The 56,975-nt window shown below is 60.1% G+C and carries 51 protein-coding genes and 1 tRNA gene (2 of these 52 only partly in view); 19 read left to right on the plus strand and 33 right to left on the minus strand.

Going from position 1 to position 56,975, the window contains the following annotated elements; genetic code table 11:
* The 10 genes from B2S33_RS12890 to cspD form a co-directional block, all read right to left on the minus strand.
* A protein-coding gene (locus B2S33_RS12890; RefSeq protein ID WP_033695163.1) for a glutamine synthetase family protein crosses the window boundary here: on the minus strand, positions 1–539 show its start. The gene continues 835 nt to the left of window position 1, outside the view; only the first 539 of its 1,374 coding nucleotides appear in the window; its start codon is at positions 537–539; its stop codon lies off the left edge, out of view.
* An 81-nt stretch (positions 540–620) separates the two neighbouring features.
* Positions 621–2,591 carry a DNA topoisomerase III gene (locus B2S33_RS12895; protein WP_288650429.1) on the minus strand — a complete coding sequence of 657 codons (1,971 nt, stop codon included), beginning with the start codon at positions 2,589–2,591 and terminating at the stop codon, positions 621–623.
* A 298-nt stretch (positions 2,592–2,889) separates the two neighbouring features.
* The gene (locus tag B2S33_RS12900; protein WP_027916195.1) at positions 2,890–3,324 is read right to left on the minus strand and encodes a GNAT family N-acetyltransferase; all 435 of its coding nucleotides are present in this window, start codon (positions 3,322–3,324) and stop codon (positions 2,890–2,892) included.
* Positions 3,317–4,483 carry a cupin domain-containing protein gene (locus tag B2S33_RS12905; protein ID WP_049695763.1) on the minus strand — a complete coding sequence of 389 codons (1,167 nt, stop codon included), beginning with the start codon at positions 4,481–4,483 and terminating at the stop codon, positions 3,317–3,319. The genes B2S33_RS12900 and B2S33_RS12905 overlap by 8 nt, the downstream gene beginning before the upstream one ends.
* Before the next feature lie 81 nt (positions 4,484–4,564).
* Positions 4,565–5,935, minus strand: a complete 1,371-nt coding sequence (gene purB / locus B2S33_RS12910; RefSeq protein WP_023534849.1) for an adenylosuccinate lyase — start codon at positions 5,933–5,935, stop codon at positions 4,565–4,567.
* Positions 5,936–6,187: 252 nt separating this feature from the next.
* Positions 6,188–6,814: a high frequency lysogenization protein HflD gene (hflD, locus tag B2S33_RS12915; protein WP_027916192.1), complete on the minus strand. Its 627-nt coding sequence runs from the start codon at positions 6,812–6,814 to the stop codon at positions 6,188–6,190.
* A complete protein-coding gene (mnmA, locus tag B2S33_RS12920; protein WP_027916191.1) occupies positions 6,811–7,935 on the minus strand; it encodes a tRNA 2-thiouridine(34) synthase MnmA in 1,125 nt (374 codons plus the stop codon). Before mnmA ends, hflD begins: the two co-directional genes overlap by 4 nt.
* A gap of 58 nt (positions 7,936–7,993) precedes the next feature.
* The gene (locus B2S33_RS12925) at positions 7,994–8,434 is read right to left on the minus strand and encodes an NUDIX hydrolase (protein WP_027916190.1); all 441 of its coding nucleotides are present in this window, start codon (positions 8,432–8,434) and stop codon (positions 7,994–7,996) included.
* 95 nt (positions 8,435–8,529) lie between these two features.
* Positions 8,530–10,755 carry an NADP-dependent isocitrate dehydrogenase gene (locus B2S33_RS12930; RefSeq protein WP_027916189.1) on the minus strand — a complete coding sequence of 742 codons (2,226 nt, stop codon included), beginning with the start codon at positions 10,753–10,755 and terminating at the stop codon, positions 8,530–8,532.
* A gap of 462 nt (positions 10,756–11,217) precedes the next feature.
* Positions 11,218–11,475: a cold shock domain-containing protein CspD gene (cspD, locus tag B2S33_RS12935; RefSeq protein WP_088523364.1), complete on the minus strand. Its 258-nt coding sequence runs from the start codon at positions 11,473–11,475 to the stop codon at positions 11,218–11,220.
* 229 nt (positions 11,476–11,704) lie between these two features.
* Here cspD and clpS point away from each other — a divergent pair, with 229 nt between their 5' ends.
* Complete coding sequence (gene clpS, locus B2S33_RS12940) at positions 11,705–12,067, plus strand: ATP-dependent Clp protease adapter ClpS (protein WP_023534830.1); 363 nt, start codon at positions 11,705–11,707, stop codon at positions 12,065–12,067.
* A gap of 30 nt (positions 12,068–12,097) precedes the next feature.
* Positions 12,098–14,368 carry an ATP-dependent Clp protease ATP-binding subunit ClpA gene (clpA, locus tag B2S33_RS12945; RefSeq protein ID WP_023534842.1) on the plus strand — a complete coding sequence of 757 codons (2,271 nt, stop codon included), beginning with the start codon at positions 12,098–12,100 and terminating at the stop codon, positions 14,366–14,368.
* Positions 14,369–14,454: 86 nt separating this feature from the next.
* Here clpA and infA read toward each other — a convergent pair whose 3' ends face one another.
* The 3 genes from infA to aat all read right to left on the minus strand — a co-directional run bounded on the left by infA (position 14,455) and on the right by aat (position 16,219).
* The gene (infA, locus tag B2S33_RS12950) at positions 14,455–14,673 is read right to left on the minus strand and encodes a translation initiation factor IF-1 (protein ID WP_002553999.1); all 219 of its coding nucleotides are present in this window, start codon (positions 14,671–14,673) and stop codon (positions 14,455–14,457) included.
* Between the two features lie 101 nt (positions 14,674–14,774).
* Complete coding sequence (locus B2S33_RS12955) at positions 14,775–15,482, minus strand: arginyltransferase (RefSeq protein WP_027916187.1); 708 nt, start codon at positions 15,480–15,482, stop codon at positions 14,775–14,777.
* A gap of 56 nt (positions 15,483–15,538) precedes the next feature.
* Positions 15,539–16,219, minus strand: a complete 681-nt coding sequence (aat, locus tag B2S33_RS12960) for a leucyl/phenylalanyl-tRNA--protein transferase (RefSeq protein ID WP_027916186.1) — start codon at positions 16,217–16,219, stop codon at positions 15,539–15,541.
* Positions 16,220–16,662: 443 nt separating this feature from the next.
* Between aat and B2S33_RS12965 the strand changes: the two genes are divergently transcribed.
* The 6 genes from B2S33_RS12965 (at position 16,663) to cysG (ending at position 24,314) form a co-directional block, all read left to right on the plus strand.
* Positions 16,663–19,218, plus strand: a complete 2,556-nt coding sequence (locus B2S33_RS12965) for a DNA translocase FtsK (RefSeq protein ID WP_178102866.1) — start codon at positions 16,663–16,665, stop codon at positions 19,216–19,218.
* A 61-nt stretch (positions 19,219–19,279) separates the two neighbouring features.
* Positions 19,280–19,903, plus strand: coding sequence for an outer membrane lipoprotein chaperone LolA (gene lolA / locus B2S33_RS12970; protein ID WP_027916184.1), 624 nt, complete (start codon positions 19,280–19,282; stop codon positions 19,901–19,903).
* 12 nt (positions 19,904–19,915) lie between these two features.
* Positions 19,916–21,241 carry a replication-associated recombination protein A gene (locus B2S33_RS12975; protein ID WP_027916183.1) on the plus strand — a complete coding sequence of 442 codons (1,326 nt, stop codon included), beginning with the start codon at positions 19,916–19,918 and terminating at the stop codon, positions 21,239–21,241.
* Entirely contained in the window at positions 21,238–21,612 is a 375-nt protein-coding gene (gene crcB, locus B2S33_RS12980; protein WP_027916182.1) for a fluoride efflux transporter CrcB, read from the plus strand. Before B2S33_RS12975 ends, crcB begins: the two co-directional genes overlap by 4 nt.
* A gap of 29 nt (positions 21,613–21,641) precedes the next feature.
* Positions 21,642–22,922, plus strand: a complete 1,281-nt coding sequence (gene serS / locus B2S33_RS12985; protein ID WP_027916181.1) for a serine--tRNA ligase — start codon at positions 21,642–21,644, stop codon at positions 22,920–22,922.
* Positions 22,923–24,314: a siroheme synthase CysG gene (gene cysG / locus B2S33_RS12990; protein WP_028686533.1), complete on the plus strand. Its 1,392-nt coding sequence runs from the start codon at positions 22,923–22,925 to the stop codon at positions 24,312–24,314.
* 143 nt (positions 24,315–24,457) lie between these two features.
* Here cysG and B2S33_RS12995 read toward each other — a convergent pair whose 3' ends face one another.
* The 5 genes from B2S33_RS12995 to B2S33_RS13015 all read right to left on the minus strand — a co-directional run bounded on the left by B2S33_RS12995 (position 24,458) and on the right by B2S33_RS13015 (position 29,538).
* Positions 24,458–25,783: an OprD family porin gene (locus B2S33_RS12995; protein ID WP_132578199.1), complete on the minus strand. Its 1,326-nt coding sequence runs from the start codon at positions 25,781–25,783 to the stop codon at positions 24,458–24,460.
* A 65-nt stretch (positions 25,784–25,848) separates the two neighbouring features.
* Positions 25,849–26,247, minus strand: coding sequence for a PPC domain-containing DNA-binding protein (locus B2S33_RS13000; RefSeq protein WP_027916178.1), 399 nt, complete (start codon positions 26,245–26,247; stop codon positions 25,849–25,851).
* On the minus strand, positions 26,244–26,795 hold the full coding sequence (locus B2S33_RS13005) for a hypothetical protein (protein WP_104926325.1): 552 nt from the start codon (positions 26,793–26,795) through the stop codon (positions 26,244–26,246). The genes B2S33_RS13000 and B2S33_RS13005 overlap by 4 nt, the downstream gene beginning before the upstream one ends.
* A complete protein-coding gene (locus B2S33_RS13010) occupies positions 26,792–28,372 on the minus strand; it encodes an acyl-CoA synthetase (RefSeq protein ID WP_197873737.1) in 1,581 nt (526 codons plus the stop codon). Before B2S33_RS13010 ends, B2S33_RS13005 begins: the two co-directional genes overlap by 4 nt.
* Entirely contained in the window at positions 28,369–29,538 is a 1,170-nt protein-coding gene (locus B2S33_RS13015; protein WP_104926324.1) for an acetyl-CoA acetyltransferase, read from the minus strand. The genes B2S33_RS13010 and B2S33_RS13015 overlap by 4 nt, the downstream gene beginning before the upstream one ends.
* Positions 29,539–29,926: 388 nt before the next feature.
* Between B2S33_RS13015 and B2S33_RS13020 the strand changes: the two genes are divergently transcribed.
* Genes B2S33_RS13020 through B2S33_RS13030 form a run of 3 tightly spaced genes read left to right on the plus strand, consistent with a single transcriptional unit; the run spans position 29,927 to position 33,642 of the window.
* A complete protein-coding gene (locus B2S33_RS13020) occupies positions 29,927–30,958 on the plus strand; it encodes a TRAP transporter substrate-binding protein (RefSeq protein WP_027916174.1) in 1,032 nt (343 codons plus the stop codon).
* Complete coding sequence (locus B2S33_RS13025; RefSeq protein ID WP_288650453.1) at positions 30,958–32,838, plus strand: TRAP transporter large permease subunit; 1,881 nt, start codon at positions 30,958–30,960, stop codon at positions 32,836–32,838. Before B2S33_RS13020 ends, B2S33_RS13025 begins: the two co-directional genes overlap by 1 nt.
* A gap of 12 nt (positions 32,839–32,850) precedes the next feature.
* Complete coding sequence (locus B2S33_RS13030) at positions 32,851–33,642, plus strand: SDR family NAD(P)-dependent oxidoreductase (protein WP_042139069.1); 792 nt, start codon at positions 32,851–32,853, stop codon at positions 33,640–33,642.
* Positions 33,643–33,711: 69 nt separating this feature from the next.
* Here the strand turns inward: B2S33_RS13030 and B2S33_RS13035 are convergent, their stop codons facing one another.
* Complete coding sequence (locus B2S33_RS13035; RefSeq protein WP_042139073.1) at positions 33,712–34,635, minus strand: LysR family transcriptional regulator; 924 nt, start codon at positions 34,633–34,635, stop codon at positions 33,712–33,714.
* Positions 34,636–34,794: 159 nt separating this feature from the next.
* Between B2S33_RS13035 and B2S33_RS13040 the strand changes: the two genes are divergently transcribed.
* Both B2S33_RS13040 and B2S33_RS13045 read left to right on the plus strand, forming a co-directional pair.
* A complete protein-coding gene (locus tag B2S33_RS13040; RefSeq protein ID WP_081783923.1) occupies positions 34,795–35,826 on the plus strand; it encodes a sigma-54-dependent Fis family transcriptional regulator in 1,032 nt (343 codons plus the stop codon).
* A gap of 87 nt (positions 35,827–35,913) precedes the next feature.
* Positions 35,914–36,696 (plus strand): SDR family NAD(P)-dependent oxidoreductase, encoded by a 783-nt coding sequence (locus B2S33_RS13045; RefSeq protein WP_033695162.1) that lies wholly within the window; start codon positions 35,914–35,916, stop codon positions 36,694–36,696.
* 27 nt (positions 36,697–36,723) lie between these two features.
* Here the strand turns inward: B2S33_RS13045 and B2S33_RS13050 are convergent, their stop codons facing one another.
* From B2S33_RS13050 to B2S33_RS13085, 8 genes are all read right to left on the minus strand, one after another.
* Positions 36,724–37,686, minus strand: coding sequence for a glutathione S-transferase family protein (locus tag B2S33_RS13050; RefSeq protein ID WP_028686526.1), 963 nt, complete (start codon positions 37,684–37,686; stop codon positions 36,724–36,726).
* 94 nt (positions 37,687–37,780) lie between these two features.
* Positions 37,781–38,782, minus strand: coding sequence for a glycosyl transferase family protein (locus B2S33_RS13055; protein ID WP_288650434.1), 1,002 nt, complete (start codon positions 38,780–38,782; stop codon positions 37,781–37,783).
* Entirely contained in the window at positions 38,779–39,114 is a 336-nt protein-coding gene (locus B2S33_RS13060) for a TusE/DsrC/DsvC family sulfur relay protein (RefSeq protein ID WP_023534859.1), read from the minus strand. The genes B2S33_RS13055 and B2S33_RS13060 overlap by 4 nt, the downstream gene beginning before the upstream one ends.
* Positions 39,111–39,407 (minus strand): sulfurtransferase complex subunit TusB, encoded by a 297-nt coding sequence (gene tusB / locus B2S33_RS13065; protein WP_027916166.1) that lies wholly within the window; start codon positions 39,405–39,407, stop codon positions 39,111–39,113. The genes B2S33_RS13060 and tusB overlap by 4 nt, the downstream gene beginning before the upstream one ends.
* Positions 39,407–39,766, minus strand: a complete 360-nt coding sequence (tusC, locus tag B2S33_RS13070; RefSeq protein WP_027916165.1) for a sulfurtransferase complex subunit TusC — start codon at positions 39,764–39,766, stop codon at positions 39,407–39,409. The genes tusB and tusC overlap by 1 nt, the downstream gene beginning before the upstream one ends.
* The gene (gene tusD, locus B2S33_RS13075; RefSeq protein WP_027916164.1) at positions 39,767–40,159 is read right to left on the minus strand and encodes a sulfurtransferase complex subunit TusD; all 393 of its coding nucleotides are present in this window, start codon (positions 40,157–40,159) and stop codon (positions 39,767–39,769) included.
* A gap of 68 nt (positions 40,160–40,227) precedes the next feature.
* The gene (locus B2S33_RS13080) at positions 40,228–41,607 is read right to left on the minus strand and encodes a nucleobase:cation symporter-2 family protein (protein ID WP_049695774.1); all 1,380 of its coding nucleotides are present in this window, start codon (positions 41,605–41,607) and stop codon (positions 40,228–40,230) included.
* A gap of 228 nt (positions 41,608–41,835) precedes the next feature.
* On the minus strand, positions 41,836–42,507 hold the full coding sequence (locus B2S33_RS13085; RefSeq protein WP_023534840.1) for a Bax inhibitor-1/YccA family protein: 672 nt from the start codon (positions 42,505–42,507) through the stop codon (positions 41,836–41,838).
* A 259-nt stretch (positions 42,508–42,766) separates the two neighbouring features.
* Between B2S33_RS13085 and B2S33_RS13090 the strand changes: the two genes are divergently transcribed.
* Positions 42,767–42,856: transfer RNA gene (locus tag B2S33_RS13090), tRNA-Ser, on the plus strand.
* 396 nt (positions 42,857–43,252) lie between these two features.
* Positions 43,253–44,415, plus strand: a protein-coding gene (locus B2S33_RS13095) for an IS3 family transposase (RefSeq protein WP_288650435.1) whose coding sequence is annotated in 2 segments (ribosomal slippage) — positions 43,253–43,508 and positions 43,508–44,415 — 1,164 coding nt in all. Because the reading frame shifts where the segments join, the coding sequence is not laid out codon by codon here.
* A gap of 42 nt (positions 44,416–44,457) precedes the next feature.
* Here the strand turns inward: B2S33_RS13095 and B2S33_RS13100 are convergent.
* Positions 44,458–44,856: a WYL domain-containing protein gene (locus B2S33_RS13100; protein ID WP_288650436.1), complete on the minus strand. Its 399-nt coding sequence runs from the start codon at positions 44,854–44,856 to the stop codon at positions 44,458–44,460.
* A 114-nt stretch (positions 44,857–44,970) separates the two neighbouring features.
* On the minus strand, positions 44,971–45,834 hold the full coding sequence (locus B2S33_RS13105) for a hypothetical protein (RefSeq protein ID WP_288650438.1): 864 nt from the start codon (positions 45,832–45,834) through the stop codon (positions 44,971–44,973).
* Positions 45,835–46,613: 779 nt separating this feature from the next.
* On the opposite strand from B2S33_RS13105, the gene B2S33_RS13110 reads away from it, so the two are divergent.
* Positions 46,614–48,050: a hypothetical protein gene (locus B2S33_RS13110; protein ID WP_288650439.1), complete on the plus strand. Its 1,437-nt coding sequence runs from the start codon at positions 46,614–46,616 to the stop codon at positions 48,048–48,050.
* Between the two features lie 385 nt (positions 48,051–48,435).
* Here the strand turns inward: B2S33_RS13110 and B2S33_RS13115 are convergent, their stop codons facing one another.
* From B2S33_RS13115 to B2S33_RS13130, 4 genes are all read right to left on the minus strand, one after another.
* The gene (locus B2S33_RS13115) at positions 48,436–49,068 is read right to left on the minus strand and encodes a hypothetical protein (protein ID WP_288650441.1); all 633 of its coding nucleotides are present in this window, start codon (positions 49,066–49,068) and stop codon (positions 48,436–48,438) included.
* Between the two features lie 186 nt (positions 49,069–49,254).
* A complete protein-coding gene (locus B2S33_RS13120) occupies positions 49,255–51,105 on the minus strand; it encodes a DUF3732 domain-containing protein (protein ID WP_288650443.1) in 1,851 nt (616 codons plus the stop codon).
* The gene (locus B2S33_RS13125; protein ID WP_288650445.1) at positions 51,102–51,581 is read right to left on the minus strand and encodes a three component ABC system middle component; all 480 of its coding nucleotides are present in this window, start codon (positions 51,579–51,581) and stop codon (positions 51,102–51,104) included. The genes B2S33_RS13120 and B2S33_RS13125 overlap by 4 nt, the downstream gene beginning before the upstream one ends.
* Positions 51,578–52,792 (minus strand): hypothetical protein, encoded by a 1,215-nt coding sequence (locus B2S33_RS13130; protein ID WP_288650446.1) that lies wholly within the window; start codon positions 52,790–52,792, stop codon positions 51,578–51,580. Before B2S33_RS13130 ends, B2S33_RS13125 begins: the two co-directional genes overlap by 4 nt.
* A 532-nt stretch (positions 52,793–53,324) precedes the next feature.
* Here B2S33_RS13130 and B2S33_RS13135 point away from each other — a divergent pair.
* The 3 genes from B2S33_RS13135 to B2S33_RS13145 all read left to right on the plus strand — a co-directional run.
* Complete coding sequence (locus B2S33_RS13135; protein WP_288650448.1) at positions 53,325–54,641, plus strand: AAA family ATPase; 1,317 nt, start codon at positions 53,325–53,327, stop codon at positions 54,639–54,641.
* The gene (locus tag B2S33_RS13140) at positions 54,638–55,252 is read left to right on the plus strand and encodes an HNH endonuclease (RefSeq protein WP_288650450.1); all 615 of its coding nucleotides are present in this window, start codon (positions 54,638–54,640) and stop codon (positions 55,250–55,252) included. The genes B2S33_RS13135 and B2S33_RS13140 overlap by 4 nt, the downstream gene beginning before the upstream one ends.
* A gap of 1,097 nt (positions 55,253–56,349) precedes the next feature.
* A protein-coding gene (locus B2S33_RS13145) for a TetR family transcriptional regulator (protein ID WP_027916162.1) crosses the window boundary here: on the plus strand, positions 56,350–56,975 show its 5' portion. It continues 13 nt past the right edge of the window; the window shows 626 of its 639 coding nt (coding positions 1–626); it begins with the start codon at positions 56,350–56,352; its stop codon lies beyond the right edge, outside the window.

The raw sequence follows: 56,975 nt of genomic DNA on the forward strand, positions 1-56,975 counted from the left end.
TCATCGGCGCTCAGAGGATCGCGGGGAAACTGTGGCAGGCCCGCTGTGAGCGCGCGGTCGAACAGGTAGAACTCCAGCTCGAACGCCACGACTGGATGAATGCCGCGGCGTGCCAGGCGTTGCAGAACCCGCGCCAGCACCTCTCGGGGTTCGAACGCAATGGGGGCTGGCGTTGCGTCGCTGCTGATCAGCATCTGCCCCAAAGGGTGCGCTTCCCATGTGACGGGCTTCAACGTGCCGGGCACCAGCCGACGCAGGGCGTCAGGGTCGCCGTCGTTGAAGCAGTAGTCGCCGATCTGGAACAGGCCACCCTGGGTGCCAAGGAGCACTGCGTTCTGGGGCAGTTTGAGCGGGCTGCCGGCGGCGACCTTCTCAAGCATGTCGATCGGGTAGCGCTTGCCGTAAAAGTGGCCTGGGATGTCGAGGCTGATGAGGTCGACATGGCGCACGCCGGGATACTGGGCACGAAAGGCGCGAACCTCAGCGAGTACGTCCGGGAAGCTCGTTTGGGCAGGCGTGCGTTCCAAGTCCGGGCTCATGGGCAACTCCACAGGCGAATAGATCCAGGGAAATGTAGCAGAGGCCGCCCAATCCGCCCGCTGTAGCCTGCATCCACAGGCTCAGGTGGACTTCTTCCTCGGTTGCCTGGCTTTACCTGCGCCACCTTTGGCACCTGCTGCCTTGCCTGTACTTGACCGGACCTTGCCGCCGCTTCTGCGCTTTTTCTTCCAGGGCGGGGCTGCGCCCGCCGCCGGGCCGGTAATGGTCATGCGCAGACCGCTGCAACGTTCTACCAGCTTGCCCATCCAGGCCGATTGCCGGGCCACGAATTCTTCCAGACTCATGTCGCCGCTTTGCACCATGTCCAGTGCCTGCTCCCAGATGGCAGTGGTGCCGGGGTCGGCGATAGCACGGGGGACGGCGTCTATCAGGCTGAAGGCAGCAGGCGTTGCCGCCAGCGCCTTGCCGTTCTTGACCAGGTAGCCCCGGTCCAGCAGGCCCTGGATGATGCTGGCACGGGTGGCTTCGGTACCGATCCCAGTGGTTTCCTTGAGCTTTTGTTTGAGCCGAGGGTCGTCCACCAGCTTGGCCACGTTCTTCATGGCCTTGATCAGGTCGCCTTCGGTAAAGGGCTTGGGGGGTTGGGTCCACAGGTCTTTGAGCTGGACATCCTGGACCGAGCACGCTTGGCCTTCGCGCAACGCCGGGAGTACCTGGGGCGGGGCGGCTTCGCGGCCCTTGGCCGGCGTCAAGGCCTCCGGCAGGGCGCGACGCCAGCCTGGCTCGACGATCTGCTTGCCCACGGCGCGCAAGGCATGACCGGCGCAGTCGAAGTCGGCCTGGGTGCGGTCGTACTCATGGTGAGGTAGAAACTGCGCCAGGTAGCGCGCGCGGATCAGGGTATACACCGACTTGTGCTTGGCCGGCAGGCGCCCTGGGTCGCTGGCGGCGACCGTCGGTATGATGCCATGGTGGGCACTGACCTTGGCATCGTTCCAGGCGCGTGAACGGCGCTGGGGTTGCAGATGAGGTTGCAAGGGCGCCAGGCTGGCATCAGCCCGCTGTAGCGCCGCAAGAATGGCGGGCGCTTCCCCATGCTGGCTCATCGGCAGGTAACCGCAGTCGCTGCGCGGGTAGGTAATCAGCTTGTGAGTCTCGTAAAGCGCCTGGGCGATATCCAGGGTTTCCTGGGCGCCGAGGCCGAACTTCTTCGAGCACAGCTCTTGCAGAGTACCGAGGTCAAAGGGCAGCGGCGCGGCTTCGCGCACACGTTCCGTTGCGACTTTCACGGCCTGGGCAACGCCGGCCTGCTCGATGGCGGCGGCCGCTTGCTGCGCCAACGCCTGGTTAAGGCACCGACCCTGGTCGTCGCAGACGTCCTCCGGCGCCCGCCACTGGGCCATGAACGCCTGGTTGGCATGACTTAGACGCACGTCGATGGCCCAGAAGGGCACGGGCACGAACTGTGCGATGCTGCGGTCTCGATCTACCACCAGGCGCAGGGTCGGCGTTTGCACGCGACCCACTGGTAGTACGCCCTGGTAGCCGGACTGACGACCGAGCAGGGTGAACAGTCGGCTCATGTTCATCCCGATCAGCCAGTCGGCTCGTGAACGGCCCAGCGCCGAGTGATAAAGGTTGAAGGTCTCATGCCCCGGCAGCAGGCGGGCCAGGGCCTTGCGAATCGACGCATCATCGAGCGCGGACAACCACAGGCGTTGCACCGGGCCACGGTAGCGACAGTGTTCGACCAACTCGCGAGCAATCATTTCGCCTTCGCGGTCGGCATCGGTCGCGATGATCAGCTCGCGGGCCTCTCCCAGCAGGCGCTTGACCGCCTTGTACTGGCTGGCGGTCTTGGGCTTGACCAGCATTTTCCATTGTTGCGGGATAATCGGCAGGTCGGCCAGGTTCCAGCGCTTGTAGCGCTCGTCATAGCTGTCGGGTGGGGCCGTTTCCAGCAGGTGGCCAATGCACCAGGTCACGCACACGTCGGTGCCTTGCCAACAGCCATCGCCTTTGCGATTGGCGCCGAGCACTTTGGCGATGTCTTTTGCCTGAGAGGGTTTTTCACACAGAAACAGCCGCATGACCATTGACGCTTCATCGATGGAGATGAGCGCTAGGATGCGGGTGCGCAACGAAGTAGGCAAGTTTTATGTGGATGGATGTACAGTGCGAGGCGTATCCGGATGTGCCGGTGATGTGAGCCGGCACAGGATCGGTACGTTAGCAGCGCGATTGAATACGGCTAACGGTCAGCCTGTCGCCGGCAAGCCGGCGCCTGGCGGGGACGTGTACGCGCGTGAGCTTGAACCGCTCCTGTGGGGACAAGAGCGGCGGTCGCGCCGGCATGCCGGGGTCAGATGCGAACAGGCCTGGCACGCTTCAAGAAGGCAAGTGCGACTCGCGCACCATGTCTACGTGAGGGATGCCGGCCTCGAGGAACTCTTCGCTGACCACTTTGAAACCCAGCCGCTCGTAGAACGGTGTGGCGTGCACCTGCGCGCTGAGGCGTTGAGGCTTAAGGTCACGGGCCTGCGCTTCGGCGATGACGGCATTGACCAGTGCGTCGCCCACTTTCAGGCCGCGCCAGTCCTTGAGCACCGAGATTCGGCCGATGGTGCCATCGGCGAGCAAGCGTGCGGTGCCGATCGGGTAGTCGCCCTCCAGTGCCAGGAAGTGCAAGGCATCCTGGTCTTCGGAGTCGAATTCCAGTTCGACCGGTATGTGCTGCTCGGCGACGAACACCGCCTCACGGATGCGGCGAATGTCGGCGTTGTCCTTGACCCAATCGGCCAGGCGCACCCGAATCTTATTCATCGGCAAAACCCAGGCTACCTTGCTTGACCAACTGCTGGATCAGCATCAATGCATCTTCATCCTGCAGCCACTGGCCGAGGTTCTCGCTGTGCAGGGCGTCGGCAGCGCACACCAGCTTGAGCAGGTCGCGCAGCTTTCCAGGCAGCGGGCAGCTACGGCCGCTGGCAAAGAGCAGCAGGTCGCTGTCGAACTCGGACCAGGCCATGCGGGCGCTCGGGTTGCGGATCAGGATGGCGCCCTGCTGCAAGGCATTGAGCAACTCCTGCTCGGACAACTCCTCGCCAACGATCTGCTCGGGGTAACGCGGCTCGGTCATGAACTGGCCGAACCAGGTCAACAGCAGGTCCTTGTCACCCATGTGCTTGTCCAGCAGCGCCTTGAGGCGGTCCAGGGCATCATGCTGGATCTGATGAGGGTCGCTGACTGGCTGTGCATCGGCGTCGCTGTAGCGCTCTTCGTCCGGCAGGAACTGGCCGAGGAAGTCGGTGAAGTGAGTGAGCACTTCGGCGGCGCTCGGTGCGCGGAAACCGACCGAGTAGGTGAGGCAGTCGTCCACGGCAACGCCATAGTGAGCCAGGCGCGGCGGCAGGTAAAGCATGTCGCCAGGCTCCAGGGTCCACTCGTCACTTTGCTCGAAATCGGCCAGGATGCGCAGGTCGCTGTGCTCAAGCAGGGCGCTGTCGCTGTCGCACATCTGCCCGATCTTCCAGTTACGCTGCCCGTGGCCTTGCAGCAGGAACACGTCGTAGTTGTCGAAGTGCGGGCCCACGCTACCGCCTGGGGTAGCGAAGCTGATCATGACGTCGTCAATACGCCAGCTGGGCAGGAAGCGGAAGTTTTCCAGCAACTCTGCCACTTCCGGCACGAACTGGTCGACGGCTTGTACCAGCAACGTCCAGTCTTTTTCCGGCAGCTCGGCAAACGTGTCCTCGTTGAACGGACCGCGGCGCATTTCCCACGGGTGTGCGCCGTGCTCGAGCACGATACGGGACTCGACTTCATCTTCCAGCGCCAGACCAGCCAGCTCGTCCGGATCGATGGGGCTGATGAAATCGGGGAATGCCTGGCGCACCAGCAGCGGCTTTTTCTGCCAGTAGTCGCGCATGAATTCACGGGCTGTAATGCCGCCCAGCAGCTGCAGTGGAGTATCAGGATTCATCTTCAACCTATTGAAAAAACGTAATTTTCAGACGGGAATAAAAACGCCCGGCCAGGCCGGGCGTTGGGCGCAGAGCGCGCGTTAGACGCGTTTGGCCTGCGCAGCCGCGTTACCGATGTAGGTAGCGGGCGTGAGTTGCTTGAGTTCGGCCTTGGCTTCGGCGGGCATGTCCAGCCCATCGATGAAGCTCAGCAGAGCATCCGGGGTGATGCCCTTGCCGCGGGTCAGCTCCTTGAGCTTCTCGTAGGGGTTCTCGATGTTGAATCGACGCATCACGGTCTGGATCGGCTCGGCCAGCACTTCCCAGCAGGCATCCAGGTCGGCCGCGATACGGGCGTGGTTCACTTCGAGCTTGCCGATGCCTTTGAGGCTGGCTTCATACGCGATGACGCTGTGGGCAAAGCCCACGCCCAGGTTGCGCAGCACGGTGGAGTCGGTCAGGTCACGCTGCCAGCGCGAAACCGGCAGCTTGCTGGCCAGGTGCTGGAACAGGGCGTTGGCGATGCCCAGGTTGCCTTCGGAGTTTTCGAAGTCGATGGGGTTGACCTTGTGCGGCATGGTCGAGGAGCCGATTTCGCCGGCAACGGTCTTCTGCTTGAAGTAGCCCAGCGAAATGTAGCCCCACACGTCCCGATCGAAATCGATGAGGATGGTGTTGAAGCGCGCGATGGCGTCGAACAGCTCGGCAATGTAGTCGTGCGGCTCGATCTGAGTCGTGTAGGGGTTGAACTGCAAGCCCAGCTCGTCTTCGATGAAGGCGCGGGCGTTCTGCTCCCAATCGATCTGCGAATAGGCCGACAGGTGGGCGTTGTAGTTGCCCACGGCGCCGTTGATCTTGCCCAGCAGCGGCACGGCAGCGACTTGGGCGATCTGGCGTTCCAGACGGTACACGACGTTGGCCAGCTCCTTGCCGAGGGTAGTCGGGGAGGCAGGCTGACCATGGGTGCGCGAGAGCATCGGCACATCGGCATGGGCGTGGGCCAGGGCGCGAATGGCGTCGGCGATCTGACGCATCAGCGGCAACAGCACCTCGTCACGACCGGCGCGCAGCATCAGGGCGTGGGACAGGTTGTTGATGTCCTCGCTGGTGCAGGCGAAGTGGATGAATTCGCTGACCTTGGCCAGCTCAGGCAGCTGGGCGGCCTGCTCCTTGAGGAGGTATTCGATCGCCTTGACGTCGTGGTTGGTGGTGCGCTCGATTTCTTTGACGCGCTCGGCGTGCTCGAGCTTGAAATCGGTGGCCAGGTTGTCCAGCAGCGCGTTGGCTTCGGCGGAGAACGCCGGCACTTCGCTGATCTGCGGGTGGGCGGCCAGGCGCTGCAACCAGCGCACTTCGACCAGGGCGCGGAAACGGATCAGGCCGAATTCGCTGAAGATGGGGCGCAAGGCCTGGGTTTTGCCGGCGTAACGGCCGTCTACAGGGGAAACCGCAGTGAGCGAAGAAAGCTGCATGGGGTGTTCTCGGACAGTCAGGCTTTTGGAGGGCGCATATCATACATTAAAAATGCGCTGGAGTCGGGGGGCTGACCAAAGGTTGCTTCAATCTGCTCGGTTTGCTGAGTGGGCGCTGCACCGATCCGGTGGCGGAGCAACGCCATTGACTGATCTCTGTCAGCGCGCGTCGGGGCACAAGGCCCCTCCTGCAAGGAGTGTGGTCAGCCAGGCGCGTTCGCGTCTGTGCGCCCGAATGTGTGAGGCTGGGTTTCAGGGCGCTGTGCGCATCATGTCGTACAGCTCGTTGAGCAATTTGCGTCGGCTGAACACCAGCTGCCAGCGGTGCCCACCGAGCTGGCGCCATAGCCGTGCAGCGCGGATACCGGCCAGCAGCAGGGCGCGGATCTTGGAGGCGTTGTTGGGCTGCTGCAGGAAGCGCATGTCGCCGTGCACCTGGATGCGCTGACGCAAGGTGCTCAAGGTGTCCTGGTACAGCGCGCCGCTCGACGCGATGACGTTCTCGTGCACCAGGCCGAAGTGATCGGCCTGGGACTGGATCTGCGGCAGGCGGTTACCGATGGTCTCGAGCAGGTCGCCGCGCTTGTTCAGCTGCCGTTCCAGGCCCAGCATCGACAAGGCATAACGCAAAGGCTCGCGCTGCAGGCTGCTGGGGTCGCGCTCCAATGCCCCGACCAGCGCGCGGTAACCGTCGCGCAAGTTCAGGTCATCGCCACCGAAGACCTCCAGCGTATCCTTGGGATCACGCACCAGCAGGCTGCCCAGCATGCAGCCGATATCAGCTTCGCTGGCCTGCCCGGTACGGGCGATACGGTCCACCAGCACGGCTGCCTGGAATACGCCGCCCAGCGCAATCAACTGTTCCTGCACGCGGTTCACGAGCGTGGGCTCCACGGCTCGGCTGCTTCGATCACGCCACCGCCCAGGCACACCTCGCCGTCATAGAACACCACCGACTGGCCAGGGGTAACTGCGCGCTGCGGCTCGTCGAAGACGGCCCGATAGCCGGTGGCCGTACGGTGCAGGGTGCACTGCTGGTCGTGTTGTCGGTAGCGAACCTTGGCAGTGAGCTGGCGCGGGCTATCGAGGTCGACCGGGTTCACCCAGAAGATTTCGGAGGCCAGCAGGGCGCGGGAGAACAACCAGGGATGTTCATTGCCCTGGCCGACCACGAGCACATTGCGCGTCAGGTCCTTGTGCAGCACGTACCAAGGCTCGTCCCCAGCATCCTTCAGGCCGCCGATACCCAGGCCCTGGCGCTGGCCGATGGTGTGGTACATGAGGCCATGATGGCGACCGATCACTTCACCGTCGGTGGTTTCGATGTCGCCGGGTTGGGCCGGCAGGTATTGCTTGAGGAAGTCGCTGAAACGTCGCTCACCGATAAAGCAGATGCCGGTGGAGTCTTTCTTCTTGGCCGTGGCCAGGCCGTGTTTCTCGGCAATGGCGCGCACCTCGGGTTTTTCCAGCTCGCCCACCGGGAACAAGGTGCGGGCAATTTCCTTGCCGCCCACGGCATGCAGGAAATAGCTCTGGTCCTTGTTCGGGTCCAGGCCTTTGAGCAGCTGGGTCAGTTCGCCGGTGTCGCGACGGCGAACATAGTGACCGGTGGCGATCAGGTCGGCGCCCAGGGACAGGGCATAGTCCAGGAAGGCCTTGAACTTGATCTCGCGGTTGCAAAGGATGTCGGGGTTCGGGGTGCGGCCGGCCTTGTATTCCTCGAGGAAGTGCTCGAACACGTTGTCCCAGTACTCGGCCGCGAAATTGGCGGTGTGCAGGGTGATGCCGATGCGGTCGCAAACCGCTTGGGCATCTGCCAGGTCTTCACGGGCCGTGCAGTATTCGGTGCCGTCGTCCTCTTCCCAGTTCTTCATGAACAGCCCTTCCACCTGGTAACCCTGCTCCATGAGCAGAAGGGCGGAGACGGAAGAGTCCACGCCGCCGGACATGCCGACGATGACGCGGGTCTTGGCGGGGTCTTTGAGTGCTGGGCTGGTCATGGTTACCGATGTAGATCAAGAGGAAAAACGCCGATACTACCAAACCCGCGGCGGCGCGTCAGTCGCGCAGCAGGTCAAGGCTGTGCAGCGGGCCCTGCAGGTAGTCGTCAAGGCAGCGAGGCACCAGTTCGCTGCGCCAGCGCGCCGGATCGGCGAGCAGCTCGTCACGCGTCAGCCACAAGGCGCGCTCGATATCGCTGTCCAGGGGGCTGTCGACGCGATGCCGGACAGGGCGGGCGGCAAAGCAGATGCGCTGGTAGGTCACGCCGTTGCTCGGCGCCGTATACAGGTAAATACCCACCAGCCCGGTCAGCTCCACCTCCCAGGCCGTTTCTTCCAGGGTTTCACGCAGCGCCGCCTGGGCCAGGGTTTCATTGGGTTCGAGGTGGCCGGCAGGTTGGTTGAAGACGTGGCGCCCGGCCTTGAACTCTTCGACGAACAGAAACCTGCCGTTGTCTTCGACAACGGTGGCGACGGTGATATGAGGGTGCCAGGTCATGCAGTGCTCCAAGGTGAGCGAGTTGGCCGTTGTGCGGCCCAGAAAGCACGAACCCCGGTGCGTGGCCGGGGTTCGTGGGTTACGTCAAGCGAGCCTTACAGGGCGGCGATGGCGCTGTTCAGGGTCTGGCTTGGGCGCATGACCTTGGCCGTCAGGTCGGCGTCAGGGGCATAGTAGCCACCAATGTCCACTGGCTTGCCTTGGACAGCGTTGAGTTCGGCAACGATTTTTTCTTCGTTGTCGCTCAAGGCCTTGGCCAGAGGGGCAAAGCGAGCTTTCAGGGCTGCATCGTCGTCCTGGGCGGCCAGTGCTTGTGCCCAATACAGGGTCAGGTAGAAATGGCTGCCGCGGTTGTCGATGCCGCCGACCTTGCGCGAAGGCGACTTGTTGGTGTCCAGGAACTTGCCGGTTGCCTGGTCCAGCGTCTGGGCCAGCACCTTGGCGCGTGGGTTCTCGTAGGTGTTGCCCAAGTGCTCCAGGGAAGCGGCCAGGGCCAGGAATTCACCCAGCGAGTCCCAGCGCAGGAAGTTCTCTTCTACCAACTGCTGCACGTGCTTGGGGGCCGAGCCGCCAGCGCCGGTTTCGAACAGGCCACCGCCATTCATCAGCGGCACGATCGACAGCATCTTGGCGCTGGTGCCCAGTTCCATGATCGGGAACAGGTCGGTCAGGTAGTCGCGCAGCACGTTGCCGGTCACCGAGATGGTGTCCTTGCCTTCGCGGATGCGAGCCAGGGAGAACTTGATGGCCTCGACCGGGGACATGATGCGGATATCGAGGCCGGACGTGTCGTGGTCCTTGAGGTAGGTCTGCACCTTCTCGATCATGGCGCTGTCGTGGGCGCGAGCCGGGTCCAGCCAGAACACGGCCGGGGTATCGCTCAGGCGGGCGCGGTTGACGGCCAGCTTGACCCAGTCCTGGATGGGTGCATCCTTGACCTGGCACATGCGGAAGATGTCACCTGCTTCGACCTTCTGTTCCAGCACCAGGTTGCCCTTGGTGTCGACAACGCGCACGACGCCATCGGTCTTGATCTGGAAAGTCTTGTCGTGGGAGCCGTATTCCTCGGCTTTCTGCGCCATCAGGCCAACGTTCGGCACGCTGCCCATGGTGGTCGGGTCGAAGGCGCCATTGGCCTTGCAGTCTTCGATGGTGGCCTGGTAGATGCCAGCGTAGCAGCGGTCCGGGATGATCGCCTTGGCGTCCTGCAGCTCGCCGGCGCTGTTCCACATCTTGCCCGAATCACGAATCATGGCCGGCATCGAGGCGTCGACGATCACATCGCTCGGCACGTGCAGGTTGGTGATGCCTTTATCGGAGTTGACCATCGCCAGGGCAGGGCGCTCGGCGTACAAGGCCTGGATGTCCGCTTCGATTTCGGCTTGCTTCTCGGCGGGCAGGTCCTTGATGCGGGCGTACAGGTCGCCGATGCCGTTGTTGGCATTGAAGCCGACTTCGGCCAGGGCAGCCGCGTGCTTGGCTAGTACATCGTTATAGAATTCTTCGACGATGACGCCGAACATGATCGGGTCGGAAACCTTCATCATGGTCGCTTTGAGGTGCACCGACATCAGCACGCCCGATGCCTTGGCGTCGGCGATCTGCTCGGCGACGAAGGCCTTGAGGGCCTTGCGGCTCATGGTGGCGCAGTCGATGATTTCAGCTGCCTTGACGGCGGTTTTCTCTTTCAGGACGGTGGTGGTGCCGTCGGCGCCGACCAGCTCGATGCGCAGGCTGTCGTCAGCCTCGATCAGTGCAGCCTTCTCGCTGCCGTAGAAGTCGCCCTGGCTCATGTGAGCCACGTGCGACTTGGAGTCGGCCGCCCAGGCGCCCATCTTGTGAGGGTGCTTGCGTGCGTAGTTCTTGACCGACAGCGGTGCGCGGCGGTCGGAGTTGCCTTCGCGCAGGACCGGGTTCACGGCCGAACCCTTGATGCGGTCGTAGCGGGCGCGCGATTCCTTTTCCTCGGCGGTGGCCGGTTCGTCGGCGTAGTCCGGGATGTTGAAGCCCTTGCCTTGCAGCTCCTTGATCGCGGCCTTGAGCTGCGGTACCGAGGCGCTGATGTTCGGCAGCTTGATGATGTTGGCTTCAGGGGTGGTGGCCAGTTGGCCCAGTTCCGCCAGGTGATCGCCTACCTGTTTTTCTGCGCCGAGTTGCTCCGGGAAGGCTGCAAGGATACGGCCTGCCAGGGAGATGTCGCGGGTTTCGACGGCAATGTCAGCGCAAGCGGTGAAGGCTTCGATGATCGGCAGCAGCGAGTAGGTGGCGAGGGCAGGAGCTTCGTCGGTGAAGGTATAGATGATCTTGGAACGGGTGGGCATGCGGGCTAACTCTCTGTGTGCTGAGCGTGCTCGAGTCTCGTGGTGCACCGGGTAGGCACACCGCCCTGGCAGCGCCATGGGCGGAAAGTCGAGAGGCTGCGAGCTGTGATGGTGGATGCATCAGTCGAGCGTCAAGTGCCGAGCTGCGGTAACAACCCGGGCTTAGTGGCCTGAGATGGCCTGGGACGGTCCGCATTTTCCTAGGGATCGCCCCGGTGACCCTGCGGTCGCGGGGCAGTATATCAAACCAATCAGCCTAATCATCAAGACTGAGTGATATCGGCCCATTTATAAGACCAAAGACGTAGCGACAATGTGACCGGTTGTCGCATGCGGCAGCCTCGCGGGTCGTGCAGAAGCGGAGGGAAGTCTTGATAACAGAGTTGTAACTTCATGCGTACAGGTAGGCCGCACGCTGGTGGTCGACACGCGTGCGATCCTTCAAGGATGGACGTACCGGCGTCACGCACTCACAGTGGTAGCCAGTGTCGAGTCAGGTAGCAGCGCCTGGGCAGCCTCTTGGGTGCGGATATTGACAGCGTGCAGGCCTTTGGGGCCTTGAATGACATCAAAATGAACTGCCTGCCCCGCCTTGAGGGTCTTGTAGCCGTCCATCTGGATAGCGGAAAAGTGGGCGAAGAGGTCTTCGCTCTTGCCATCCTCGACCACGAACCCATACCCTTTGGCGTTGTTGAACCACTTGACTTTACCGTTTGCCATCCCTATGTCCCTCTGCAAGGACTCCATCACTGGAGTATCATCCACATCATCCGCCAATGAGCCTTCGAAAAAATCGGGCTGGTTGCGCGGATCTTTATTGACCACGGTGTGTTCCTATTGGTTGTAACACCGTTTTGCCGATAGTCAAGGTCATGCAGCGGCCAGGCCGTATCGCTTGCTGCAGGGTCAACCCATAACCTTATCCTGTCGATGTGATGAAATTCTTTCCATGCATGCACACAGCCAGATTCGACTAACATTCAATCAGGATCGCCCTCAATCCAACGAGGACGATGGCGCTGGTCTGGCGGTTCAGGAAGCCAAGCCGATCCTGCAGGCGCCACCTATGTACAAGGTGGTTTTGTTCAACGATGACTACACGCCGATGGATTTCGTCGTCGAAGTGCTCGAAACGTTCTTCAATCTGAACCGCGAGCTGGCGACCAAGATCATGCTGACCGTCCATACCGAGGGGCGGGCAGTATGCGGATTGTTTACCCGCGACATCGCCGAAACGAAGGCCATGCAGGTCAACCAATACGCCAGGGAAAGCCAGCATCCGCTACTCTGTGAAATCGAGAAGGACGGTTAATCGCCGACCACTTGGGTATGAGGTGAAGCTATGTTAAACCGCGAGCTCGAAGTCACCCTCAATCTTGCCTTCAAGGAGGCCCGTTCGAAGCGTCATGAGTTCATGACGGTCGAGCATCTGCTGCTGGCTCTCCTTGACAATGAGGCTGCCGCGACCGTTCTGCGCGCCTGTGGCGCCAATCTCGACAAGCTCAAGCATGATCTGCAAGAGTTCATCGATTCTACGACCCCTTTGATTCCCGTCAGCGACGAAGACCGCGAGACTCAGCCGACCCTGGGCTTCCAGCGTGTGCTGCAGCGTGCCGTGTTCCATGTCCAGAGCTCCGGCAAGCGCGAGGTTACCGGTGCCAATGTGCTGGTGGCGATCTTCAGCGAACAGGAAAGCCAGGCTGTGTTCCTGCTCAAGCAGCAGAGCGTGGCCCGCATCGATGTGGTCAATTACATTGCCCACGGCATCTCCAAGGTGCCCGGCCATGGGCCGCATTCAGACAGCGACCAGGAAATGCCGGACGATGAGGGCGGTGAAACCACCTCTTCGAGCAATCCATTGGACGCCTACGCCAGCAACCTCAACGAGTTGGCCCGCGCCGGGCGTATCGACCCGTTGGTTGGGCGCGAGCAGGAAGTCGAGCGCGTGGCACAGATCCTCGCCCGTCGCCGCAAGAACAATCCCCTGCTGGTAGGTGAGGCCGGCGTGGGTAAAACAGCCATTGCCGAAGGTTTGGCCAAGCGCATCGTCGACGGTCAGGTGCCCGATCTGCTGGCCCAGAGCGTGGTCTATTCACTCGACCTGGGTGCTTTGCTGGCCGGTACCAAATACCGCGGCGACTTCGAGAAGCGCTTCAAGGCGCTGCTCGGTGAACTGCGCAAGCGGCCACAGGCCATCCTGTTCATCGACGAAATCCATACCATCATTGGTGCCGGCGCAGCGTCTGGCGGTGTCATGGACGCCTCCAACCTGCTCAAGCCATTGTTGTCGTCGGGCGAAATCCGCTGCATCGGTTCCACGACGTTCCAGGAATTTCGTGGCATCTTCGAGAAGGACCGGGCGCTGGCGCGGCGCTTCCAGAAGGTCGATGTGAGCGAGCCTTCCGTGGAGGACACCGTCGGTATCCTGCGCGGCCTCAAAGGGCGCTTCGAAAGCCATCACAACATCGAGTACAGCGACGAGGCATTGCGTGCAGCGGCGGAGCTGGCCTCGCGCTACATCAATGACCGGCACATGCCCGACAAGGCCATCGACGTCATCGACGAAGCCGGCGCCTACCAGCGCCTGCAGCCTGAGGCCAATCGCGTGAAGCGAATCGACGTGCCTCAGGTCGAGGACATCGTCGCCAAGATCGCCCGTATTCCGCCCAAGCATGTCAGCAGTTCCGACAAGGAGCTGCTGCGTAACCTGGAGCGGGATCTGAAGCTGACCGTGTTCGGTCAGGACGCGGCCATCGACTCGCTGGCGACCGCCATCAAGCTGTCGCGCGCAGGGCTCAAGTCGCCTGACAAGCCTGTCGGTTCGTTCCTGTTCGCCGGCCCTACCGGCGTGGGCAAGACCGAGGCAGCGCGTCAGTTGGCCAAGGCGCTGGGTGTCGAGTTGGTGCGTTTCGACATGTCCGAATACATGGAGCGTCACACCGTGTCGCGCCTGATCGGTGCGCCGCCTGGCTACGTCGGGTTCGACCAGGGCGGTCTGTTGACCGAAGCCATCACCAAGCAGCCGCACTGCGTGTTGCTGCTCGATGAGATCGAGAAGGCCCACCCGGAAGTCTTCAACCTGCTGCTGCAGGTCATGGACCACGGGACCTTGACCGATAACAACGGGCGCAAGGCCGACTTCCGCAACGTGATCCTGATCATGACCACCAACGCGGGCGCTGAAACCGCTGCGCGAGCGTCCATCGGCTTTACCCACCAGGACCATGCGTCCGATGCCATGGAAGTTATCCGCAAGAGCTTCACGCCGGAGTTCCGCAACCGCCTGGATACCATCATCCAGTTCGGCCGTCTGAGCACCGAGACCATCAAGAGTATCGTCGACAAGTTCCTCATCGAACTGCAGGCGCAACTTGAGGACAAGCGTGTGCTTCTGGAGGTCAGCGACGCGGCACGTGGCTGGCTGGCGGTGTCGGGCTACGACGTGCAGATGGGTGCGCGGCCGATGGGTCGACTGATTCAGGACAAGATCAAGCGGCCTCTGGCCGAGGAGATTTTGTTCGGCGAATTGGCCGAGCATGGCGGGGTGGTGCACGTGGACCTGCGCGATGGCGAACTGGTCTTCGACTACGAGACCACTGCCGAAGTGGCGTAAGCCTCGGGGGCCGCAATGCGGCCCCTTCCTGACCCAGGCAGGCACAAAAAAGCCCGGCAGATGCCGGGCTTTTTCATGGCTGGAGCTTAGCGCGCACGGTACGTGATGCGGCCCTTGCTCAGGTCATACGGCGTCAGCTCGACGCGAACCTTGTCGCCAGTGAGAATACGGATGTAGTTCTTGCGCATCTTTCCAGAGATGTGCGCGGTTACGACGTGCCCGTTTTCCAACTCCACGCGGAACATGGTGTTGGGCAGGGTGTCGACGACAGTGCCTTCCATTTCGAAGCTGTCTTCTTTCGACATGCAGTAGAGCCCTCGGATCCAGTGTTGGCCCGACGCATAACCGCACCGGGCAAAAAAGTGGCGTGGATTATGCCCGAAAACTGTGTGTCAAGCCAATGCTTTCAGTTGAGGGCAACCCAACGCTGGTTTATCAACAACTCGATAGGCCGATACTGCGTCTTGTAGTTCATTTTCTTGCAGTTCTTGATCCAGTAGCCAAGATACACGCCGTCCAGATCGAGCCGCAACGCCTCGCCGATCTGCCAGAGGATGGCAAACCTGCCCAGGCTGCGGCGCTCCTCATCAGGCTCGTAGAAGGTGTACACGGCAGACAGGCCATTGGGCAGCAAGTCGCAGACGGCGACTGCCAGCAGTCGCCCGCTGGCGCGAAATTCGTAGAACCAGCAGAACGGCAATTGGCGCACCAGAAACGTGGAGAACTGATCACGGCTGGGTGGATACATGTCTCCATCGGCATGACGTGCCTCGATGTAGCGCCGGTACAGGTCGAAATACTCTTCCTTGAAGGCAGGGCGTGCAGCCGTCACCGTCACATCGGCGTTGCGCTTGAGAATCCGGCGCTGCTGCCGGCTGGGCACAAACCGTGCCGGCGGTATGCGCGCAGGCACGCATGCATTGCAGTTCTGGCAATGAGGGCGATAAAGGTGATCGCCACTGCGGCGAAACCCCATCTCCGACAGGTCGGCGTACACGTTCACGTCCATGGGCTGGCTGGGGTCCAGGAACAACGTGGTGGCCTGCTCGTCGGGGAGGTAACTGCAGGAGTGGGGTTGAGTGGCATAAAACTTCAACCGCGCCAGCTCTGTCATGATCAACCCCTTCGGTGAGACTTTGCCTAAGTGTAAGCCAGGTGTGAAAAACGCGCCTAGCAAACCCATGTGGCGGTGTTGGGCTGATCGAGGTGGCGGGCCAGGTAGCCTGCGAATTCGCGGCGACTGATGGCGTGAGCACCCAGACTTTGCAGGTGATCGGTCGGCATCTGGCAGTCAATCAGCACGAAGCCGGCTGCTTCCAGGTGTCGGACCAACGTCACGAAGCCCACCTTCGAGGCATTGTCCGCGCGACTGAACATGGATTCCCCGAAAAACAGCTGCCCCATGGCCAGGCCATACAGGCCGCCGACCAGTTCACCGTCCTGACGAACTTCGACCGAATGGGCAATGCCGCGCGCGTGCAGTTCGCAGTAGGCCATGCGCATGGGGTCGGTGATCCAGGTGCCGTTTGTATAATCGCGCGGCGCCGCGCAGGCTGCGATCACCGCGGCGAAGTCGGTGTCGAAGCTGACCTGGTAGCGGCCTTGGCGCATCCACTTGGCCAAGGAGCGCGACACGTGCAATCGGGCAGGCACCAGCACGGTGCGCGGGTCGGGCGACCACCACAGGATCGGCTGGCCATCCTGGTACCACGGGAAGCAGCCATGGCGGTAAGCCTGAACAAGCCGTTCGGGCGTCAGGTCGCCGCCTGCGGCGAGTAGGCCGTTGGGCTCTTGCAGGGCGCGGTCCAGCGCAGGGAAGGTCAAGGAATCGCGTTTCAGCCAGGTCAACATGGTCGGTCATGCGGTAGGGGAGGGGAGTGGCCAGCATGGCGCGATGGGGAAATGGGGTCAATCGCTTCACGGCCGCAGGTGGGCGATACGTGATCGCCCACTCCACAAGCAATCGGGTTGCTTCCGCTGAATGGCGGGCCTGGGCAGGGCCGGTGTAGGCAGTGTCCCGCAGCCATTCAGGCAATTTCGGATACATTGCAGCTACGGCCGGCACCATCAGCCACATTTGCTGTCACACCTGTGCAAAAACACAGCATAAGCCTTTGTCACAGAAGACAATGCGTGCTCAAATTGCAGCTATTGGAAAGTGGCCCCCGGCCAGATCCCCAGACGGCGTGCCGCCATGGCGGCTGGCGGGCAGTAATGTTAAAAGTAGTGATCCGTTGGCTTCGGCCCTGGCCGATCACTATTGGACGCGCACCATGCGCAGGAATAGACGCGTTTTGAAGAAATCCACCGCAACCCCAGCTCCCTTGCCCGTGCCCCTGTGGCGGCAGCAGCTGCACTATCGCCTCAAGGAGGGTGCGCTGATCGCTGTCGGCGCCCTGTGCCTGTACCTGTGGATGGCGCTGCTGACCTACGACACCTCGGACCCGGCCTTCAGCCACACCGCCACCGTCGACCAGGTGCAGAATGCCGCCGGGCGAGCCGGTGCCTATTTCGCCGATATCCTGTTCATGGTGCTGGGCTACTTCGCCTACATCTTCCCATTGCTGCTGGCGATCAAGACCTGGCAGATTTTCCGTCAGCGCCACCAGCCCTGGGACTGGAGCGGCTGGTTGTTCTCCTGGCGATTGATAGGCCTGATATTCCTGGTGCTGTCCGGGGCTGCGCTGGCCCATATCCACTTTCATCCGCCGGCAAGCATCCCGTTCTCGGCCGGCGGCGCCCTGGGCGAAAGCCTGGGCGATCTGGCTCGCAACTTCCTGAACGTGCAGGGCAGCACCCTGATGTTCATCGCCCTGTTCCTGTTCGGGCTGACGGTGTTCACCGACCTGTCGTGGTTCAAGGTCATGGACATGACCGGCAAGATCACGCTGGATCTGCTGGAACTGGTGCAGGGCGCGGCCTCGCGTTGGTGGGAGGCGCGTAACGAACGCAAGCGCCTGGAAGCGCAGCTGCGCGAGGATGAGCCCGTCGTCAAGGCCAAGCCTGTGGCGCCCGAACCACGTGAGCCGGCCAAGCCTGCTCTGCGCGAGCGCTTGTTCAAGCGCGAGCCTGCGTCTGCTCAGCCCGAGCCGCGCGAGCCGACCCTGGGCGGTGAGCCTGTGACGATGCGCGACTCGGTCGCGCGTGAACCGGTTGCGCGTGACCCAGGGGTGCAGCGTGAACCTGTGATCACACGCGAACCGGCAGCGGCGCGGCCTTCGGCGCCTGCGCCTGTAGCCGCCCCGGCCCTGATCTCCAATATCGTGCCACCGTCGGCCGCCAAGGCGCCTGAGCCAGTCAAGCGCATTGCCAGAGAAACCCCGGCGCCGCAATTCATCGACAGCGCAGTGGAAGGCACCTTGCCGCCGATTTCCATCCTGGACCCGGCTGAACAGAAAAAAATCGAGTATTCCCCCGAGTCCCTGGCGGGCGTTGGCCAATTGCTGGAAATCAAGCTCAAGGAGTTTGGTGTCGAAGTGGCGGTGGATTCCATTCACCCAGGGCCTGTGATCACCCGGTACGAAATCCAGCCGGCTGCCGGTGTCAAAGTGAGCCGTATCGCCAACCTTGCCAAGGACCTGGCGCGTTCGCTGGCCGTGACCAGCGTGCGGGTGGTCGAGGTGATTCCGGGCAAGACCACTGTGGGTATCGAGATTCCCAACGAAAACCGCCAGATGGTGCGTTTCTCCGAAGTGCTCGCCACTCCGCAATACGACGAACAGAAGTCGCCGGTCACCCTGGCCCTGGGCCACGATATCGGCGGCAAGCCGGTCATCACCGACCTTGCAAAAATGCCGCACTTGCTGGTGGCGGGTACGACCGGCTCGGGTAAGTCGGTGGGCGTGAACGCGATGATTCTATCGATCCTGTTCAAATCCAGCCCCGAAGACGCGCGCCTGATCATGATCGACCCGAAAATGCTCGAGCTGTCGATCTACGAAGGCATCCCACACTTGTTATGCCCCGTGGTCACCGACATGAAGGACGCGGCCAATGCCCTGCGCTGGAGCGTGGCGGAAATGGAGCGGCGCTACAAATTGATGGCCGCCATGGGCGTGCGCAACCTGGCGGGCTTCAACCGCAAGGTCAAGGATGCCCAGGAAGCCGGCGAAATCATTCACGACCCGCTGTATCGCCGCGAAAGCATGGAGGATGAGCCGCCTGCCCTGAAGACGCTGCCGACCATCGTGGTGGTGGTGGACGAATTCGCCGACATGATGATGATCGTCGGCAAGAAGGTCGAGGAACTGATCGCGCGCATCGCGCAGAAGGCGCGGGCTGCCGGTATTCACTTGATCCTGGCGACCCAGCGACCGTCGGTGGATGTGATCACCGGTCTGATCAAGGCCAACATCCCGACGCGCATGGCGTTCCAGGTGTCGAGCAAGATCGACTCGCGTACCATCATCGACCAGGGCGGTGCCGAGCAATTGCTGGGCCACGGTGACATGCTGTACATGCCGCCTGGCACTAGCCTGCCGATTCGGGTCCATGGCGCATTCGTGTCCGATGACGAAGTGCACCGGGTGGTCGAGGCGTGGAAACAGCGCGGTGCCCCTGACTACAACGACGACATCCTCAACGGTGTCGAAGAAGCCGGTAGCGGCTTTGAAGGTAGCAGTGGCGGTGGCGATGGCGACGATTCCGAAAGTGATGCGCTGTACGACGAAGCCGTACAGTTCGTGCTCGAGAGCCGCCGCGCGTCCATTTCGGCCGTACAACGCAAGCTAAAGATCGGCTACAACCGGGCGGCCCGCATGATCGAAGCCATGGAAATGGCTGGCGTGGTGACTCCGATGAACAGTAACGGCTCGCGGGAAGTGATCGCCCCGGGCGGCCCGCGCGATTGATATCACCCTGCCGGGCGCCAACGGTGGTGTCCGGCCCATTCAACGCTTAATGAGGATTCCCATGCGCGCTATTCGCATGCTGTTGGTTTCGGCCCTTGCCCTGGGCCCGGTCTCGGCGTTCGCCGGCGAGCAGGATGTCCAGCGCCTGACCCAGTTGCTGGAAAAGTCGCAGACCATCGAAGCCAATTTCTCCCAGCTGACCCTGGATGCAGGCGGCACCAGCCTGCAGGAAACCACCGGCAAGATGACGGTCAAGCGCCCAGGCCTGTTCTACTGGCACACCAATGCGCCCCAGGAGCAGGTGGTGGTATCGGACGGTAAGAACGTCACCCTGTGGGACCCTGACCTTGAGCAGGCCACCGTCAAGAAACTCGACGTGCGTCTGAACCAGACGCCGGCGCTGCTGCTTTCCGGTGATGTGTCGAAGATCAGCCAAAGCTTCGATATCGTCTCCCGTGAGCAGGGCGATGTGATGGACTTTACCCTCAAGCCCAAGACCAAGGACACGCTGTTCGACTCGCTGCGTGTATCGTTCCGCAAGGGCCTGATCAATGACATGCAGCTGATCGACAGCGTTGGCCAGCGCACCAACATCCTGTTCAATGGGGTCAAGGCCAACCAGACGGTAGCGGACAGCACCTTCAAGTTCGACATCCCCAAAGGTGCGGACGTCATCAAGGAGTAACCAGAGCCAGTCATGGACCTGTTTAGAAGCGAACCTGTCGCCCAGCCCCTGGCCGCCCGTCTGCGCCCGTCCAACCTGGACGAGTATGTCGGCCAGGAGCACCTGCTTGCCCGCGGTAAACCGCTGCGTGAAGCACTGGAGCAGGGTGCGCTGCACTCCATGATCTTCTGGGGCCCGCCGGGGGTTGGTAAGACGACCCTGGCGCGGCTGCTGGCGCAATTTTGCGACGCGCATTTCGAAACGGTGTCGGCGGTACTGGCCGGCGTGAAGGAAATCCGCCAGGCGGTGGAAGTGGCCAAGCAGCAGGCCGGCCAGTACGGGCGCCGTACCATCCTGTTCGTCGACGAAGTGCACCGGTTCAACAAGTCTCAGCAGGATGCCTTCCTGCCCTTCGTGGAAGACGGCACCTTGCTGTTCATCGGTGCTACCACCGAAAACCCGTCTTTTGAATTGAACAACGCGCTGTTGTCACGGGCGCGTGTCTACGTGCTCAAGAGCCTGGACGAGCCCGCGCTGCGCAAGCTGGTGGACCGCGCCCTGACCGAGGAGCGGGGGCTTGGCAAACGCAACCTGCGCGTTGGCGACAAGGCCTTCGACATGCTGAGGGCCGCCGCCGATGGTGACGGGCGACGCATGCTCAATTTCCTGGAAAATGCCGCTGACCTGGCCGAAGACGGCAGTGAAATCGACGTTGATCTGCTGCAAAGCCTGCTTGGAGACAGCCGTCGCCGGTTCGACAAGGGCGGGGAGGCGTTCTATGACCAGATATCAGCGCTGCATAAATCCGTGCGGGGTTCGGACCCTGACGCGGCGCTCTACTGGTTTGCACGCATGCTCGATGGCGGCTGCGACCCCCTCTACATTGCGCGCCGGGTCGTGCGCATGGCCAGTGAGGACATCGGCAACGCCGACCCCCGCGCCTTGAGCCTGTGCCTGGCAGCATGGGACGTGCAGGAGCGGCTGGGCAGCCCCGAAGGTGAACTGGCAGTGGCACAGGCCATTACCTACATCGCTTGCGCTCCGAAGAGCAATGCCGTTTACATGGGCTTCAAGACCGCCCTGCGCGAAGCGGCGGAGCACGGTTCGCTGGAGGTGCCGCTGCACTTGCGCAACGCGCCGACCAAGCTCATGAAACAGCTGGGTTACGGCGATGAGTACCGCTATGCCCACGACGAACCGGATGCCTACGCAGCCGGTGAAGACTACTTTCCGGAGGCGCTGGAGCCGCGCCAGTATTACCAACCGGTGCCGCGCGGGCTCGAGCTCAAGATTGGCGAAAAGCTCCGGCACCTGGCCGAGCTTGATCGCAGCAGTCCGCGACAGCGGAGAAAACCATGATTACGCTGATCGCCGCCGTCAGTGCCGGTGGTATCGCCGGTACCCTGTTGCGCTTTGCCGCAGGCAATTGGGTCGTCGCCCACTGGCCGCGACACTTCTATATAGGTACGCTTGCCGTCAACTTGGTGGGCTGCTTGTTGATCGGCCTGCTGTACGGCCTGTTCCTGCACAAACCCATGGTCCCGGCGGAGTTGCGGGCGGGTTTGATCGTGGGTTTTCTGGGCGGCCTGACCACGTTTTCCTCATTTTCGCTGGACACCGTACGCTTGCTGGAAAGCGGGCAGGTGCCTCTGGCGTTGGGTTATTCGGCCATCAGCGTCGTGGGCGGGCTGCTCGCGACCTGGGCGGGATTGTCCCTCACTCGATTCTGACCAACACCTACACATAACGAGAGAACGATATGCTCGATTCCAAACTGTTACGCGGCCAACTTCAGGAAGTGGCGGATCGCCTGGCCTCCCGTGGCTTTAGCCTGGATGTCGCGCGCATCGAATCACTGGAAGAGCGCCGCAAGGCGGTACAGACCCGTACCGAGCAACTGCAGGCCGAGCGTAATGCCCGTTCCAAATCCATCGGCCAGGCCAAAGCCAAGGGCGAAGACATTGCACCGCTGATGGCGGATGTGGAACGCATGGCCAATGAGCTGGCCGCCGGCAAAACCGAGCTCGACGGTATCCAGGCAGAGCTGGACAGCATCGTGCTGACCATCCCCAACCTGCCCGATGCCAGTGTGCCGGTCGGTGCCAGCGAAGACGAGAACGTCGAAGTGCGTCGCTGGGGCACCCCCAAGGCGTTCGATTTTGAAATCAAGGACCACGTCGCCCTGGGCGAAATCAGCGGTGGTCTGGACTTCGAGGCGGCGGCCAAGCTGTCTGGCGCGCGTTTTGCCGTGCTGCGCGGCCCGATTGCACGCCTGCACCGCGCACTGGCGCAGTTCATGATCAACCTGCACACCGGTGAGCACGGCTACGAGGAGCACTACACCCCGTATCTGGTGCAGGCGCCAGCCCTTCAGGGCACCGGCCAGCTGCCCAAGTTCGAGGAAGACCTGTTCAAGATCACCCGCGAAGGCGAGGCGGACTTCTACCTGATCCCGACCGCCGAGGTGTCGCTGACCAACCTGGTGGCTGGGGAAATTCTCGACGCCAAGCAACTGCCGCTCAAGTTCGTGGCGCACACACCGTGCTTCCGCAGTGAAGCCGGTGCCTCGGGCCGAGACACCCGCGGCATGATCCGCCAGCACCAGTTCGACAAGGTCGAGATGGTGCAGGTGGTGGAGCCCGGCAAGTCGATGGAAGCGCTCGAAGGCCTGACGGCCAATGCCGAGCGTGTGCTGCAACTGCTCGAGCTGCCGTACCGTGTGTTGGCCCTGTGCACCGGTGACATGGGCTTTAGCGCCGTCAAGACGTTTGACCTGGAAGTGTGGGTGCCCAGCCAGGACAAATACCGCGAGATCAGCTCGTGCTCCAACTGCGGCGACTTCCAGGCCCGCCGCATGCAAGCGCGCTGGCGCAACCCGGAAACCGGAAAGCCGGAGCTGGTGCACACCCTGAACGGCTCCGGTCTGGCCGTGGGCCGCACGCTGGTCGCGGTGCTGGAAAACTACCAGCAAGCCGACGGTTCGATCCGGGTCCCCGAAGTGCTCAAGCCCTACATGGGCGGCGTTGAGGTGATCCGCTAAATGGACTACCTGCCGCTGTTCCACAAGCTGCAGGGCGCCTTGGTGCTGGTGGTTGGTGGTGGCGAGATCGCATTACGCAAGGCGCGTCTGCTGGCCGATGCTGGCGCCGCGCTGCGCGTGGTGGCCCCGGAAATCGATGGCCAGCTGGCCAGCATGGCGCGCGAAGGCGGTGGCCAGGTCCTGGTGCGCGGTTACCAGCCGGGGGACCTCACAGGTTGCCGGCTGGTGATCGCCGCCACGGACGATCCTGGGCTCAATGCCCAGGTTTCGGCCGATGCCCAGGCCCTGAGTTTGCCGGTCAACGTGGTCGATGCGCCGGCGCTGTGCACGGTCATCTTCCCGGCCATCGTCGACCGCTCGCCTTTGGTGATAGCCGTGTCCAGCGGGGGCGATGCACCGGTCCTGGCACGCTTGATTCGGGCCAAGCTCGAAGCCTGGATTCCTGCTGCCTACGGTGAATTGGCCGGGTTGGCGGCGCGTTTCCGACACACCGTCAAGTCGTTGTACCCGGATGTGAACCAGCGCCGGGGTTTCTGGGAGACCGTCTTTCAGGGGCCGATTGCCGAACGCCAACTGGCCGGGCAGGGCGCAGAGGCCGAGCGGTTGTTGCAGGCGATGGTCGATGGCGCGCCGGTGCAGCAGGGCGGCGAAGTCTACCTGGTCGGTGCCGGCCCGGGTGACCCGGACTTGCTGACCTTCCGCGCGCTACGGTTGATGCAGCAGGCCGATGTGGTGCTGTACGACCGCCTGGTAGCGCCTGCGATCATCGACATGTGCCGTCGGGATGCCGAGCGCATTTATGTGGGCAAGCGTCGTGCAGAGCATGCCGTTCCCCAGGACCAGATCAACCGGTTATTGGTGGACCTTGCCCAGCAGGGCAAGCGGGTGCTGCGCCTGAAGGGTGGTGATCCGTTCATTTTCGGCCGTGGCGGCGAGGAGATCGAGGAGCTGGCCGAGCACAATATCCCGTTTCAAGTCGTGCCGGGCATCACCGCTGCCAGTGGTTGTGCCGCTTACGGCGGCATCCCGCTGACCCACCGCGATCATGCCCAGTCGGTGCGCTTTGTCACTGGGCACCTGAAGGACGGTAGCAGCAACTTGCCTTGGGACGACCTGGTCGCGCCTGCCCAGACGCTGGTGTTCTACATGGGCCTGGTCGGCTTGCCGACTATCTGCGAAGAACTTATCCGCCATGGGCGGGCAGCGAGCACCCCGGCCGCCTTGATCCAACAAGGCACGACGCGCAACCAGCGTGTGTTCACCGGCACCCTGGCCGACTTGCCCGCCCTGGTCGCACGCCACGAAGTGCATGCGCCTACCTTGGTAATCGTGGGTGAGGTGGTGCAGCTGCGTGAAAAGCTGGCGTGGTTCGAGGGGGCACAGCACGGTTGACAGTCTGCGGACGCTTTGGGGATGAGCGAGGCAGTTGTCCCTAACATCCGCAAGCTTGCAGATCGAGTCCACCCCCCCCACCTGTGGGAGCGCCCCGGCAAAGCCGCTCCCACAGAGGCTGCGTGAATACGGACAACCGTGGCCTAGAACAATGGCACGGTATAGCTGACGGTCACCCGGTTCTGATCCTGTGCCCACTCGCTGGGCAATCCACTGCGTAGCATGCCATTGCGCCAGCTCAAGCCCAGCCCCTTCAGCGCACCGTCCTGCACCACATAGTCCAGGGCGATGTCACGTTCCCACTCCTTTTCATCACCGCCGGCAGTGGTGCGGATGTGCGTGCCCTTGAGGTAGGTGAGCGAGGCAATCAGGCCAGGCATGCCCAATGCCGCAAAGTTGTAGCTGTATTGGCCGAAGGTGGTGCGTTCACCTGCACGGGTGAAACTGGTCACCAGCCGGTCGGTGAACAGATACAGGCTCGAGCCCGCTGCGCCTTCGCCCGTATTGCCCTGGTTGATCTGCACGAAGTTGCCACTGTCCGAGACCCGCTGATGGCCAAGCAACACCGAGTGGCCACCAATGGCGTAAGTGAACATGGCACTCCAGGTATCATTGTCGATCTTGCCTGCGGTGTCGCCCAGGCCGGTGACGCGATACCCCGCCGCGCGCCCGCTGGCCGAGTCGTTGCGTCCATCGGCGTCGGTCTTGAAGTAGCGCAGGTCGGTGGTCAGTGACTGGTTGTCGCTCAGGGCCCAGGTGTGCACGAGCCCCGCAAAATGCTGGACGTAGTAATCCTCCAGCTGGGCGCCGTAATATTGCAGCTTCAAGGCGGGGGTGAGCTGGTAATCAGCCCCGGCAAACACAAACGCATTACTCTCGCGTGTACCGCCTGCCACGGCCAGGCCTGAGCGGTTGGTCGAGCCACGGCCGGTGGTGTGCTCCAGGCGACCCCCGGTCAGGGTCAGGCCATCGATTTCTTTGGAGGTGACGATCCCGCCTTCGAAGGTCTGTGGCAGCAAGCGCCCATCGTTGGCCACCAGAATCGGCAGTTTCGGTTGCAGCGTACCGTAGCGTGCCTCGGTCTGCGAAAAACGGACCTTGCCGGTCAAGCCCAGGCGACTCCATTCGTCCACCGCGCTGCCATCGCTGGCATCCGGGATCATCGAACTGCCTCGGTGATTGCCTGCACCGCCATCCAGGCGTAGGCCCAGCAAGCCGAGGGCGTCAACGCCAAACCCCACGGTGCCGTCGGTGAAACCCGACTTGTAGTCGAGCATGAAACCCTGCGCCCATTCGGCCGTCTTGCTTTGGCCGGCAGGGCCGGGGCGGTCGCGGTAATCGTTGTTGAAGTAGTAGTTGCGCAGGTGCAGGTTGGCTTTGCCGTCCTCGATGAAGGCCGCCTTGGCAGCCGGAACGGCCAAGGTGGTCAAGGTGAGTAGATACAGGGGCACGTAGGGCGTTCTTGTCATTGTTTTCTTCCTGAGGGTGATAGGCGCCCAGGGAGCGGGCGCAAAGGGTGCTGCAGGGTGGGCAATCAGTCCGGCAGCCACTCCTGCAGGGTGAGCTCCACGGTGATGAAGGACAGGTTGCGGCCCCGTTGCAGGCAGCCGGCAAAGAGCTTGCCATCGGCGTCGGCGAGCACTGCCTGAAGGTGGCTTCGGCCGGCGATGACCTCACCGCTCAGGCTGAGGATCTCGATACCGGGCCCGGGTACATGAATGGCTTGATGTCCGCGCTCACCGTGGTAGCGCAGTTCGCCGTCGATCAGGCTGCCCAGCCCGCCACGGACCACGGCGCAGGCGATGCCGTGGCTGGCGCAGAGGGCTTCGGCGCTGTCGATCACATCTTCGTTGGGCTTGAGGCGGGCGACCACCAGCCGCCCGAGGCGGCCTTGCTGGACCTGCGAGGTAGTCGTGGACAGGGCAGGTGTCATGAGGCCTCCTTGATCACAGGGTGCAGCAGGTTGAAGTGGGTCTCGGTGTCAGGCTGCACCTGGTAGGCGACGTGCTCGAACAGGCATAGCCGCAGCACCAAGGGTTCGCTACCGACCACGACCCGCTGCAATACCAGGTGCCCACCGTGCTGTTGCCCAAGGCTGTCGAGCATGCCGGCGTGGCAATGCAGCAACGGGGCACCGCTGGCATCCCTGCCGACAGTCAAGGCACCGCTGATGAACGTCACAGGGCCTGTGAGCTCCACGGGCTTGCCATAGTCGTAAGGGCGTTGGCTGTCGCTCGTGGTCACCATGCGGTGGTAGGCCAAGGCGCACGCGCTGCCCCACAGCACGCGGCCGACCGCGCTCTGGTAGCGACAGCGCTCAAGCACCGCCAGCAGGCTGTCGGCCACCTGGCTGCCGGACGCAAGTTCCACGCGCAGTTCCTGGCTGCACGCCACTTCACAGTCGAGCAGCCGGGGTAGGCGGGCCGGGCCTGCGTGCTTGAAGTGGCGCACCCCGCTGCGCAATTCGAAATGGGGCCTCATGCCGGTTGCTCCGTGCCAGTCTCGAGCAACGTGCGGATGTGTTTCTTGACGATCTTGCCGTAGCCAGACTTTGGCATCTCATGCCAGCGCACGAACTGCTTGGGCCATTTGTAGCGCGCCAGACGCGGCTCCAGGTGCGCGAGCAGTTGCTCATCGCTGACCTCGGCCGTGGTAACGATCACCGCGCAACCGCATTCGCCCCATTTGTCGTCTGGCATGCCGAGTACGGCCACTTCGTTGACGGCAGGATGGGTCAGCAACGCTTCCTCCACTTCGCGTGGATACACGTTCGAGCCACCGGAGATGTACATGTCCGAGGCGCGCCCGGTGATGAACAGGTAACCGTGCGCGTCCACATGCCCCAGATCGCCGGTATGGAACCAGCCATGGCGGAAGCATTCGGCATTGGCCTGAGGGTTGTCGTAATAGCCGGCGAACACGGCCGGGCCGCGCACGCAGATTTCGCCGTCCGTACCCGTGGGCAGCTCGTGGCCTTTGTCGTCGAGAATGGCCACCTGCATGCCGGTGCGCGGGTAGCCGCAGGAACCGACCTTGGCCTGGGGGCCATCGTCGGCATCATGGCAGTCGGCGGGCAGCACCGTGATGTTGCCGGTGACCTCGCCAAGGCCGTAATACTGGACCAGCACCTTGCCCAATGTGCGCAGCGCATGGCACTGGTCCGCGCGGTACATGGGGGCGCCTGCGTAGATGACGTAGCGCAGGCTGCTGTGATCGTAACGGCTGATGGCCGGGTCTTCGGTGAGCATCTTGACGATGGTCGGTACCGTGAACAGGTTGTCGATACGGTGCTGCTGCACCAGGCGCCAGGCCTCGTCGCAGTCCAGCCGGTCCCCAACAGGGAGCACGCAAGCAGCACCCCGGGCTACGTTGACCAGTGCATGAATACCGGCCCCGTGGGACAAGGGGGCCAGTACCAGCGAACGTGACTGCTGGCTCAGGCAGGGCATCAGGTCGGCCAAGTGGTTGTTGACCACGAACGCCATTTGCCCGTGGGTCAGTACCCCTGCCTTGGGGTGCCCGGTGGTGCCCGAGGTGTAAAAGAACCAGAGCGGGTCGTTGTAGTTCACCTCGGCAGGGCGAAACCCTGGCTGAAGCTGGGCGCCTTCATCGAGCAGGGCAGCGTAGGCCAGTTCACCCGGGCGTGGCGCCGCCATGGCAATCACGGTCTGCAGTGCCGGTGATGCCTGTCGCACAGCGTCCACATAATGGCCGAAACCTTCGTCGTAGAGCATCGCTACTGCGCCGCTGGAACTGCCCAGGTAGGCGGCTTCGGGTGGGGTGATGCGCACATTGGTGGGCACCCAGACCATACCCAGGCGAAAGGCCACCCAGGCACTTTCGAACAGCGGCAGGTTGTTGCGCGAGTGCACCAGCAAGCGGTCGCCCTTGCCCAAGCCGCGTGCACGCAGCGCGGCAGCGATGCTGTCAACACGGTGCAGCAGTTGGCGCCATGACACCTGGTGATCGCCGCGAATGAAGCCTGGCAGGTCAGGCAAACGCCTAGCCACCTGGGCCAGCAACTCCCCCAGGTTCATGACATTGTCGATTCCGTTCATCGCACGCTCTCCAGAATGCTCACGTAGTTGGTCACGGCGGCCCCGCCCATGTTGAACACGCCGGCTCGGTCTGCGCGCGGCAGTTGCATGTCGCCGGCCTGGCCGGTGAGCTGCATGGCCGCCATCACGTGCATCGAGACGCCGGTCGCACCAATGGGATGGCCCTTGGACTTGAGGCCACCGGAGGGGTTGATCGGGAGCCTGCCGTCCTTGCGGCTGACGCCGTCGGCGATTACCCGTGCGCCTTGACCGCGTTCGGCCAGGCCCATGGCCTCGTATTCGAGCAGTTCGGCGATGGTGAAGCAGTCATGGGTCTCCACCAGGGACAGGTCGTCCAGCGTCAGGCGCGCCTGGCTCAGCGCCTGCTGCCAGGCACGTGCAGCGCCTTCGAATACCGTGGGGTCGCGCCGTGACAATGGCAGGAAGTCGTTGACCTGGACGGCTGCGCGAAAGCGAACGGCCTGGCCGCTCCCGGTGGGTTGATCGCCCCGGCTGATCACCAGGGCGGCCGCGCCGTCGCTGATCAGTGAACAATCACTGCGCTTGAGGGGCCCCGCCACGAAGGGGTTCTTGTCCGAAGGTGTGCGGCAGAAGTCGTAGCCCACGTCGCGGCGCATGTGCGCATACGGGTTGAGCGCGCCGTTGGCGTGGTTCTTGGCGGCGATCATGGCCAGTGCGTCGGACTGATCACCATAGCGATCGAAATAGGCGCTGGCGATGTTGCCGAACACCCCGGCAAAGCCGTTCTCGATGTTGGCTTCTTCGGGCGTATAGCAGCACTTGAGCAGGATCTTCCCCACCTCGGCCGTGGGCAGGCTGTTCATCTTCTCGAAGCCCACTACCAGGGCATGGCGCGATTGTCCGCTCAGCACGGCGTGCAAGGCCGAGTGAATCGCCGCTGAACCGGTGGAGCAGGCGTTCTCCACGCGCACGGCCGGAGTGAAACGCAGTGCTGGCAGGTGATTGGCGAGCAGGGCGGACGGGAAGTCCTGGTAGAGAAAACCTGCATTGAAGTGGCCGACGTGTACCGAATCGATCTGCTGTGCATCGAGCCCTGCGTGATTCAGGGCGCCGAGGGCCGCGTCAGCCATCATGTGCTCGGGGTCGATGTCGGGAAACTTGCCGAAGGGGGAGTGGTACCAGCCGTTGATGAGGGGTGAATGCATGAGAGTAATCCTCGCTCGGGGTTGGCGAGGTCGAGGGCAAGAACGGTGCCAGGCCTGCGGCAAGCGCTCTGCCACGCGCATTCGTGGCACGTTCGACGGTGGCGACGGGTAGCGAGCACGTGCTACAGGTGTCGCCTTGACTTGGCAAGCGACACCCAAGGGAGACACCTGTTACACACTCAGGCAGTGGCGAGATGCCCACTGGCACAGCAAGACGCGTCAGTGGATTTTATTTAGCATTTTAAAATCAAGCAGTTAAGCGCGTATGGCGGATGCCCACTACGCTACACCGTACATCCGCTTGAGTGTGGCACCTCTATTGCAACGTCATCTGCACCATCGCCGTATCCCACTCGATCAATAAGAACAAATAGGTCAGGAGAGCTTCATGAGCGATTTCACCCGCCGTTCCTTCATCAAGACGGCCTCCCTGGCATCGGCGGCCGTTGCCGCTGCCGGCCTGGGCCTCTACAGCACTGGTGCCCGGGCTGCCGACTTCAAACTCAAGTTTGCCAACAACCTGCCCATCAGCCACCCCATGAACGTGCGCGCCCGGGCCATGGCCAAGGCCATCAAGGAGGAGACCAACGGCGCCTTGGTGGTGCAGGTATTTCCAAGCAGCCAGCTGGGCAGCGACACCGATACCCTTGCCCAGGTGCGCTCCGGGGCGGTCGATCTGTTTTCCCTCTCGCCCGTGATCCTGGGCACCATGGTGCCGTCGGTGCAGATAAGCGCCGTAGGCTTTGCGTTCAAGGATTACCAGCAGGTGTGGAGCGCAATGGACGGTGCCTTGGGTGAGCATGTGCGCGCTGAGATCGCCAAGACCGGCACCCTGTTCGCATTCGACCACATGTGGGACAACGGCTTTCGCGTTACCACCACCAGCACCCGACCGGTCGCGAGCCCGGACGACTTGCGCGGCATGAAGCTGCGTGTTCCGCCCAGCCCGATCATCATGTCGATCTTCCGCGCTCTGGAAGCTGCGCCGACCAGCATCAACTTCGCCGAAGTGTATTCGGCCTTGCAGACCCGGATCGTCGAAGGGCAGGAAAACCCCATGACCCTGGTATCGACGGCCAAACTTTACGAAGTGCAGAAATATTGCTCGCTGACCAACCATGTGTGGGATGGCTTCTGGATGCTCGGCAACAGTGCCTCGATCGGGCGCCTGCCGGCGGATATGCAGGCGATCCTGCGCAAGCACATCGACGCGGCGGTGATGGGCCAACGCCAGGACCTGGCCAAGCTCGAAGGCAGTACCCGCGATACCTTGAAAGGACAAGGCCTGGAACTGGTCGAGGCGCCTGCCGATCCGTTTCGCGACAAGCTGCGCAGTGCCAATTACTACGCCGATTGGCACGACAAGTTCGGCGACCAGGCCTGGAGCATCCTTGAACAATACGCCGGGAAGCTGGCGTGATGCGCGCGCCAGCGCTACCGGCCTCCACCGTTTCGCAGCGCCTGCCGGCCCGGGTGCTCATCTGCCTCAACCAGTGGGCCATGCGCCTGGTGGGCGTGATCGCGGTTGCCCTGATGGTGATCGAGACCTGCGTGCTGCTGGCCGGCGTGATTGCCCGCTACGTGCTGCATAGCCCATTGATCTGGTCCGACGAACTGGCCTCGTCGTTGTTCATCTGGCTGGCGATGTTCGGCGCCGTACTGGCGCTGGACCGCGGCGAGCACATGCGCATGTCGGCGCTGGTCAACAAGCTGCCGCAGGCCTGGCGCGGTTTCAGCGAAACCTTGTCGGCACTGATCGTCTGCCTGTTCGTGGCGATGATCATCTCGCCGGCCATGCAGCATTCCCACGAACAGATGTGGATCACCACCCCGGCGCTGGGCATTCCCGACGGCGTGCGTGCTGCGGCGCTGCCCGTTGGAGCGGTGCTGATGCTGCTGGCGGCCGTCGCGCGCATGGCCCGTTATTCGACCGTGCGCCAGTTCATGGCCGGGTTGGCAGTCGTGGCTACGGTAGCCGCCGCTTTGTGGCTGGCGCAGCCGGTACTGGCAGCGATGGGCAACTACAACCTGGTGGTGTTTTTCCTGGTGCTGCTGGGCGCCTGCGTGTTCGGCGGCATCCCCATTGCCTTTGCGTTCGGCACGGCGACCATGGCTTACCTGGCCCTGGCGACCCACGCGCCCCTGTCGATCGTGGTCGGTCGCATGGACGAAGGCATGTCGCACATGGTCCTGCTGGCCGTGCCGCTGTTCGTGTTGCTGGGTGTGGTGCTGCAGTTGTCGGGCATGGCCCGCACGCTCATCGATTTCATGGCCTCGCTGCTGGGGCACGTGCGTGGCGGCCTGCAATACGTGCTGTTGGGGGCGATGTTCCTGGTGTCGGGTATTTCAGGGTCGAAGGTTGCCGACATGGCGGCAGTGGCCCCGGCGCTGTTTCCTGAAATGAAGCGGCGCGGATCCAAGCCTGAAGAGTTGGCAGCGCTGTTGTCGGCCACAGGGGCGATGACCGAGACGATTCCGCCAAGCTTGGTGCTGATCACCATCGGTGCGGTGTGCAGCGTGTCGATCACGGCGCTGTTCATTGGCGGGTTGATGCCTGCGGTGGTGGCCACCCTGGCCATTGCGGTGGTGTGCTGGTGGCGCTCGCGCAAGGACGAAGCGCCGGCGATTGCGCGGGCACCCTTGTCCCGCGTGGCCAAGACGTTCCTGGTTGCCCTGCCGGCTCTGGCGCTGCCGTTGCTGATCCGGGTGGCGGTGCTGGAAGGGGCGGCCACCGCGACCGAAGTCTCGACCATCGGTGTGGCCTACGTGGTGCTGGTGGGGCTGGTGATGCACCTGTTCATGCGCCATATCGAATGGCGCCGGCTGTACCCGATGTTGCTGGAAGCGGCGGGCTTGTCCGGGGCGATCCTGCTGATCATCGGCATGGCCTCGGCGATGGCCTGGGCGCTGACCCAATCGGGCTTCTCGCAGTCGCTGGTAGAACTGATCGAGGACATACCCGGCGGGGTGATGGGGTTCATGGTGGTGACCATCCTCACCTTCCTGATTTTGGGCAGTGTGCTGGAGGGTATCCCGGCCATCGTGCTGTTCGGCCCGCTGATGTTCCCCCTGGCCGAAATGCTCGGCATCCACCCGGTGCACTACGCCATGGTCGTGATCCTGGCCATGGGCATCGGCTTGTTCGCACCGCCTTTGGGTGTGGGTTTCTACGCTGCGTGCGCCATCAGCAAGACGTCATCCGATCATGTCATTCGCCGCGTCTGGGGGTACCTCGGGGCGTTGCTGGTGGCGCTGGTGATCGTTGCCTGTTTCCCGTGGATTTCCATCGGTTTCCTTTAAGAGAGCGCTGACATGAGCCAATTTGCGAAAAAGACTTTGCCTGCAACTGCCGTGGGCCGCGTGGCGCTGGTCACCGGTGCGGCCATGGGGATCGGCGCGGCCATCGCTGAACGCCTGGGGCATGATGGCCACACGGTGGTGGTGGCCGACATCGACCTGCAGGCTGCCGAGCTCAGGGTGGAGGGGTTGCGCGAGCAGGGCATCGATGCCTTGGCACTGGTGATCGACATCGGTGATGCAGCGTCGATCACGGCCTTGTTCGATGAGCTGCGCGCGCGCTGCGGGCGCTGTGATGTATTGGTCAACAATGCCGGTATCGCTCGCACCCAGTCATTTCTGGACACGGACCTGGAAGGCTGGCAGCGGCTGATGAACGTCAACCTGACCGGCACACTGCTGTGCAGCCAGCACGCTGCGCAGGTGATGCGCGAACACGGGTGGGGACGCATCATCAACGTTGCCTCCATCAGCGGCATGCGGGCGAGCATGGGGCGCACCGCGTATGGCACGTCGAAGGCAGCGGTGATCGGCCTGACCCGGCAGATGGCCATCGAACTGGCCGAGCATGGCATTACGGTAAACGGCATTGCCCCGGGCCCGGTGGACACGCCCTTGACGCAGACACTGCATTCTGCGGCGACACGCGAATCCTATGCCCGTGCGGTGCCTTTGCGCCGTTATGGCACACCGGCGGAGATGGCGGGGGCGGTGGCGTTTCTTGCGTCCGATGATGCGTCCTACATCAGTGGGCATGTGATCCCGGTGGACGGGGGGTTCATGGCGTCCGGGATTCTGGAGATTTGAGCGGGGGCTGCCGAGCAGCCCCAGGATTTCGGCCTCACATGACAATTCGCCGGCTTCCAGATCAGTTCCTCACTGCTCTGCGCCGCGTTGCGCCTCATCCTCTCGAGTCGCCTGTTCCCCGGCTTGCAGGGCCGTCTCGACGAAGGTGGCAATGCAGGGGTTGTGGTTGTCGGCCTTCCACACGGCCACCACTTCGATGACCGGTGCTTCGCGCAGGGGCCTGAAGCTGGTGCTGGCCAGGCGCATGTTGCGCATCGACCGGGGGACCATAGCCACCCCCAGGCCTTCGCCCACCAGGTTGACGATGGTCTGCTGCATGTTGATCTCAAGGCCGATGTTCGGGGTGACCCCATGCTGGAGGCAGTAGTTGCAGATCATGTCATGCAGGGCAGGAGCAATACGCCGTGGCACGATGATGAAGGTTTCACCGGCAAGCTCACGTGGCTCCACAACGGTTTGCTCGGCCAGGCGGTGGCCGGGCGGCAGTACCAGGGTCATTTCCTCGCGGTATAACGTGACGGTTTCCAGGCCCGTGCAGTCCTGAGGCCGGTACATGATCGCTACATCCTTGTTGCCGCTGGTGATGTCCTGGGCCAGGTCCAATGGCAGCGTCTCGGTCAATTTCAAGTTCACCTGGGGAAACAGCGCGGCATAACGGCGGGTGATCGCCGGTGTGATGCTGTAGGCGGTGGACATCATGAACCCCACGGAAAGCGCCCCCGCCGCACCGCGCGCGGCGGCCAGGGCATTGCGCTTGGCTTGCTCGAAGGCGGCGAACACCGTGCCGGTGTCGAGGTAGAAACGCTGGCCGGCCTCCGTCAGCTCGACCCTGCGCCGTGAACGGTCGAACAGCTTGACCCCCAGCTCTTCTTCCAACAGCGCGATCTGCCGCGACAACGGTGGCTGTGAAATATGCAAGCGCTCGGCCGCGCGGCCGAAGTGAAGGGTTTCGGCCAGCGTGCGGAAATACTGCAGATGCCTCAGCTCGATCATGATGCTCTCGAAGGTATCAGTCGATGCATGATTATGTATTGGAAAATATAACTGCGCCTCCCTAATGTGAACCGTGCAACGTCATTCGGCCCAGGCGGTGTCACAAGCCCGCCCGTCGACATAGTCAAAAGCTATAGAACAAGAAAAAAGGTGACGCTAATGACCGCTTGTAACCCTGCCGTGCGTGCGCCCCAACCCGTCGTGGAGGCGTGCAACATCGCTCAAGACAGTGACCCTGGAGTGCGCCAGGCCTTCAACCGGGCCTTGCGGCTGATGGAGCGTGGCATCGCCGTACTGATCCGCGGAGAGACCGGTACCGGCAAGGAAATCCTCGCCCGCGCTCTGCATGCACACAGTCAGCGCCGCGCGGCGCCATGGGTGGCGCTCAATTGCGCATCCATTCCCGAAACCCTCATCGAAAGCGAGCTGTTCGGCTACAGCCGCGGGGCGTTTTCGGGTGCTCTGCCGGGCGGCAAGAAAGGCAAGGTTCAGCAAGCCGATGGCGGCGTGCTGTTTCTCGATGAAATCGGCGACATGCCCCTGGAACAACAAACGCGCCTGCTACGGGTGATTGCCGAACGTGAGGTGACGCCCCTGGGTGCCGAGCGCAGCATCCCGGTCAACTTCGCACTGGTCTGCGCGACGCACCAGGACCTCTCGGCGCGTGTTGCCGAGGGCAGTTTCCGCGAGGACCTGTTCTATCGCATCGCCACAGGCGTAGTGCAGTTACCGCCGCTGCGCGAGCGTCAGGACCGTGGTGAGCTGCTGTGCAACATGGTGGCCCATGAGCTTCCAGGCTGTGACCCTCGCCAGGTACTGGCGCAGGTGTGGAGTTTGCTGATGGCCCATACCTGGCCTGGGAATCTGCGCCAGATGCGGGCGGTCGTGCGCTACGCCTGCGCAGTGATGGAAGGCCCGCGTATGCTGCGCAGCGACCTGCCGCTGGACGTTCTCGAGCAGTGCCAGGCCCCGGCTGCGTTGCCTGCCAACATCACGCCCATCCGCCGGGCGGCCCCGTCAGGCGATGAGCGCAGTGACGTGTTGCACGCTTTGCAGAGCTGCCACTGGAACATGTCGGCGGCGGCCCGCGCTCTGGGGATTTGCCGGCCCTCGTTGTACCGGGTGATGCGCCGGCTGGACATTCCCCCGCTCAAGGAGCAATTAGCGCTCGGCGCCTGCGGCACCGCCTGATGCCCTGACCCTCCAACACCTTTGACGACCGCCTGCTGCCAATGAGCAGGCGCGCCTGGCTGCGGCCACTTTCGATGGATGACGATCATGAGCACTCCCGTTGTGCATGCTGCACTCAATTTCACCCTGACCGGCCGCACGGCCCTGGTAACGGGCGCTGCCCGTGGCATTGGTCATGCGATCGCCATGGCACTGGGCCAGGCCGGTGCACGAGTAGGGGTGTGCGATTTGGATGCCGAGGCGGCCGAGGCGGCTGCGGCTCGGTTGCGAGAAGTCGGGATCGAGGCTGTTGGGGTGGGAGCGGATGTTGCCGATGAGGCCCAGGTGCAGGCTATGGTGGGCCAGGTGCAAGCTATGTTGGGAGGGGTCGACATCCTGGTGAACAACGCAGGGATCGTTTCGACCGGCCCCTTGCTGGAGGTCACCACTGCGGAATGGAACCGGGTAATGGCCATTGACCTGAACAGCGTGTTTTTCTGCGCCAAGGCCGTGCTGCCGGGCATGATGGCGCGCCAGAGTGGGCGCATCATCAATATCGCGTCGGTGGCAGGCAAGCGTGGGGGGGGCTTGCTGGGCAATAGCTGCTACGCGGCAGCCAAGGGCGCGGTGATCGCGTTGACCAAAGGGCTGGCGCGAGAAGCCGGCCCCTATGCCATCACCGTCAATGCCGTGTCGCCGGCGCTGACCGACACCGAGATGACCAGCGCGCTAGCGCCTCAGGCCAGGGCCGAAGTGCTCGCACAGATGCCGCTTGGCCGCGCCGGCACGCCGCGCGACATCGCCGCCGCCGTATGCTTCCTGGCCTCGCGGGAGGCCGGGTTCGTGACCGGCGAGATCATGGACGTCGATGGCGGGTTCATGCGCGACTGATGCCATCTGGCCAGGGCACAGGCTGATTCAGCTCCCACCCCATATACCCTTCCCGGGCAAGCGAGCGCGATCGTGGGGCAGGCTGAAGTCCAACAGCGGCCCCTTTGGCACGATCCCGTTGGGGTTGATGGTGGTGTGGCTGAGGTAGTAGTGGTTCTGGATGTGCTGCATGTTTACCGTGTCGGCTACCCCTGGCCATTGGTACAACTCCCGCAGCCAGTGGGTCAGGTTGGGGTAGTCGCTCAGACGGCGCAGGTTGCACTTGAAATGGCCGTGGTAAACGGCATCGAAGCGTACCGCCGTGGTGAACAGGCGTACGTCGGCCTCGGTGAGGTACTCGCCCGCCAGGTAGCGATGTCGGCTGAGCACGTCTTCGAGGTGATCCCACTCGCTGAACACCTCGTCGAAGGCCGCTTCGTAGGCCTGCTGTGTCGTCGCGAAGCCGGCGCGGTAGACGCCGTTGTTGATCGCCGGGTAAATGCGTTCGTTCAAGGCGTCGATGTCCGCTCGCAACGGCTGCGGGTAGAAGTCGAGCAGGTTGCCGGTCAGCGAATTGAAGTCATGGTTGAACATCCGCACGATCTGCGCCGACTCGTTGTTGACGATGCGGTTTTCGTGCTTGTCCCACAGCACCGGCACCGTCACGCGGCCAGTGTAATGGGGATCGTCCTGGGTGTAGCGCTGGTGCAGGTACTTGAGCCCATCGAGGTGATCGCCGGATGAGCCGTTCTGGCGGTCGAAGGTCCAGCCGTCACCTTGCATCAGCCAGCTGACCACCGAGACGTCGATCAGCGGCTCAAGGCCTTTGAGCGCGCGCATGATCAGGGTGCGATGCGCCCAGGGGCAGGCCAGCGAAACGTACAGGTGGTAACGACCCGGCTCGGCGGCAGGCAGCGGGTTGCGCCGCTGCGAGTCTTCACGCTTGAACGCGCCGTCCTTGCCGTTTTCATACCACTGGTCATGCCAGCGACCGTCGACCAACAGGCCCATGATGAGCTCCTTAACAAAAGCGATTTGTCGTTGGAGCTCAGTCTAGAGAAAGACGTTCGAACCAATAGCGCAAAGAGTGGGGCGGTATGATCGGTTAAATCGATCGATCGCGATCAGCCCACCACCCTTGCGCGTGGGCAAACGCCTGCTCGCGGTCTTGCCCCAACCCGCGAAGCGCCAGCGCCATTGTGGCCAGCACCGCTTTTTGGGCATAGCTGTCTTCAACTTCACCACGCCAGAAGGCCGGCATGTGCTCGGGCTCAAGCGATGCCGGCTTGACGTGCCGACGCTCGCTCAGCGCAGGCCATTCTTCGTCCCAGGCCTTACCGTCAGTGGTGCCGTAGAGATGGCTGATGACATCCGGGTTGATCTCGATTTCGCCACCGTCACCTTTGATCACTACCGCATGATCGCCCAACAACCGACTGGCCTCGCGGTGTACGGCCTGGTAACCCGGGTGGAAGATGCTCTGCAGGCCACAGCGTGCGCCGAGCGGGTTCAGCACCCGTGCGAGGGAATGGATCGGCGAGCGCAGGCCCAGGGTGTTACGCAGGTCGATCATGCGCTGAAGTTGAGGCGCCCAGTCCTGCAGTGGGAAAAAAGCCAGGTGGTGATGGTCCAGGGCTTCACTGACAGCCTGCCAATCGCGGCACAGGGGAATGTGCAACAGCGCGAGCAGTTGCTCGCTGTACAGGCGGCCCGCCGTGTGCGCGCCGCCACCGTGCATCAGGATACGCACCCCATTGCCGGCCAGACACTTGGCTGCCAACAGGTACCACGGCAGATGGCGCTTCTTGCCGGCATAGCTCGGCCAGTCGATGTCCACTGCAATGGCAGGCGCTTGCAGGTGCGCGCGCAGCGCTTCGGTGAAGCCGGCGAGCTCTTCTGCGCTTTCTTCCTTGTGCCTTAGCAGCATGAGGAAGGCGCCCAGCTGCGCGTCTTCGACTTTACCTTCCAGCAGCAAAGCCATGGCGGCGCGGGCTTCTTCGCGTGTCAGGCCGCGCGCGCCACGCTTGCCTTTGCCAAGGATGCGTACGTACTCGGCGAAGGGGTGTTCAGCGGGAGTTTCCAGGGTCAGTGGGCGAGGGCTGGTCATATGCAATTGGTCGGCTTGGGCAGGCCCGCCAGCTTGGCGGCAAGTTTGGCGGGAGTGCCATTGAACAGGCGATTCAGATGGGCGCTGTTGCCCTTTTCCGGGCCCAGCTTGAGCGCTGCGTATTTGATCAGCGGGCGCGTGGCGGGCGAGAGCTGGTACTCCTGGTAGAACGTTCGCAGCAATGACAGGATTTCCCAGTGGTCAGGCGTCAGGGCGATGCCTTCGCGGGTGGCCAAGCCTTGCGCGGTGGCCGGTGACCAGTCCTCAAGGTTGACCAGAAAGCCGTCCTTGTCCAGGGCAATGGCCTTGCCTTCGATATCGAGCGTGTTCATAACCAGCTGTTGACCTTGTCATGGTGCAGGGACAGCGCAACGAAGCCTGGGTAGTCGACCGTCGTTGCCAGCGAGGAAGAAATGGCCCTGGCTTGCATGTCTTCTTCCAGGGCATAAAGGCGACCGACCAACTCGGCCTGCTCTAGCAGACGCAAAGGCTCGCTGCCCGAGAGCAGGGCGTAGACCGCATCGCCACACAGCAGTACGGCGTCTTCGCTGCCCAGCAAGCGCAGGCAGCTGTGAAGGCGTTCGTCACCAAACGGGGAGTGGGCTATTACATGCAGGGTTGTCATCAGAGCGTCACCACTTGGTCGAACTGTGCGATCAATGCCGCAAGCTGCGCATCGTCGAGTACCTCTACCGGCAGGCCAAGGCTTGCGTGGGCCATGCCGCGCCGTGCCAGGCTGTGGCCACAGGCGTATAGCGCGTCCACGCCGAACATGGGCAATGCCTGCAGGTTCGCCGCCAGGTTTTTTTGCTCAAGGGCGGTGGGGTGCTGGTCGCAGGCAAGCTGGAACACGCCATCGTCCAGAAACAACATGCCCAGCGGCAGATCGAAGGCGCCGCCGGCCAGGACGATATCCAGCGCTTCGCGAGCAGACAGCCCGCTCCAGGGCGCCTGGCGACTGATGATCAACATGGACTTGGCCATTCAATCGCCTCCAAAGCAGATCAGCCGGTCGGCCGTTTGCGCGGCTTCATGCAGCTGACCGAGCCCGGACAGTTCATAGGGTTGCTGCAGGTTCACGGCAGGGCGCTGATAGCGGCTGGCTTCGCGTTCGTCCAATACGCCACGGCGCAGGGCAGCGGCGATGCACACCACCGCATCCAGCTGGTTGGCCTGTAGGAACGTGCGCCATTGCTGCGCGATGTCCTGTTCGTCCTGAGGGGCTACCACATTGGATGAAGCACTGTGCACACCGTCCTGGTAGAAGAACAAGCGGGTGATGCCGTGCCCGGCAGCCAACGCTGCCTCGGCAAAGCGCAGCGCCCGGCGGGAAGCGGGCGCCTGTGCGGGGGAAAACACCGCGATAGCGAATTTCATGGCGAACTCGTGCTATGGAATCGCGCCATGATAAACAAAAAGGCCTGGCTGCTGCAGGCCTGTGGTCGTCAGGCCTTCTCCTTGCCCTCGGGCAAGAACCAGTTCAGGACCAAAGCACAGATGCCTCCGGTGGCAACCCCCGACTCCATCACATTGCGAATCGCCGCTGGCATATGGGCGAGGAACTCGGGTACCTGTGCCACGCCTAGGCCCAAGGCCAGCGATACGGCGATGATCAACAGGGCGCGGCGATCGAGGCGGGTGCTGGCCAGGATATTGATACCCGAAGCTGCCACGGCACCGAACATGACCATGGCCGCGCCGCCCAGCACAGGCTCCGGAACCGCCTGGATCACCCCGGCAACGCTGGGGAACAAGCCGAGCAGTATGAGCATCGCCGCAATCCATACGCCGATGTGACGGCTGGCGATACCCGTCAGCTGAATGACCCCGTTGTTCTGGGCGAAGATCGAGCTTGGGAACGTGTTGAACACGCCAGCCAGCAGTGAGTTGGCGCCGTTGACCAGCACGCCGCCCTTGATCCGTTGCATCCACACCGGACCTTCCACGGGCTGGCGCGAGACCTTGCTGGTGGCCGTCACATCACCGATGGCCTCCAGAGAGGTCACCAGGTAGATCACCAGCATCGGGATGAACAGTGCCCAGGAAAAACCGAGGCCAAAGTGCAAAGGTGTCGGCACTTGGAAGAGCGCGGCCTCATGCATGCCGGTAAAGTCCAGGCGGCCCAGGTAGCCGGCCAGGGCATAGCCCGCCGCCAGTGCGATGACGATGGCGCAACTGCGCAGCCAGACCACCGGTATGCGGTTGAGGATGACGATGATTGCCAACACCACGCCTGACAGCAGCAGGTTCTCGCCGTTGGCAAAGGTCCCGTTGGCCATGGCGCCAAAACCACCGCCCATGCTGATCAGGCCGACCTTGATCAGGGTCAGGCCAATCATCAGCACAACGATACCGGTCACCAGCGGGGTGATCAGCCGTTTGACGAAAGGCAAGATGCGCGAGACGCCCATCTCGACGAAAGAGCCTGCAATCACCACGCCGAAAATGGCGGCCATGACGCCTTCTACAGGCGTGCCTTGCTTGACCATCAAGGCCCCGCCGGCAATCAGCGGGCCGACGAAGTTGAAGCTGGTGCCTTGCACGATCAGTAGGCCGGCGCCGAAGGGGCCGAAGCGTTTGCACTGGATGAAGGTGGCGATGCCGGAGATGACCAGGGACATGGACACGATCAGGTTGGTATCACGGGCAGAGACACCCAACGCCTGGCAGATCAGCAGGCCAGGGGTGACGATGGGCACAATGATTGCCAGCAGGTGTTGCAGCGCTGCCAGCAAGCCGATGAGCAGCCGCGGCTTGTCTTCCAGACCCAGTACCAGTTCGTTGTCAGGCGCTGTCGCACCTGGGCTGTGTTCCTGTGAGCTCATTGCGCAGCGCTGCCCGTCTATAAAAAAGGAGCGCATTCTACGGGCAGAATGGGGAATGCGGTAGGGGAATGCCGGTTAGCCGCCTGTTCGGCGATCATCGCCTTCGTTACCTGACTTTTAAGTCAATAAGTCTGAGCGCAGCCACCGCTTTGCGACTGTGCATGTTCGGTAGAAACGGCAGGGACAAAAAAGCCCGCGTAGGCGGGCTTCTTCACACACGTCGTTGTATCAGTCGTCACGACCCATGATGCCGAACAGCTGCAGCAGGCTGATGAACAGGTTGTAGATCGAAACGTACAAGCTGATGGTCGCCATGATGTAGTTGCGTTCACCACCGTGGATGATGGCGCTGGTCTGGAACAGGATGCACACCGACGAGAACAGCACGAAGCCGGCGCTGATGGCCAGTTGCAGGCCGCTGATCTGGAAGAAGAAGCTGGCCACGACCGCACCCAGCAGGACGAAGAAGCCTGCGGTGATGAAGCCGCTGAGGAAGCTCATGTCCTTGCGGGTGATCAGCACATAGGCCGACAGGCCACCGAACACCAGCGCCGTCATGGCGAAGGCCGAACTGACGACTTCAGCGCCACCGCTCATGCCCAGGTAGCGGTTGAGGATAGGGCCGAGAATGAAGCCCATGAAACCGGTGAGGGCGAAGGTGGAGACCAGGCCCCATACCGAGTCGCGCAGCTTGGCGGTGAGGAAGAACAGGCCATAGAAGCCGATGAGCACGACGAACACGTTCGGGTACGCGAACCGCATCTGCTGTGAGATGAAGGCCATCAGGCCGCTGAAAGCGAGGGTAAGTGCCAGCAGGCTGTACGTGTTGCGCAGGACCTTGCTGATCTCCTGCTGCTCGACCTGCTGGCCGTGGTGTACGGCATAATCCTGTTCGCGCATGGCGACACTCCTTGGTGAACCTGAGATATGAAACGTCGAAGATGGTAGGAGTCTACCAGAGCTCCTGCAACCCGCGACACAGAGAGTTTGACAGCGTGTTTCATTCCGGTATTATGGCGGCCGCAAAGCAGCTGGAAGCGTGGCCGAGTGGTTTAAGGCAACGGTCTTGAAAACCGTCGATGGGCAACTATCCTAGAGTTCTTATCTCAGGTAGTCCCCAGATGCACACTTCAGGATACCCTCAGGCAGGATTGCATCGGGGAATTGGCAGAGTGGTTGAATGCACCGGTCTTGAAAACCGACGAGGGCTTATACCCCTCCGTGAGTTCGAATCTCACCGCTTCCGCCAGATATGANNCCGGTCTTGAAAACCGGCGAACGTGAGAGCGTTCCCAGGGTTCGAATCCCTGGTTCCCCGCCAAACACAAGCGAATCAAGGGCTAGAGAGATCTTAGCCCTTTTTTTTGTGCCTATTTTTACCCTTCCTCCCTTGGGGCAAGCGCCCATTGTCCAAGCATGCGTGTGAGTCAACTGCTCTCGGATGCACACTAATGCATACCTCTGACCCCGAGAGTCCTTCAGAATCCCAACTGCACACTTGCTATCCGCCCAAACTGATAGAAAAGACGCATAGCAGTGCTTAGGGTGATCCTGCTTAGTGTGAAATTCCAACCCTCAGTGTGTAGTGGTCTACTAACCCCGGACACCCATTTAGGCGAGAATGCTCGCCACAGAGAGGTGTCCGATGACCAAGCAACGCCGTACCTTTACCCCTGAGTTCAAGCGCGAAGCTGCCTGCCTGGTGCTCGATCAAGGCTACAGCCATGCCGAAGCGGCCCGTTCGCTCGGCTTGGTCGAGTCGGCACTGCGCCGATGGGTTAATCAGCTTCAGCAGGAGCGCGGCGGCGTTACGCCGGCCAGCAAAGCGTTGACGCCAGAGCAGCAAAAAATCCAAGAGTTGGAAGCCCGGATCACGCGCCTTGAACGCGAGAAATCGATACTAAAAAAGGCTACCGCGCTCTTGATGTCGGAAGATCTCGAGCGTACGCGCTGATCCGCCAGCTCAGCGATCATGAGCCCGTTGATTGTTTGTGCGAAGTGTTTGAAGTCACTCGCTCAAGTTACTACGCACATCGTCACAGAGGGCGAACTCCGGACGTTGAACGACTGCGGTTGCGCAGTCGAGTGAATGAGTTGTTCACGCGAGGTCGAAGTGCGCCCGGCAGCCGTACCATCATGGCAATGATGCAAGAAGAAGGTGAGCAAATCGGGCGGTTCAAGGTACGCAGCCTGATGCGTGAGCTGGCGTTGATCAGCAAGCAGCCAGGATCACATGCGTACAAAAAGGCCACAGTGGAGCGGCCAGATATTCCGAATACCTTGAACCGAGCGTTTGATGTCGAAGCGCCAAATCAGGTCTGGTGTGGAGACATAACTTACGTCTGGGCTCAGGGCAAATGGCACTATCTCGCAGTTGTACTGGATCTCTACGCACGCAGAGTGGTGGGCTGGGCCTTATCAGAGAAGCCGGATGCAGACTTAGTCGTCAAAGCGCTGGACGTAGCTTACGAACAGCGTGGAAAGCCTCAAGGACTACTGATCCATTCCGACCAGGGATCGCAATATGGCAGCCGTCAGTTCCGCCAGAGACTGTGGCGCTACCGCATACGCCAGAGCATGAGCCGCCGAGGCAACTGTTGGGATAATGCACCGATGGAGCGAGTCTTCCGCAGCTTGAAATCAGAGTGGATACCGACCACGGGCTACCTGACCGGGCAGCAAGCTCAACGAGACATTGGCCAATACCTAATGGGCCATTACAACTGGATCCGGCCTCATCAGTTCAACGATGGACTAGCTCCAGCGAAAGCAGAAGAAAAACTCAAAACCGTGTCCGGGATGAGTTGACCACTACACGGAGGTGCTGAGTGTTGGCTGATTTTCGGAGTGTTAATACTGGATCAGGGCCTTGATCTCATCCCTATTCTTGAGGGCCAGCTGGATTACCTCCGGCTTCTGATCGGCTTGGTCTTCATTCAGGTTTAGCTGGAACAACAGGTACGAGAGAAGAGCTCGGCGACACTCGACATGCATCACTCCGTCCTTCATCAGGAAGTCGTTCTCGATCAATTTTCGCTGAGCGGGGGTAAGACTAGGGTGGGGCGTGAGAACCACAGTCACCATGGTGTTCCAGGCGTAATCTTCATCAGCCCGATCCCGGTCTGGCTCCACATGTTTGCAGTGTTTGATATGGGTCAGGGAGAAATCCTGGAAAGCCTTACGCTTGTGGCAGTACGCCCGGACGTGCCAGCGGTGACCGTCATGCACCAAGGCATGTAGAGAGAGCATTCGCTCGCCACCTTAGGGTCAGTCAGGGATTGGTAGGAGACCTCGACAGATTCGTTTTCGCGAATTGCACGGAGTATTACCCCAACTATGTCTGCGTTCAGGCGACGACTCAGCCTAGGCGCCGCTGAGACAGGACATTGCCAGCCCAGGAAGCTGCCGTAGGTGAATTTCTTCCTCGGACAGGTATTTGAGCAGCACGTGATGCCGTGTGGCAGGATCAACGATCAGCACCTTGTTGCTTTCTAAATCGGATGTGCCCAAGACGACATCTGCCGACAGCATGGTGAGCGCTTCAGAAACACGGCACCCAGTTGCAGCGAGCAAACACCACAGGAGCTTATCTCTCAGTGAAGGTGCATTCTCAATGAGCGTCCTGCAGAGGTCGATTGGGAAGGCCAGCTCGTCACCGCCAAACTCGTCGGTATAGGCGATATCCGAAGGCTTGGAGGCGGGAGCAAGACCTGCGCGCTTGATGCGCTTCGCTCCGCCGGCAATGCATCCCGCGAGCCAGCTGTTGCGCTTTAAGGCGGCCCGGACTTTCGTCAGTGCTTCGATCGACACGCTCCTTTGCAATGAAAAACCCGAAAGTTCGCTGGATGTGATAAGCCCATTCGCTTCGAGCTCCAGCAACCCCATTCGCAGCTGTTCGCTGGCCTCGATGAACCGGTTCACTGCTGCGAAGTTCGTGATGACCGATGCACCCTTCAGGTTGCGGTTTCCTAGCACCTTGGCAACGGCGCGTACCTTGTCGCTTCCGCTCTGTGTACCGAACACCAGGTAGCTCTCGTAGTTATCCAGCGCGTAGGAAAGCAACATAGGGGTGAGCCCACCCTCGTGCAGCGCCATCTGCATGACGTAATTTAAAAACACCTTGATGGCGTAGCAGTAGGTTTTGACAGTCTTGAATTTGCTTTTACGACTGAGCTGGAAAGCCCAGTTGTCAAAAAACTGATTTTGGATGGCGTCGTTGGACAGCAATCGAAAAGTCTTTCGGCCATCTCTGACAGTAGGCAATAGGTCAGCGTGCGGCGATGTTGGCCGTATTACAGGTCGTTTAGAGGTAGTCACGGGAAGGATCCGAAAGTTACATGCTTGCTATTATGCTTTCATGAACTTGCGCAAGATTGCAATAGGGTGCATTAAAAATTTTTGTGCTCTCTTTAAGTATACTTAGTGTACGTAAGCAGGCCGGGATAGTTGGCCGGCCGGGATTTTTGAGTTCAATTTAAAATTAAAGCGTGATCCGTTAGGCCGGCCCAGACGTCCGTTGAAAATTCATTTTAAATGAAAATTGGAAAGGATTGGCTCATGTCCTCATGGGGGGCAAGGGTGAGAGGGCTTCGCCCGCCCGTCCAGCCGAGCATTGAAATCTGACTGGACTGGATTTTTTTGGTTTATTTCTTTTGTGTCATGGGTTCTGGGGTTAATAGTCATAGCTTAGAATTTGGTGGAAGGGGTTCTTACTGCCACAAGTAAAAGTTGGTTGTTATTAAGTTTTGGTCTATGTCGATCGCTTAGACGTGCTGCCGCTACCGGTTGGGTATAAGCAGGACTATAATGGTCTAGTCGAGACGGGGGCTCTTGCGCTTAGTTCGCGGGCGGACATCAGAGCTTGGGCTGGCGTGCTATTCTGCTAATCTGTAATGGGCAGTAAGCGCATGTGAAAGGCGTTTTTTTGCAACCAGCTTCACCACTTCGGACTTCTGAGTAGCATTGTTGTCGGGGCGTATCTCTGGAAAACCTATGGATCAAGAAAAATGAGTGATTTCAAACCCATAAGCAAAAGCCGATTTGACGCATATTTCTATGGCCGATCACCCTTCGTAAAGCAGTACACCGAAGAAACTCATTGGCACATTTACGAAACTCCTGAAATCACGCTGCTGGCCGTCGTCCTGCATTGCAAGATCGACAATGACTATAACGCCATCGTGCTCGCGAGGGATTTGAACAAACGATTTAGGGCCGTGGTCACGCGCTGTTGCTTGGAGACCCCTGAAGACGCAATGAAAGAGGCCTTGGAGCACGTACCGAAGCTGGCGGCTTCTGCTGTTGATGGGCTGATCGCTCAAGGAGACGAAGCACCTAGCCCCTTCGCCATTTTTGCGGCAAAAGTTCCCCAGCACAAACGCAATCGCTATCTGAAGATGCTTCTCGATGATCCTATTTATTATCCTGCCCGGGTAGCCATGGAGGAGCTCGCCCACTGGTTTGAAGATCCCGACGGCATCTTTATTCGAGGACTACAGGGCAACGAATTTAACTCACGTCTGTTTGAGCTCTACCTGCATGCAGCATTCTACGAGCTCGACTTCATCATTGATCACTCCAACCCACAGCCGGACTATCTCCTCTCCAAGCATGGTCAACAGGTTGCTATCGAAGCTGCCACAGTGGCTGAAGTTGAAGAGGGGGTGGCCGAGGATGCCGATCTCGGTGCTGCAGTTGAAGTCAGTGAGTCGATTGAACCTACCTCAGCAGAGCGTGGTGGTAAACGGCTAGACCAGAGCGCGATCAAGAAGCTGATGGAGCACGTCGAAAACGAGTTGCCATTTAAGTTTCAGCGCACATTGGCTAAGAAGGTGCGTCACCGGCCCGAGCCATTGAACGTGCCCTACTGGGAGCTTCCACACACCAAAGGCAAGCCTTTCGTCATCGCCGTGCACGATTACTCGAAGCATATGTCCATGGCCATGTCTGCCAGCACGATGCAGAGGTATCTTTACGGGCTAGAACTGGTAGATGGAAAAATGGAGCGCATTGAGCGACACGAGTACAAGGGACGCACCATCGCATCCAATTTCTTCGGTCAATCGGGCAACCGCCATGTCTCCGCGGTCATGCTTGTTACGCAGGCCACGCTGCCCAAGTTCAATCGCATGGGCCGGATTGCGGGCGTGCGAGACAAGAACTCCTTGGCGATCGTCAATGGCGTACGCACGAATACTGATGGCGAACTTGGCCCCTTCAGGGCGGTGGTTGAGGATCCCAGGTACAGCGAGGCCTGGCACGACGGGATATACATGTTCCACAATCCTAATGCCGTTATTCCTCTGGAGCCTGGGCTGTTCCATCGGATGATTCACTGTTTCGAACAGGATGGGCAGATAAAAGAGTGGTTCCCGTCGAACTACATCGTAGGTTCGGTGACGGAAATGATGAAATTTTCTGACGAAGCTGCAGAAGGCGTTTGAAAAAATCTTGAATCGCATCTGGGTAAGGCAGAGTGAGTGCAGGGAACGTCAGGCGAGCTCCTGCTTTCCAGGGGGGGGGTGAAAAGCAGGAGCATCATTAAGCCGGATAGCTAACGAGTCAGCTCATTGGAGTCAGAAGCATTTGTGTCACCGTCCTGGCTCTTGTCTTCCAGTCGTAGGGTATTTTAAAAAGCTTTAAACCTTGGGGCTTCTTACCTTCAGTGAGAGGCCTTATCCCGGGAGCAATTTTGACGTAGTCAATCCTAGGGAAAGGGCCTGGCAGCTCGGGCATCGCGTGCTGAATGGCGCGGTTTACTACGCCGTCCTGGACTTTTTACAATTACGTTCATCATGCTGTTTTTTGGGACCTGATCAGAGCCTTTATTTACTCATCTGTAGCCGCTGGTTGCCAGAGCCATTCGATGCCCCACAGCGGTCGATCCTTTTGAATTCCCTTCACCACATTGATGTGGGCGTCATACGCTGCCTTGTCGAATGTCGTCCAGCTGCCGCCTTTTATAAGCGCTTCCTTGAACACCTGCTGGAGATCCGATCCTTTGAATGGCGGAGTATTAAGGTGCCGACCGATCGCTGCGAGCAGCTGCCTGTCAAGGGGAGGGTGCAGACTGGCAAGCTTGGCGTCGCGCTCATCCACGCCAGCCACGATGAGCTTGGATTTGAGGAAAATGTTCACCAGCTTTTGCGCTCTGCCATAGGTGCATTCGAGCTGGCATTCTTCGGTTCGAGAGTGGCCTGTGGTTTTGTCTTTCCACTCGCGTTTGTACGTGATCTTCTCGGCTCGACCCATGACCTCACGAAAAAGCCCGTCCAGGCGGTCATCGATTTCATTTGGCGGAGGAAGGTCGTCCAGGGTGGCAATCTGACCCACCGAAGTATCGTTGATCAATTGAGATGCCACTGCCATCGTGTGGCCTGGCCCCTGTCTTGAGTAGGCGCGGCCTGCCGCCCAGATCGCAAAGCGATGCCGATGTTCCGTCAAGGTGTATTTGTCTTGCATTCGGACTGCTTCCTGCGTTCTAAAGTGTGGTACGGATTGACCGGTTCGATCTGCGGGCGAGTATGGCTTGCCGGTTATCTGCTATCAATCTTTGAGGCCTCGCTAGAACATGTGGCTTGATGGCTGCCTGGCAACCGTCTCGCCACTGCGGGCTTCTAATCGTCGTTACTGCTCATGGTTTGGCTGTTAAGCGGGATGCCAATGAGCGGGAATCAAGGCGTTTTTGCCTCGGAATTCAGGTAGCACGTTAACGTTCGTCACGTTTTGGAAGAGCTCGACAGGAACATGCTCCAGCACGATCATCTGGAACTCCGCACTGTATTGGTTGCGCATCCGACTGACGAAATTCCCAAGCAACTCGAACGCCTGGCTAACCTTTGCCTGATCGGAATTCTTGAGATGCACCTCATCCATGATCTTTTCCTCGCCGTAGTAGGGGCGGCTCGGCTGGTCGATGAACAGGAAGCTTGGGACAAATTTTCCACCTTTGCTGATGGCCACTTCATGTAGCGCTAGGAACATGAACAAATGCAGGAACATGTGGTTGGAGCTACTACCTACGTTTTCGATGAACGACGACTTAGGTCTGCGAAGCTGTAGTTTTTTCGCCTCGTAGTTAAATGATGTTAGGAAGGACGCATAGTTGTCCATCGCCGCTGCCGCCTCGCTCAGCAACGCCAAGGACACGTCATTGATTTGCCCAACGGTACCGTCGCGAACACTGGCCACATCGGTGACTTCCATGGAGCTGAGTTCAGCGTTCAGATTCTTGATCTGCGTATCGTAGTTTTCAGGGGTGTCCGATTCGACCCTACTGTAGGTCTCAAGCTTGGTTTCGATGCGGGTGACAAACTTCACCAATTGGATAGTGTCCTCGAAGGATTTCTGCGCCTTGGGCAAGGAGTCAATGATTCGTTGCTGCTCTGCTTTTTGCTCCACTAAGTCGGCCATCATAGCCGCGACCTGAGTATCGACTGGCTGCCGAGTGGCGGTAGCTGCTTTGAGCGCGCGCAGATCGACATTCAAGCTATCGATCAGATCATGAAACACGTCTGTTTTCAGCAGCTCGGAGGATTGCTGAAGCAGAGTCTGCAACGGTTTCAGGCTGTCCTGGGTAACCTTAAGCGCCGACTTGTATTGCTTGTGTTCGTCAGAGAATTCGCGAAGCCTTCGCATGCGCCGATTGATCTCAAACATTTTCGACCGCGCATTGGAGAGGCGCTTGACATCTTCGCCCGAAGCATTCGGGGTGGGCACATCCTTGACGATCCCTTTCAGAAAATCGATGGTGACGACATTTGGTACTTTCTCAATCAGGCCGTACTCAGCCGCCGTTGCCGCAAGCTTGCGAGCCTCGCTTTCAAAGAGATGTCTACCACTACTGATGACAACCTTCTTCTTCTCAAGCTTCTCGATCATGCGTTTGAGATCATCGCGCCGTTCACGTTGAGCAATGTTTTCAAGGCTGTCGATGCCCAAGCCCAGATCCAGAACACGAGGCAGCGCGACGCGATATCGGTCTTCTTGTTGATGGTCAAAGTAGGCAGCGGTGTTGGTGATGATGTCGTCGGATATGGTGTTGAATAGCAGGAAGTAGCGGAACGATACCTGTGTGCCGTAGCGCACGCCTCGGCCCCCGTAGAGCACGACGCTGCTGTCCAGACTGAACTCGGCTTGAAGGATCGCTTTGATGTCATCGCTGGTGGCGTTGGCAGTCGGCTGATCTGGCAGCACACCAATGCTTGAAAAGTAGAGCTTGTCCGACACGGTCTGAGCATGAGGGCTCTTACGTGCAATCGCGAATTCTTTGTCGTTGATATAGAACTTGATGCCATACCAAGCAACCGTATCGTTGATGACATCATGGGGAATGTTGTGGCTGCTGGAAAGCAGGCAGTAGTCAATGATGTGTAGCAGCGATGTCTTGCCTCGGTTGCTGCGACCACTGAGCACATTGATCCGGCCACGCTCGAAATCTACGCTGCGTGTCTCGCCGTGATGCGACCATAGGCGGATGGTGTCGATGCCAAATTTCACAGTTGTATCCTAAGATTAAGGTAGAGCTCTTCTTCCGACGCTTGAAGCAAATTCGCGATCTCGGACGACGCTTTCTCGATCAATACGGCACGTTTGCCAAACTCGGTGGTGCATTCGAAACGCGTCTTTTGGGTGAGTTGCGAATCAAAGACGGCGTACCCCAGCTCATGCAGCATCTGGATGCCATTGATCGAGTGCACGAGGCTGGCGTGATAGCGTCGGTCGAAATTGGTCACAAAGTCGGGACGGATAGCGACCAGCGAGGCAATCTCTCGAGAGCGTGTTCTCTCGCTTGCCAGGAATTTGGTTGTCTCGCTGTGCATCACGATAGGCATCACCAGTAGCGCTTTGGCCAGTGTTAGGTTCTGCATGTGGTTCAGTACACACCCAATCGCGACGGCAGCGATGCCGGCATTGTTATAGCCGCTCCAAGCGCGAGGCAGCGCAGGGGAGAGCTCGATGACATCACTGCTCATAGGGTTTTCCACTCAGGATGCCAGCCGATCACGTCCTGCTCCGAGAGGAGGTAAAGTTCCCCGTTGGATTGTTCGGTGCTGAGCTCATCATCACCCAATCGATACGTCTCATCGCGCATGGCATCGACGATGGCCTGGGCTTTGTCATTGATCTCGATTTCGGTGCATTTTTTGAATGCCTTTCGGTGCTTGTTGCTCCAGCGCAACGTGACGTCCTTGTGAAGGGCAGTTACCTCATCCGATACCACCTCACCGCCGTGCACCCAGACTTCCAAGCTGCGCGCCATTCTTACCTTATGAGTCGACAGCTGCGTGATGACTTCGCTGTCGTCTTCACAAATGTCGTCAATGACAATCAGCTGCTTGATGAAGCGCTGCCCCAGTAGGTCTTCGGGCAATGGCGGTTCAAACTGCAGCCCGCTCAGCCGCTTCTTGACTGCTTGTGAGACGACACGGCGATAGCGAGTGCGAAAATCGTCGAATGTGATCGCCGTCAGTGTTCCTGCCAAAATCGAAAAATAGTTGTCATCACGGATCAAGGTACTGAGGCGCTCATACACGCAATCGACGTCTTCAGGTAGCACGAATTTTTCTTCCAGAGAGTCCTTTACCTTTTGGATAACCTCAGTCTCTGCGAGCTGGAAAAAGACGCGCTTGAGAAACTCCTGCTGAACGCTGGGCTCGATTGTCAGCACTGCGTCGATGTAGCCCCTGATCGTGGCGTCTTTGGTCGACCCCGACAACGACTTTGCCCGGTCGACAACTGCCTGCAGATTCTCAGCAGAGGCGTGTTCCGTGTAAGCAATCAATAATTGTGAGAACAGGTTGGACTTGCTCTCGCTCTTGTTCGAGACGAGGTGGAATTCGCTGCGTTTCACGAACTGGAGCTGGGCGGCGATTTCACTCCGGCCATCTCGCGGATCGGTGATCACACGTGTCCAATTGTACAACGTCTTCCACAAGTCCCCGTCCAGCTCCGTTAGGGCAATGGGGCTGCCACCGGCCTGAGTCTGAATCGTGTGCTTGAGCTGGAACAGCAATTGGACATCGTTATCCAGATCGCTATGAACATCGTCCTTTATCTCAAGGCCAATCGATTGGCCTTTCTTCATGTTCAACAATCGGTAAACGAAATAGTGGAATTGGTAATCGAATCCCGCGCCGGTGCCAGGCGCAGTCGATTCCTCCATGAAGGTTTTTGGGGTAGCCATTACTTTTCTCTACACTGAGAGGACGCTCTGCCTGCCAGGGCTAGGGTTTGTGAATAGCCTTCCCTGACGTGTTAGCAGGGCTAATGAAGCCACAGGGAAGAAGGGGGCGCAACTATTTTGCCACCACGTATTAATTCTAGATCTGTATACTTGTTTTTTATACAGCCTGTGATTTTATACAGTGAACTGGGCCTTTAATGGCTTTTGGATGTTGCGTTCTGGCCGGCAAGGTGGCAGATATCGTGCGAAGGGGTATATAAGTTTGCTTTCTTGTAGGTGTTTGCCTTTGGGTGGAGTTATGCGGCTCCAGGGACAGGGTCTAAACTTGGCCGTTTAAGCTATCCGATCACTGCCTGTCTGCAGCTTCGGTGTTTTTCTGAATGGCTCTTAATAATTTGTTGAAGGCTTAGTTTATATTTTGTTAATGTCGGGTTGAAAGTGGCAAAGGTGAGCGCTGAGAAATAACTTGTGTCTTAAGTATGATGGCTAGTAAAATGGATTCTTCAGTGTGATTTATTGGAGCGCTCACTTAATGCGCATCGATCGGGTTGAAATTAAAAATTTTCATGGTGTTGAACAGGCTGATTTCGAGCTTCACGAAAAGGTGACCGTGCTGCTTGGTAATAATGCCGTTGGTAAATCAGCCGTCCTGGATGCGATTGCGATTCTGGCAGGCACCTACTTCTTAGGTGTTGATGGGATTAACTCTTTGTCCATCAAGAAAGCCGATGCGCGGCAAGAACGTCGAATTCAAACAGATGGATCTACCGAGCTTGTATATCATCTTCCTTGCGAGTTGAAGTCCTATGGTTATGTTCATGATCGAGAGTTGGTCTGGGGGCGAGAGCTTTACAGTGCGGAAGGGAATACTCGTAAAGGCAATTCGCTTGAACTGGAGCGAATCTCCAAAAATGTTTATCAGCAAATAGTCAAGAAAGAGCAAATTTTAAGGCCGTTCATAGCTTATTACTCGGCGGCGCGACTTGGCTCTCAAAAACGGCAGACACGCAATCAGAATGAAAAATTAAAAGACATCAGTGCAGGCTATTTCAATACGTTGGATAAGGAAGGCAGCCTGTGGCGCTCGGAGGCATGGTTTGCAGGGCTTCAAGGGCGGGCCTTCCTTGGCGTGGCCAGCGCGCGCGAGATCTTTGAAGAAGTGAAGCGACGTTTACTCATCCTATTCAAAAGTATTGAGCGTCCTCTGATCGACCTGTTCTATGAGTCTGAAGTCAAACAGATATTTGTTCGCTTCGAGGGAAGTGACAGTTTCACTCCTCTTGATTTCCTCAGTAGTGGCTATCTCAGCGTTATGGCGATGGGGATGGACATCGTCTATCGGATCTTCTCGCTTAACGCACATCTGGGTGTAGATGCCTTTGACAAGACGCCAGGCGTGGCGCTCATCGATGAGTTGGACATGCACCTGCATCCGAAGTGGCAAGGTCGGTTCGTAGATGATCTTCGCGAGGCATTCCCCGGATTGCAGTTTATCGTGGCCACTCATTCGCCCTTCGTGATTCAAGGTCTACGGCATTGCAGTATTATCGATATGGATAATAACGAAGTCCGGCAACTTGGTGACTACGTTAAGAAAAGTATCGCTGAGGTGGCTGAAGATTACATGAATATGGATGACGTTGAGAGGAGTCCGTATTTCAAGGAGCAAGTAGAGGCTGCTGAGGATTATTTCACACTGCTCAAGGTCACTGACAAAAACAACCGTGAGGACGTTCAGCTGGCCAAGGCAAAACTTGATGAATACGAGGTACGGTATAATCGCGACCCCGCGTTTATTGGTCTGTTGCGCGCGGAACGTAATGCGTCTGGTATGGACAAGGACGAATGAGACCACTATCGCGGGGGCCGAGTACCAAGAAGTACAAGGACTACAAACGCTACCATAAAGACCTTCTGCGCTCATATGGGCCTTTCTGTGCGTATTGCGAGAAGAAAGATTATGATTTAGATGTGGAGCATGTGGAGCCTAAGTCAGTTGTTCCGGCTAAAACTACTGATTGGAATAATCTCCTACTTGGCTGCGTTAACTGTAATAGGGATTTCAAGAAATCGTGGAATAAGAGTCGCAGTGGTTATATTTTTCCCGATTTGAATGAAACATTTAAGGTTTTTCATTATCGTACTAATGGTACGATCAGTGCTGTCACTGCGGCAGCAGTCGCAACACGTAAACTCTGTGGCTTGAACCGCCCTGCTGCGATTAGCAACCGCCAGGATGCCCTGAAGCGAGCCATTGACACGAAGCGTGAGGTGCTAGCAGGCACGCGGCGCCCAGAAGACGTAATTGTCTGGGCGGTGACGCTAGGACACTGGTCAGTGTGGGTGAGTGTTTATCACGACGTTCCAGCAATGATGACCTTGCTGTGTGATCACCAGCACTTCCCCGGCACCAGGATGACCTTTCTCCACCCGGTTAACCGCCCTCGCATCAAGATTTGAGTCCGGCGTTCTGATGGCAGAAAGGTTCGCGCTAGACGCTCTAGTCGAATGGTCTGCGGGGTCGCAGTCATCGTAGCCATCGCAGTGGCAGTCATGCAGATGAAAAAAGGCCTCATTATCAGGCCTTTTTGCTAGCTGGATGGCGCTTCAATCGCGCTCGCGGTAACCATCAGCGTAGTGCTCAAAGCAGTCATCACAGAGTGGGCCGAGTTCTACATCATGGGTCGCAGGCTCGCCGCAATGCTCACATTCAGCCACGTTGTCATCTGGGGTCGTCATAAGCCAATCACCTCAAGGTCTTGCGGGCGGTTAATCACCGGAGTGGTTATCTGTCGTCTTACTGCGGGTCTGATCCGGATATCCAAGATATCCAACACTTGCCGGGTGTCAGCTTCATGGACGTCCGGCGGGTTAGCTGGGTGCTCCCATGGCTCTACGCTAAGGATGGCCATCTGGCATGTCAAGAGCGGTATTGGTGGTTGCCTGGTCTATGGTGAGAAGCGTTTACGTTTGTTTTCTTAAGCGCGAAGCAGCCTGACCATGACTCGACTGTAATGACCAAGGGGGGCAGGGTGACTAGGATTCTTGATTTTCGAAGCTATTGCATCGCTCTGTCTGGGCGGTTGAGTAGCTCGGAAAGTGGAAGGGCACTTGAGTCTGGACTGCCAGAAAAATGCCGCGAAGTGAAGGACAGTCGTAAGTGATGATTTTGCTCATATCCTAAGTATGCAGTCGGATGCATACTTGCCCGGGACTGAGGGATGATCGGGAGGCCCCGGAATTGCGGGGGTTGCCGGGTTTGGCGTATGTGGATTTGTCAGGTATACGTTTTTCGTAGTAAGAGGGGTACCTTGGATAAGGGTTCGAATCTCTACGCTTCCGCCACTACTCTCTACAAAAAAGCCCTGACAATTCAGGGCTTTTTTGTGTCCGAACGATTTCCGCCTTTTGCCCAAGCCCTGCTCATGTCCGTCATTGCCAATCGCAGTACTTGAGTCACACCTCCCTCGCTCGCACCGATCCTCTCGCCCAAAGGCTACGCAATACCCATCTAATATGGCAGTGTGACTCCCCTCGTCACCTCCACAGGGACCTCCATGCAAACGCGCAAAACCGGTATCCGTGCCCAACAGGCCGACCGCACCCGGGACAACATCCTCAAGGCTGCCGTACAGGTCTTCAGCAGGGAAGGCTTCGCCGGTGGGCGCGTCGAGCAGATTTCCAGCCTGGCGAAATCCAACGACCGAATGATCTACTACTACTTCGGCAACAAGGAAAAGCTGTTCATCAGTGTGCTGGAGCACATCTATGCCAGCTTCAACCAGGCCGAAGCCGGGCTGCAGCTGGACTTGGCCAACCCTGAACAGGCGGTGCGTGCGCTGGTGGCATTCATTTGGGATTATTACGTGCAACACCCCGAATTCGTCACCCTGCTGGCCACTGAGAACCTTCACCAAGGCGAGCATGCGCGCAAGTCGCAAAACCTCAAGGCCTTGTCGGGCGAAGCGGTTGGCGTGCTGCGGCCGATCATCGACGCGGGCCAGGCGAAAGGCCTGTTTCGCGACGACATCGACATCACCCACGCCTACCTGATGATTGCTTCGCTCTGCTATTTCTATAACTCCAACCGCCATACGCTCAGTTCGTTCTTGGCCGTGGACCTGGCAGACCCCAAGGCCAAGGCCGACTGGTTGGCGTTCATCAGTGACCTTGTCCTGCGCGG

This window comes from Pseudomonas sp. UBA5568 (assembly GCF_002425525.1).
In the GTDB taxonomy this organism is placed as follows: Bacteria; Pseudomonadota; Gammaproteobacteria; order Pseudomonadales; family Pseudomonadaceae; genus Aquipseudomonas; species Aquipseudomonas fulva.

What these genes read in the sequence shown, in the direction of transcription:
- B2S33_RS12895 (WP_288650429.1), bottom strand. Translation starts at nt 2,591, where the DNA reads ATGCGGCTGTTTCTGTGTGAAAAACCCTCTCAGGCAAAAGACATCGCC.
- B2S33_RS12900 (WP_027916195.1), bottom strand. Translation starts at nt 3,324, where the DNA reads ATGAATAAGATTCGGGTGCGCCTGGCCGATTGGGTCAAGGACAACGCC.
- B2S33_RS12905 (WP_049695763.1), bottom strand. Translation starts at nt 4,483, where the DNA reads ATGAATCCTGATACTCCACTGCAGCTGCTGGGCGGCATTACAGCCCGT.
- purB (WP_023534849.1), bottom strand. Translation starts at nt 5,935, where the DNA reads ATGCAGCTTTCTTCGCTCACTGCGGTTTCCCCTGTAGACGGCCGTTAC.
- mnmA (WP_027916191.1), bottom strand. Translation starts at nt 7,935, where the DNA reads ATGACCAGCCCAGCACTCAAAGACCCCGCCAAGACCCGCGTCATCGTC.
- B2S33_RS12925 (WP_027916190.1), bottom strand. Translation starts at nt 8,434, where the DNA reads ATGACCTGGCACCCTCATATCACCGTCGCCACCGTTGTCGAAGACAAC.
- B2S33_RS12930 (WP_027916189.1), bottom strand. Translation starts at nt 10,755, where the DNA reads ATGCCCACCCGTTCCAAGATCATCTATACCTTCACCGACGAAGCTCCT.
- cspD (WP_088523364.1), bottom strand. Translation starts at nt 11,475, where the DNA reads ATGGCAAACGGTAAAGTCAAGTGGTTCAACAACGCCAAAGGGTATGGG.
- clpS (WP_023534830.1), top strand. Translation starts at nt 11,705, where the DNA reads ATGCATGCACACAGCCAGATTCGACTAACATTCAATCAGGATCGCCCT.
- clpA (WP_023534842.1), top strand. Translation starts at nt 12,098, where the DNA reads ATGTTAAACCGCGAGCTCGAAGTCACCCTCAATCTTGCCTTCAAGGAG.
- infA (WP_002553999.1), bottom strand. Translation starts at nt 14,673, where the DNA reads ATGTCGAAAGAAGACAGCTTCGAAATGGAAGGCACTGTCGTCGACACC.
- B2S33_RS12955 (WP_027916187.1), bottom strand. Translation starts at nt 15,482, where the DNA reads ATGACAGAGCTGGCGCGGTTGAAGTTTTATGCCACTCAACCCCACTCC.
- aat (WP_027916186.1), bottom strand. Translation starts at nt 16,219, where the DNA reads ATGTTGACCTGGCTGAAACGCGATTCCTTGACCTTCCCTGCGCTGGAC.
- lolA (WP_027916184.1), top strand. Translation starts at nt 19,280, where the DNA reads ATGCGCGCTATTCGCATGCTGTTGGTTTCGGCCCTTGCCCTGGGCCCG.
- B2S33_RS12975 (WP_027916183.1), top strand. Translation starts at nt 19,916, where the DNA reads ATGGACCTGTTTAGAAGCGAACCTGTCGCCCAGCCCCTGGCCGCCCGT.
- crcB (WP_027916182.1), top strand. Translation starts at nt 21,238, where the DNA reads ATGATTACGCTGATCGCCGCCGTCAGTGCCGGTGGTATCGCCGGTACC.
- serS (WP_027916181.1), top strand. Translation starts at nt 21,642, where the DNA reads ATGCTCGATTCCAAACTGTTACGCGGCCAACTTCAGGAAGTGGCGGAT.
- cysG (WP_028686533.1), top strand. Translation starts at nt 22,923, where the DNA reads ATGGACTACCTGCCGCTGTTCCACAAGCTGCAGGGCGCCTTGGTGCTG.
- B2S33_RS12995 (WP_132578199.1), bottom strand. Translation starts at nt 25,783, where the DNA reads ATGACAAGAACGCCCTACGTGCCCCTGTATCTACTCACCTTGACCACC.
- B2S33_RS13000 (WP_027916178.1), bottom strand. Translation starts at nt 26,247, where the DNA reads ATGACACCTGCCCTGTCCACGACTACCTCGCAGGTCCAGCAAGGCCGC.
- B2S33_RS13005 (WP_104926325.1), bottom strand. Translation starts at nt 26,795, where the DNA reads ATGAGGCCCCATTTCGAATTGCGCAGCGGGGTGCGCCACTTCAAGCAC.
- B2S33_RS13010 (WP_197873737.1), bottom strand. Translation starts at nt 28,372, where the DNA reads ATGAACGGAATCGACAATGTCATGAACCTGGGGGAGTTGCTGGCCCAG.
- B2S33_RS13015 (WP_104926324.1), bottom strand. Translation starts at nt 29,538, where the DNA reads ATGCATTCACCCCTCATCAACGGCTGGTACCACTCCCCCTTCGGCAAG.
- B2S33_RS13020 (WP_027916174.1), top strand. Translation starts at nt 29,927, where the DNA reads ATGAGCGATTTCACCCGCCGTTCCTTCATCAAGACGGCCTCCCTGGCA.
- B2S33_RS13025 (WP_288650453.1), top strand. Translation starts at nt 30,958, where the DNA reads ATGCGCGCGCCAGCGCTACCGGCCTCCACCGTTTCGCAGCGCCTGCCG.
- B2S33_RS13030 (WP_042139069.1), top strand. Translation starts at nt 32,851, where the DNA reads ATGAGCCAATTTGCGAAAAAGACTTTGCCTGCAACTGCCGTGGGCCGC.
- B2S33_RS13035 (WP_042139073.1), bottom strand. Translation starts at nt 34,635, where the DNA reads ATGATCGAGCTGAGGCATCTGCAGTATTTCCGCACGCTGGCCGAAACC.
- B2S33_RS13040 (WP_081783923.1), top strand. Translation starts at nt 34,795, where the DNA reads ATGACCGCTTGTAACCCTGCCGTGCGTGCGCCCCAACCCGTCGTGGAG.
- B2S33_RS13045 (WP_033695162.1), top strand. Translation starts at nt 35,914, where the DNA reads ATGAGCACTCCCGTTGTGCATGCTGCACTCAATTTCACCCTGACCGGC.
- B2S33_RS13050 (WP_028686526.1), bottom strand. Translation starts at nt 37,686, where the DNA reads ATGGGCCTGTTGGTCGACGGTCGCTGGCATGACCAGTGGTATGAAAAC.
- B2S33_RS13055 (WP_288650434.1), bottom strand. Translation starts at nt 38,782, where the DNA reads ATGACCAGCCCTCGCCCACTGACCCTGGAAACTCCCGCTGAACACCCC.
- B2S33_RS13060 (WP_023534859.1), bottom strand. Translation starts at nt 39,114, where the DNA reads ATGAACACGCTCGATATCGAAGGCAAGGCCATTGCCCTGGACAAGGAC.
- tusB (WP_027916166.1), bottom strand. Translation starts at nt 39,407, where the DNA reads ATGACAACCCTGCATGTAATAGCCCACTCCCCGTTTGGTGACGAACGC.
- tusC (WP_027916165.1), bottom strand. Translation starts at nt 39,766, where the DNA reads ATGGCCAAGTCCATGTTGATCATCAGTCGCCAGGCGCCCTGGAGCGGG.
- tusD (WP_027916164.1), bottom strand. Translation starts at nt 40,159, where the DNA reads ATGAAATTCGCTATCGCGGTGTTTTCCCCCGCACAGGCGCCCGCTTCC.
- B2S33_RS13080 (WP_049695774.1), bottom strand. Translation starts at nt 41,607, where the DNA reads ATGAGCTCACAGGAACACAGCCCAGGTGCGACAGCGCCTGACAACGAA.
- B2S33_RS13085 (WP_023534840.1), bottom strand. Translation starts at nt 42,507, where the DNA reads ATGCGCGAACAGGATTATGCCGTACACCACGGCCAGCAGGTCGAGCAG.
- B2S33_RS13100 (WP_288650436.1), bottom strand. Translation starts at nt 44,856, where the DNA reads ATGCTCTCTCTACATGCCTTGGTGCATGACGGTCACCGCTGGCACGTC.
- B2S33_RS13110 (WP_288650439.1), top strand. Translation starts at nt 46,614, where the DNA reads ATGAGTGATTTCAAACCCATAAGCAAAAGCCGATTTGACGCATATTTC.
- B2S33_RS13115 (WP_288650441.1), bottom strand. Translation starts at nt 49,068, where the DNA reads ATGCAAGACAAATACACCTTGACGGAACATCGGCATCGCTTTGCGATC.
- B2S33_RS13125 (WP_288650445.1), bottom strand. Translation starts at nt 51,581, where the DNA reads ATGAGCAGTGATGTCATCGAGCTCTCCCCTGCGCTGCCTCGCGCTTGG.
- B2S33_RS13130 (WP_288650446.1), bottom strand. Translation starts at nt 52,792, where the DNA reads ATGGCTACCCCAAAAACCTTCATGGAGGAATCGACTGCGCCTGGCACC.
- B2S33_RS13135 (WP_288650448.1), top strand. Translation starts at nt 53,325, where the DNA reads ATGCGCATCGATCGGGTTGAAATTAAAAATTTTCATGGTGTTGAACAG.
- B2S33_RS13140 (WP_288650450.1), top strand. Translation starts at nt 54,638, where the DNA reads ATGAGACCACTATCGCGGGGGCCGAGTACCAAGAAGTACAAGGACTAC.